We start from the raw sequence: 42,974 nt of genomic DNA on the forward strand, positions 1-42,974 counted from the left end.
AGTCAACATTGATGTCGACTGACACACCCCCATCGCGGGCAAGCCCGCTCCCACAGGTTTTGCGGAGTTTAGGCCAGCTCAGCCACAACGTTTGCCAATGCTTTTTCAGGATCCGCCGCCTGGCTGATCGGACGGCCGATCACCAGATAGTCGGAACCGGCTTCCAGCGCCTGACGTGGAGTCAGGATGCGACGCTGGTCGTCCTGGGCACTGCCCGCCGGGCGAATCCCCGGGGTCACCAGTTGCAGCGACGGATGCGCCGCTTTCAAGGCCTGGGCTTCCAGGGCCGAGCATACCAGGCCGTCCATCCCGGCTTTTTCCGCCAGGGCAGCCAGGCGCAGTACCTGTTCCTGCGGCTCGATATCCAGACCGATACCCGCCAGATCCTCACGTTCCATGCTGGTAAGCACGGTCACGCCGATCAACAGCGGCTGCGGGCCACTGCGCTTGTCCAGTACTTCACGGCACGCAGCCATCATGCGCAGGCCACCGGAGCAGTGCACGTTGACCATCCACACACCCATTTCCGCGGCAGCCTTGACGGCCATGGCGGTGGTGTTGGGGATGTCGTGGAACTTGAGGTCCAGGAACACTTCGAAACCCTTGTCACGCAGGGTGCCGACGATTTCCGACGCGCAGCTGGTGAACAATTCCTTGCCGACTTTGACCCGGCACAGTTTCGGGTCCAACTGATCGGCCAGCTTCAGTGCGGCGTCACGGGTGGGGAAATCCAGGGCGACGATGATAGGAGTCTGGCAGGCGGACATGAGCGGGCTCTCAGGCAAGTCGAAATCGGCGCGCATTGTAGCGGAACCAGCGCCACTGCGGGACCCGATGATCGGTAAATCGTCGAGAACGCTCAGGCAAGACTAGCCTTTGCGGCAATTGTGTCGAGTTCGGTACATAGCTGACACGCCCACAACACCCTTGCCCGCTACCCTCGCCAGCCGCAACACGTCCTTACAGCACTTTGCGCCTGCGGGCCAGACGCCTATGCTGAAGCCACAACCTCGCCGCCTATCTTTGTGGTTGGCAGCCTATCCGGCAGATGAACACACGCATGCACAACACCCCCACACCTGTGAACGACGATCAAAAAGCGTCCGGCGACGACAAACGCTGGAGCATTCGCGCCCTGATCGTCGACGATGACGTCCCGATCCGCGAATTGATGATCGACTACCTGGCCCGCTTCAGCATCCACGCCAGTGGCGTCACCGATGGCGCGGCCATGCGCCTGGCCATGCAAGCGGAGCATTTCGACGTGGTGGTGCTGGACCTGATGCTGCCCGGTGAAGACGGGCTGTCGCTGTGCCGCTGGCTACGCGCCGAGTCGGACATCCCGATCCTGATGCTCACCGCCCGCTGCGAACCCACCGACCGGATCATCGGCCTGGAACTGGGTGCCGACGATTACATGGCCAAGCCGTTCGAACCCCGGGAATTGGTAGCGCGCATCCAGACCATCCTGCGCCGGGTGCGCGATGACCGCACCGAACAACGGGCGAACATCCGCTTCGACAACTGGCGGCTGAACAGCGTCCTGCGCCAGTTGATCGCAGCAGACGGCCTGGTGGTGCCGCTGTCCAACGCCGAATTCCGCCTGCTCTGGGTGTTCATCGAGCGTCCGCGCCGGGTATTGAGCCGCGAACAACTGCTGGACGCCGCCCGTGGCCGCTCGATCGAAGCCTTTGATCGCAGCATCGACCTGCTCGTGTCACGACTGCGCCAGAAACTCGGCGATGACCCGAAAGCACCGCAATTGATCAAGACCGTGCGCGGTGAAGGCTATCTGTTCGACGCCCGGGACATCGGTTGATGCGCGGGCGCTTCGATACGCTGTTCGGCCGTCTGTTCGGCGTGCTGCTGATCGCGATTATCCTGGCGCACCTGCTGGCTTTTGCCTGGTTTCATCATTACGGCCCACCGCCACCTCCGCCTCGACCACCGCAATTCTCCGAAGGCTTCGACGGCCAACGTCCGCCAGATGACCCGCGCTTCGCCAATCGACCACCCCGGCCGTGGTTCGGTGGACCGCTGGTGCCGCTGACCTTTCAATTTATCTCGCTGATCATTGCAGCCTGGTACGGCGCCAAACTGTTGAGTCGCCCGATCCAGCGGCTCAGCGACGCCGCCGAGCGCCTGAGCGAGGACCTCAACAGTCCGCCACTGGACGAGTCCGGTCCACGGGAAGCGCGGCAAGCGGCACACACCTTCAACAAAATGCAGCGACGCATCATCGAGCAAGTGAAACAACGCTCGCGGATGCTCGGCGCGGTGTCCCACGACCTGCGCACGCCGTTGTCACGGCTCAAGCTGCGGCTGGAGCAGATTGATGACAACAGGCTGCAGGGCCAGATGCGCCAGGATCTGGACGATATGATCAGCATGCTCGACGCGACCCTCACCTACCTGCACGAACAACGCACCAGCGAGGCGCCGCAGTGGATGGACGTGCAGGCGCTGGTGGAGTCCTTGAGCGAAAACGCCCAGGACCAGGGCGCCGATGTCCGGGTCAGCGGCCACTGTGCACCGCTGCAAGTGCAGCCGATGGCGTTACGTTCCTGCGTCAACAACCTGCTGGACAATGCCCTGCGTTATGCCGGGCAGGCGCTGATTACCCTGGAGGATCATCGGGAAGAGCTGTTGATCAGAGTGATCGACCACGGGCCGGGAATCGCGGCCGAGCAGCGCGAAGCGGTGTTTGAACCGTTCTTTCGCCTGGAGGGTTCGCGCAATCGCAACTCCGGCGGTGTCGGGCTGGGCATGACCATCGCCCGCGAGGCGGCGGAACGTCTGGGCGGGCAGTTGAGCCTGGAAGAAACCCCGGGGGGCGGGTTGACCGCCATCATTCGCCTGCCGCGAGTTTGAATGACACCCCGACCCATTGTGGGAGCGAGCCTGCTCGCGAAGACGAAGGCACATTCAACATCAATGCGGCTGACAGACCTCTTCGCGAGCAGGCTCGCTCCCACAGGGTTAGGGGTGAACCGCGAACTCAGCGCTTGCGCAGAATCACGCTACCGATCGAGTAACCGGCGCCGAACGAGCTGAGCACCGCCAGCGAACCCGCCGGCAGATCATCCTGATTTTTGTGGAACGCAATCACGGAACCGGCGGAGCTGGTGTTGGCGTAGGTGTCGAGAATCACCGGGGCTTCCTGCTCGGTGGCGTCGCGGCCCAGCAGTTTCTTGACGATCAGGTGGTTCATGCTCAGGTTGGCCTGGTGCAGCCAGAAGCGCTTCACGTCGCTGACGTTAAGCTGGTTCTCTTCCAGATGCGCACCGATCAGTTCGGCCACCATCGGGCAGACTTCCTTGAACACCTTGCGGCCTTCCTGGACGAACAGTTTGTCCTTGGCGCCGATGCCCTCTTCCGCCGCGCGGTTGAGGAAGCCGAAGTTATTGCGGATGTTGTTGGAGAACTTGGTCAGCAGTTTGGTGCTGACGATGTCGAACTGGTACTTGGAGGTAGCCTGGTCGGCGCGTTCGATGATGACCGCAGTGGCGGCATCGCCGAAGATGAAATGGCTGTCACGGTCGCGAAAGTTCAGGTGACCGGTGCAGACTTCCGGGTTGACCATCAGGATCGCCCGGGCCTGGCCCAGCTGGATGCTGTTGGCGGCGGTCTGGATGCCGAAGGTCGCCGAAGAACAGGCCACGTTCATGTCGAAACCGAAACCCTGGATGCCCAGCGCTTCCTGCACTTCAATGGCAATGGCCGGATAGGCGCGTTGCAGGTTGGAGCAGGCGACGATCACGCCATCGATGTCCGCTGCGGTCTTGCCCGCGCGTTGCAAGGCTTGCTCGGCCGCGCCGATGGCCATCTGGCAAAGCACCGACCATTCGTCGTTGGTACGCTCCGGCAGGCGTGGCGCCATGCGTTGCGGGTCGAGGATGCCGTCCTTGTCCATGACAAAGCGGCTCTTGATGCCAGAGGCTTTTTCGATAAACGCTGCGCTGGACTCGGTCAACGCCTCGACTTCACCGCGCGCGATAGCGTCGGCATTATCGGCGTTGAATTGCGCCACATAGGTATTGAAAGACTGCACCAGCTCTTCGTTGGAGATGCTGTTGGCCGGAGTGTAAAGGCCGGTGCCGCTGATGACGACATTATGCATGGTCGTGTCTCTAATCTGTTCAGGCAGAAAGCATTGGTACCGACGTACCAATACACAAAGGGTCTATTCCCATCCTGGGGACGCAAACCTGGCATCGCTTTATTCCGTCGCGCGACCGGGCGAAGGCTCTAGTCCGCGAAACCGGCGTTTATGGTCGCGAAGTTTGCCATAAACCTTGGGTTTTGGCGCCTTTTGCAAGAACAATGAGTTACCTGTGGGAGCGAGCCTGCTCGCGAAGGGGCCGTCAAATTCAACATCAATGTTGACTGACATACCGCATTCGCGAGCAGGCTCGCTCCCACAGGGTTAAGGGTCAGCTTCAGGGCTCGACCTGGCTCCACTGCTTGCTCAGGCGCTTATCGGAAATCGGCACCTTGGTTCCCAGTTGCTGGGCGAACAGCGAAACCCGGTATTCCTCCAGCCACCAGCGATACAGCTCCAGCTGCGGATCGCGCTTGCCTTCCTGGGCGTGTTTGTTGGCGCGGGTCTGGTATTGGGTCCAGAGATTGGACAATTCGCCACTCCAGACCCGGTCCTTCTGCACCTGGGCACCCAGTTTTTCGAAACGCTGCTCGATGGCCTTGAGGTAACGCGGCAGTTCCTTGAGCCATTGCATCGGTGTTTCACGGACAAACCCCGGATATACCAGTTGGCTGAGCTGCTGCTTGATGTCGTTCAAAGCCACGGCTTGCGCCAGGTCGATCTTGCCCTTGAAGCGTTTTTGCAGGCCGTGCCAGAGCTTGAGGATTTCCAGGGTCAACTTCGCCAAACGTTCGGCATGTTCGGTCCAGGCGCCGCGCTTGCGCTCGGCCAGCGACGCCAGCCCGGCACCATCGCGGGGCAACGGGTCTTCGCCATCGAGAATGCAGCTGTCGAGGCTGGCCAGCAGAATGTCTTCCACCAGCGCGTCGACGCGCCCCATGTCGCGGTACAGCAGGCCCAGTTCGGTCAGGCCCGGTAGCTTGCCACGCAGGAACTTCGCCGGCTCCGCCAGCTGTTGCATCAGCAAGCGTTGCAACGCGCGGCGATGCTGGAATTCGGCTTCGGCCGGCGTCGAGAAACGGCCTTCCTTGACGGTGCCGCCCTCCTCCACCAGCGCCGGGTACACCGTCATCGACAGCCCGGCGATCTTCTGCTGGGTTTTCTCGGCCACGGCGGCGAACACTTTCGGCTCGACCGGTTGCTGGCTTTTCGCGGTTTGCGGCACGGCCAGCGCGGCTTGGCTGGCTTCGGCGAAACGCGCGGTAAGTTCGGCGAGGTCACGGCCTTCACCGAGGAATTTGCCCTGTGCGTCGACGATTTCCAGGTTCATCCGCAGATGGTTTTCCACCTGCTGCGCCGCTTCGGCCCAGGCTTCGTCGCTGACCCGGGCGCCGGTCATGCGCAGCAGTTCGCGACCCAATGCCTGGGGCAACGAACCTTCGGCGAAGTTCATGCGTTGCAAGGCGGCTTTGACGAAGTCCGGTACCGGTACGAAATTCTTGCGCAAGGCCTTGGGCAGGTTGCGCACCAGGGCAATGCACTTGGCCTCGATCACGCCCGGCACCAGCCACTCCAGACGCTCCGGCGGCAGCATCGGCAACAGCGGTGCCGGTACACGCAGGGTCACGCCGTCGCGCGGGTGGTTGGGTTCAAAGTGGTAGCTCAGCGCCAACTCCAGATCACCGATGTGCAGGGTGTCCGGGTAATGCTGGGCGGTGACTTCACTGGCCTCGCGGGCCAGCACGTCTTCTTCGCGCATGATCAGCAGCTGCGGGTCTTTCTGGCTGTTGATCCGGTACCAGCTGTCAAACGTCGCGGTCTGGTGAATTTCCGCCGGCAGCCGCGCGTCGTAGAAAGCGAACAGGGTTTCTTCGTCGGCGAGAATGTCGCGGCGGCGGGCCTTGGCCTCCAGTTCGTCGAGCTGTTCCAGCAGCTGCTTGTTGGCGGTCAGGCATTTGGCTTTCGACTGAATCTCGCCACGCACCAGCGCTTCGCGGATAAACAGTTCACGGGACACCACCGGGTCCACCGGGCCGTAGTGCACTGGCCGGCGACCGACCACGATCAGCCCGAACAGGGTGATCTGCTCGAAGGCCACGACCTGGCCACGCTTCTTCTCCCAATGGGGTTCGAAGTGGTTTTTCTTGATCAGATGCCCGGCCAGCGGCTCGATCCAGTCGGCGTCGATCTTGGCCACCATGCGCGCGTAGAGCTTGGTGGTTTCCACCAGTTCGGCGGTCATCAACCATTGTGGGCGTTTCTTGCCGATCCCCGACGAGGGGTGAATCCAGAAGCGTCGCTGGCGCGCGCCGAGGTAGTCGCCGTCTTCGGTTTTCTGGCCGATCTGGCTGAGCAGGCCCACCAGCACTGCTTTATGCAGCTTCGGATAATCGGCCGGTTCTTTGTTGAGGCTCAACTGCATGTCGCGGCAGATCAGGCTCAACTGGCGGTGGGAATCACGCCACTCGCGCAGGCGCAGGTAATTGAGGAAGTTCTTTCGGCACCAGTTGCGCAGCGGACTCGCGGTCAGCGCCTGGCGTTGCTCCTCGAATCCGCGCCACAGATTGACCAGCCCGGCGAAATCAGAATCGGTGTCTTTCCATTGTGCGTGGGCCTGGTCCGCTGCTTGCTGACGCTCCGGCGGACGTTCGCGCGGGTCCTGGATCGACATGGCGCTGGCGACAATCAGCACTTCCTGCAAACTGCCCAGCTTCGCCGCTTCCAGCAACATGCGGCCCATGCGCGGGTCCACCGGCAGCCGCGCCAGTTGGCGACCGAGCGGGGTCAACTGGCTGTTGCGGTCCACCGCCGAAAGTTCTTGCAGCAGGTTGAAACCGTCGCTGATGGCTTTGCCATCCGGCGGCTCGATAAACGGGAACGCCGTGATCTCGCCGAGGCGCAGGTGCAGCATCTGCAAAATAACGGCTGCAAGGTTGGTCCGCAGAATTTCCGGATCGGTAAATTCCGGGCGCCCGAGGAAATCTTCTTCACTGTACAGGCGCACGCAAATACCCGGCTCGACCCGTCCGCAGCGTCCTTTGCGCTGGTTGGCGCTGGCCTGTGAAATCGCTTCGATGGGCAGGCGCTGGACCTTGGCACGGTAGCTGTAGCGACTGATGCGCGCGGTGCCGCTGTCGATCACATAGCGGATGCCCGGCACGGTCAGCGAGGTTTCCGCGACGTTGGTCGCCAGGACCACGCGACGCCCCGGGTGCGACTGGAAAATCCGCTGCTGCTCGGCCGGCGACAGGCGCGCGTACAACGGCAGGATCTCGGTGTGCTTGAGCTGGGCTTTGCGCAGCATGTCGGCGGCGTCGCGAATCTCGCGCTCGCCGGGCAAAAACACCAGCACGTCACCCGGGCTGCGGCGTTCGCTGCGTTCGTACGCGGCGATTTCATCGAGGGTGGCGAGAATGGCCTGATCCACGGTCAGGTCGTCCTCGACGCGGTTGCCCTCTTCGTCCTGCTCCAGGGTCAGCGGTCGATACCAGGTGTCCACCGGGAAGGTGCGGCCGGAGACTTCGACAATTGGCGCGTCATCGAAATGCTTGGAAAAGCGCTCCAGGTCGATGGTCGCCGAGGTGATGATGACTTTCAGGTCGGGACGACGCGGCAGCAAGGTTTTCAGGTAACCGAGCAGGAAATCGATGTTGAGGCTGCGTTCATGGGCTTCGTCGACGATGATCGTGTCGTAGCGTTCCAAATAGCGGTCGTTCTGGGTTTCCGCCAGCAGGATGCCGTCGGTCATCAGTTTGATCAGCGTGTTGGAATCGCTCTGGTCCTCAAAGCGCACCTGATAACCGACCAGCGCGCCCAGCGGCGTGCCCAGTTCTTCGGCGACCCGGCTGGCGACACTGCGTGCGGCGATCCGCCGTGGCTGGGTATGGCCGATCAAGCCATGCTGGCCGCGACCGATTTCCAGGCAGATCTTCGGTAACTGGGTGGTTTTACCCGAGCCGGTCTCGCCGGCGATGATCAGCACCTGATGCTTTTCCAGCGCCTTCTTGATTTCGTCGCGCTTGGCGGCGATCGGCAGGCTGTCGTCATAACGAATCACCGGCAGGCTGGCCTTGCGCGCCAGCACCTGATCACAGGATGCCTGCATGCGCGCCACCCACTGGGCCAGCTTGGCCTCGTCAGGTTTCTTGCGCAGCTCAAGCAACTGCCGCCGCAGCCGGTGGCGGTCGGCGAGCATGGCGTGATCGAGATTTTTCAGCAGTTTGTCGATGGAGGGCGATTCGTCGGTCATCGGGTACGCAATTCAGTCGTCTAGTGGCGCAAGGTTGCGGATTGTCGCAGATTTGGTTGCGTCACGACGAATGCAACCTGCTTTTGTGGCGAGGGAGCTTGCTCCCGCTCGGCTGCGCAGCAGTCGTAATCCAGCCACTGCAGTGTGTCTGCGAATTATTTTGGGGCCGCTTCGCGACCCAGCGGGAGCAAGCTCCCTCGCCACAAAATCCCCCGCTGTGATCTATTCGTTATCCAGGCCCTTGCGCCGATACGGGAATACATCAATCACCTTCCCCGCCCGAATCGCTTCCTGCAAACCCTTCCAGTAATCGGCGTTGTACAACTCGCCGTGCAGTTGATCGAACAACTTGCGCTGCCCGGAGTCGGCGAACAGGAACGGTGGAAACTCCTCCGGGAACACGTCCAGCGGCCCGATGGAGTACCAGGGCTCGGAGGCCATTTCATCTTCGGGTGTGCGCGGTGCCGGGATGTGACGGAAGTTGGCTTCGGTAAGGAAGCAGATCTCGTCGTAGTCGTAGAACACCACGCGACCGTGACGGGTGACGCCAAAGTTTTTCAGCAGCATGTCCCCGGGAAAAATGTTCGCCGCCGCCAGTTGCTTGATCGCCAGACCGTAATCTTCCAGCGCCTCGCGCACCTGTGCCTCGCTGGCGTTTTCCAGGTACAGGTTCAGCGGTGTCATCCGCCGTTCGGTCCAGCAGTGACGGATCAGCACCGTGTCGCCTTCGACCGATACCGTGGACGGAGCGACTTCCAGCAATTCCTCAAGGCACGCCGGATCAAACTTGCTCAGCGGGAACCGGAAATCGGCGAACTCCTGGGTATCGGCCATGCGCCCGACGCGGTCGACGCTTTTCACCAGGCGGTACTTCTCGATCACCGTGGCGCGGTCGACGTTTTTCGATGGCGAGAAACGGTCCTTGATGATCTTGAATACGGTATTGAACCCCGGCAGGGTGAACACGCTCATCACCATGCCGCGCACGCCCGGGGCCATGATGAACTGGTCGTCGGTGTTGGCCAGGTGATTGATCAGCGCCCGGTAAAACTCGGACTTGCCGTGTTTATAGAAACCGATCGAGGTGTACAGCTCGGCGATGTGTTTGCCCGGCAGGATGCGCTTGAGAAAGCCGATGAACTCCGCCGGCACCGGCACATCCACCATGAAATACGAACGAGTGAACGAGAAGATGATCGACACATCGGCTTCGTCGGTGATCAGCGCATCGATCTGGATGCCGCGCCCCTCAAGGTGCAGCAGCGGAATCGCCAGCGGCCATTGCTCATCGGCGGTGTAGATGCGTCCCACCAGGTACGCGCCCTTGTTGCGGTAGAGCACCGAGGAAAACAGCTCGACACTCAGCTCCGGGTCCTTGCACACCCAGTCCGGCAGGTTTTCGCGCAGTTGCGCTTCAAGACGACGCAGGTCGCCTGGCAGGTCGGCGTATTCCTCGCTGAAGCGGTAATCGGCAAAGATGCTCGCCAGCATGCCCGACAACTGGCCCTGGGGTTTATAGGTACGGGTTTGCGCGGCCCGCGCCCGACGCAGGCTCGGCCGGGTGGTGTGGATGAACATGCAGCCGTCGCTGATCAAGTCATGGCTGAACAGCCCGCAGAAAATCGAGTTGTACCAGGTCTCCGACAGCTCATCGTCGAAGCGCAGGTCGATCAGGCTGATGTAGGCGCTTTTGACCAGCGGCCAGCAGCTGACGTCCAGCGTGTCGGTGTCGAAAGCGATGCGCAGCTGGTCGACCGTTTCGCTGACTTTCTCTTCGTAGAGGTTGATCCGCGCCGCCGAGGCGACTTGTGTCTCCTGCCACTGGGCCTGCTCGAAGCGCGCGCGGGCACCGTCGGTGATCTGCCGGAAGTGCTCGCGGTAATCGTCGAAGCCATCGAGGATCAAGCGGGCGATGTCGGCGGCTGGCCAATGCTGCGGCATGGTGAGACCTCTGCGGGAATTCGGGAGTCCTGAGCTTAGCCAGTGATGCGGGTGCAGGAGAAGTGTAATTTTCCAGCGCGAATTGAATGCCTGTTTTCCGGTTGCCAGACGCAAGGCGCTCGGCAACACTCTCGTCCCGATCAAGCAAGGAGAGCACCGTGAACCCCGTCGATCTATTCCGATTACTGTCGCTGGCGGCCATTTGGGGTGCGAGTTTTCTATTCATGCGCATCATCGCCCCGGTGATTGGCACGATTCCCACCGCATTTTTCCGCGTATCGATCGCCGCCGTCGGGCTGCTGGTGATTCTCGGGCTGATGCGTATCAGCTGGGATTTCAAGGGCAAGCTGAAAACAGTGATGCTACTCGGGGTGATCAACTCCGGCATTCCCGCGACCCTGTATTCGGTGGCCGCGCAGGTGCTGCCGGCCGGTTACTCGGCGATTTTCAACGCCACCACGCCATTGATGGGCGTGCTGATCGGCGGCCTGTTCTTCCATGAGCGGCTCACCGGCGCCAAGCTCGGCGGCGTGTTTTTGGGGTTGTTCGGCGTTGGCGTCCTGACACGCGCCGGCCCCGTGGCGTTCGACATGGAATTGCTGCTGGGCGCCATCGCCTGCCTGCTCGCCACCACCTGCTACGGCTTCGCCGGCTTCCTCGCCCGCCGTTGGCTCGATCAGGCCGGAGGGCTCGACAGTCGTCTATCGGCGCTGGGCAGCATGCTGGGGGCGACCCTGTTCGTATTGCCGCTGTTCGGCTACAGCGTAATCAGCCAACCACCGGTCAGCTGGGGTGGCTGGAACGTCTGGTTGTCGTTGTTGGGGTTGGGACTGGGATGCACGGCGTTTGCGTACATCATTTACTTCCGCTTGTTGAGTTCGGTCGGCCCGGTGAAGTCGATGACCACGACTTTCCTGATCCCGCCGTTCGGGGTGTTGTGGGGGGCGTTGTTTCTGGATGAGCCGCTGTCGATGGCGCATATCTATGGCGGGGTGTTGATTGGGGCGGCGTTGTGGTTGGTGTTGAAGCCGGCGGTGAAGAAATCTGTTGAGGTGACTACCAGATAGCTCTGCGGTGCCACTGATGTCGCCTTCGCGAGCAGGCTCGCTCCCACACTGGATCGCCTTGAACACATTTTCTGTGTGAACACCGAGGTCAACTGTGGGAGCGAGCCTGCTCGCGAAAGCGGCAGGCCTGACACCACAATTCACAAAGCCAGATCACTGACCTCCCCATCCACCAACCGCCGAATCCCCAGCGGATTACCGTTCTGCAACGCCTCAGGCAACAACGCATCCGGATAATTCTGGAAGCACACCGGCCGCAGGAAGCGGTCGATGGCCAGGGTGCCGACCGATGTTCCTCGCGAGTCCGAGGTCGCCGGGTACGGCCCGCCATGCACCATCGCCTCGCACACCTCGACCCCGGTCGGATAACCGTTGAGCAGAATCCGCCCGACCTTCTCTTGCAGCAACTCCGCCAGCCAGCGGTACTCCAGCAATTCGTCCGCCTCGCCGATCAGCGTCGCCGTCAGTTGCCCGCGCAGGCCGTGCAGCGCTGCGGCCAGCTGTGCGCGGTCCTCGACTTCGATGACGATAGTGGTCGGCCCGAAGACTTCTTCCTGAAGCAATTCATCACCCTTGAGCAGCAGGCTGACGTCCGCCTTGAACACCTGTGGTTGCGCCTGATTGCCCTGTTGTGGCTCGCCCGCCAGGTGCGTCACTCCCGGGTGTTCGTGCAGTTCGCCCAGGCCTCGGCTATAGCTGGCCAGTGCGCCGGCATTGAGCATGGTTTGCGCCGGTTGCTGGTTCATGCTGGCGCAAAAGGTTTGCAGAAAAGTGCTGAACTGCGGCGAGCGCAGGCCGATGACCAAACCGGGGTTGGTGCAGAACTGACCGCAACCCAGCGTTGCCGAACCGGCCAGTTGCGCAGCGATCTGCTCGCCGCGTACCGCCAGCGCTTCGGGCAGCAGGAATACCGGGTTGATGCTCGACATCTCCGCGAACACTGGAATCGGCTGAGGACGGGTCGCCGCCATGTGGCTCAGGGCGTTGCCGCCCTTGAGCGATCCAGTGAAGCCCACGGCCTGAATCGCCGGATGCTTGACCAGCCACTCACCGACGCCAGCCCCATAGATCATGTTGAATACGCCGGCCGGCATCTCGGTGCGTTCAGCGGCGCGGATGATCGCGTCCGCCACCCATTCGGCCGTTGCCATGTGCCCGCTGTGGGCCTTGAACACCACCGGGCAACCGGCGGCCAGCGCCGAGGCGGTATCGCCACCGGCGGTGGAAAATGCCAGCGGAAAGTTGCTGGCGCCGAACACCGCCACCGGCCCCAGTGCGATACGGTACTGACGCAGGTCCGGGCGTGGCAACGGTTGGCGATCAGGCAATGCGCGGTCGATCCGCGCACCGTAGAAATCCCCGCGACGCAGCACCTTGGCGAACAGGCGCAACTGGCCACTGGTGCGGCCGCGCTCACCTTGAATGCGCCCGGCCGGCAACGCGGTTTCGCGGCACACGGTGGCGACGAACTCATCACCCAGTGCATCGATTTCGTCGGCGATGGCGTCGAGGAACGTCGCGCGTTTTTGCGCGCTGAGGTTGCGGTAGATCGGGTACGCCGCGGCGGCGGCTTTGGCGGCGGCATCCACTTCAGCTTCGCTGGCCTGAAAGAAACGGGCTGCCAAGGGTTCACCGGTGGTAGCGTCAAGACTTTGCAGTTGCAAGGTGCCGTTGGCGCTACGACGCCCGCCGATGTAGTTGTGTCCAGATAACGTGGTCATGAGTGGTTCCTTGATCGTCTGGCTAGCTGGGACCTTGTAGGAGCGAACATGCTCGCGATGATCGCTAACGATGGCTCGTGTCTGTTGGTTAAACGCGGCGCTCTCAAGTCCATCGCGAGCATGCTCGCTCCTACAGGGCACGCACCTGACCGATTGGCAACGGTTGGGCACTTTCACCGATACCGTTTTCCAGCGGCGCACCAAACTCCTCGAGGCTGATCTGGAAACGATCACCGGGCCGGGTTTTCACGCCATCGGCAAACGACAGCGTGGCGGTGCCGAAGTAATGCACATGAACATCGCCGGGGCGCAGAAACTGTGCGTACTTGAAGTGATGGAATTCCAGGTTGGCGAGGCTGTGGCACATGTTGTCTTCGCCGCTGAGAAACTCCTTCTCCCAGAGTGTTTCGCCATTGCGGGTGATGCGGCTGGTGCCGGCCAGATGCCGAGGCAGTTCACCGACGCGCAGCTCCGGGCCATAGGCGCAAAAGCGCAGTTTCGAATGGGCGAGGTACAGGTAGTTGCGCCGCTCCATTACATGGTCGGAAAACTCGTTGCCCAGGGCATAACCGAGGCGATACGGCTGGCTGTCGTCGCCGATCACGTAAAGCCCGGTCAGCTCCGGTTCTTCGCCGGCATCCTCGGCAAACGGCGGCACAGGGAAATCCGCACCGGGACGCACGACGATGCTGCCGTCGCCCTTGTAGAACCACTCCGGTTGCGCGCCGACCTGCCCGTGCGCCGGCTTTCCGCCCTCCAGGCCCCATTTGAACATGCGCATGGTGTCGGTCATGCCGGCTTCCACCGCGCCGTCCTGCTGGTGCATCTTGTCCCGGGCCGAGGCGCTGCCCAGGTGCGTCAGGCCGGTGCCGCTGATCAGGCAATGGGCCGGGTCTTCATGGTCCAGGGGTGGCAGGATCCGGCCCTGCTGCTGCAGTTGCACATAGTCAGGGCCAGGCTCGGCGCCACGCAGGGCGACTTCTTCCTGCAGGCTGCGTTTGCTGCGGATCGCCGCCAGTGCCAGTTCACGGGTACTTTGGGTGCTTTTAAGCACCTGAACCTGTGAGCCTTCGACGACGCCAACCTGGCGTTCACCAGCGGTGTTTTCAAATTGAATCAGGCGCATGACGGCCCTCCGAAAAGTTGTGGTTTGTGGCGAGGGGATTTATCCCCGTTCGGCGGCGCAGCCGTCGTAGTGCCTGACAACTGGGCGTGCCTGAAAGAATGCAGGGGCCGCTTCGCAGCCCAAACGGGGATAAATCCCCTCGCCACAGGGTCACTCGATGATGTTGAAGTCGCTCAGGTACTCATCGGAGATTTCCAGGCCCAGGCCCGGCTTGTTGTCGTCCAGCTGGATGTAGCCGTTGACCGGTTGCGGTTCGCCCTTGAACACGTAGTAAAAGAGTTCGTTGCCGACTTCGACGTCGAACACCGGGAAGAACTCGGCCATCGGCGAGGCGGTGGTGGACATGGTCAGGTGGTAGTTGTGCATCTGCCCGGCGTGGGGAATCACCGGCACCGACCAGGCTTCGGCCATGGCGTTGATCTTGCGCGCGGCAGTGATGCCACCGACGCGGTTGGTGTCGTACTGGATGACGTCGACGGCGCGGCGTTCCAGCAGGTCCTTGAAGCCGTAGGACGTGAATTCGTGCTCACCGCCGGAGATCGGCATGATCCCCATTTTTTTCAGCTCGATGTAACCCTCGATGTCATCGGCGATCACCGGTTCTTCGAGCCAGCGCGGTTCGAACTCGGCGAGTTTTGGCAACATGCGCCGCGCATATTCCAGGGTCCAGCCCATGTAGCACTCGAGCATGATGTCGACGTCGGGACCGGCCAGTTCACGCAGGGCGCGCACTTGTTCGATGTTGCGACGCATGCCCGCCGGGCCGTCTTTCGGACCGTAGCCGAAGCGCATTTTCAGCGCGGTGAAACCCTGGCTCAGATAACCCTGGGCTTCTTCAAGAAACAGGTCGAGGTTGTCATTGGCGTAGAGCTTGGAAGCGTAGGTCCAGATCTTTTCCTTGGTGCGTCCGCCCAGCAGCTTGAACACCGGCTTGTTCACTGCTTTGCCCATGATGTCCCAGATCGCGATGTCGATGGCCGAGATCGCCGCCATGCCGATGCCTTTGCGACCCCAGGCGTGGCTCTGGCGGTACATTTTCTGCCAGATGTATTCGTTGTCGAACGGGTCTTCGCCAATGGCGATCGGTGCCAGATACGTGTCGATGATTTCCTTGGCCACACGCGGCGCCAGCGCGCAGTTACCGATGCCGACAAGACCGGTGTCGGTCTCCACTTCAACCACCAGCCAACCGTGAAAACGGAAGGAGCCCATGGCGTCGCCGCGCTCGAACAAAATGTCACTGGCGTTGGTGCAGAAGTGCGCTTGAGGTGGGACGACTTTACCTTTCCACTCGAAAACGCGGGTACGGATTGCTTTGATTTTCATGGATACAGATTCCTTGCGCTGCTGGCTTCTTGTAGTTGTTGGGGATTTGATGGAGCGACTTTAGCCAGCGCTCGGGAGTGGCGGATAATCACTTATGCGTATCCGCCGATAACCTGGGGTGATACCAAAAAACGGTTATTGGGTAGATCGAGTTATCGGCCACACACAAACAACTGTGGGAGCGGGCTTGCTCGCGAAAGCGGCGAGACAGTCACTTCAATAGTGTCTGTCAGGCCGCCTTCGCGAGCAGGCTCGCTCCCACAGGGGTACTGCATTCGATCAGTCGCCGTTGCGCCCCATCCGGCAAGCGATCTCGAATGCCTGGCGCGTCGCGCCGACGTTGGCCTTGCCCTGCCCCGCGATGTCGAACGCGGTGCCGTGGGCCGGGGTGGTAATGGGGATCGGCAGGCCGCCCTGCACGGTCACACCGCGGGAGAAGCCCATCAACTTGATCGCGATCTGGCCCTGGTCGTGGTACATCGTGACCACCGCATCGAAGGCGCTGATATCACCCTGGACCTTGAGGAAAATAGTGTCCCCCGGATACGGCCCCTCCGCCGCGATACCCAACGCCTGGGCCGAGCGCACCGCCGGGCCGATGATGTCCAATTCTTCGCGGCCGAACGAACCATTGTCGCCGTTGTGCGGGTTCAGGCCGCAGACACCGATGCGCGGTCTTTCCAAACCGTTGCGCTTGAGTGCGGTGTCGATCAGTTGAATCGCTTCCACCACGCGCTTTTCATTCAGCAGCCCCGAAACATCGGCCAGCGCGACATGGGACGTCACCCGTGAAGTCCAGAGGTTGTCGAGCACGTTGAACTCGCAGAATGGCCCGTGGAAATCCAGCAGCTCGGCGAACCAGTGCAACTCGTCGCTGTGGGCCATGCCGGCCATGTGCAGCGAGGTTTTGTTCAGTGGCCCGAACAGCACCGCATCGGTGATCCCGGCCTCGGTCAGGCGCAAGGCTTTTTCCAGCGTGTCGAGGCTGTAGCGACCGCCGATCACGCTGGCTTGGCAGCGCGGGAATTCACCGATCGTATCGCCACGAAAATCATAGAACAGCGGCGTGTCGTCGACGAACGACAGCTGCTCCAGCGACTCCACGCGGCGATAGGGAAACTCTGTCCCGGCGATACGCATGCCACGACGCATTTCCGCCTCGTCGGCAATCAGGATGACATGGGCCTGGCTGCGCACTTCAGGCTCGCCGAGCAAGCGTGCGATCAGTTCCGGGCCAATGCCCGCCGGGTCACCCAGGACCATGGCGATGGTGGTTTTTTTCATGCTTCACTCCTCAAGGGTTCAGGCCACGCCCGGTCGATGGCGCAAGGTTCGCAGCGATAAACCCGCTGCGCGTTGCTGTAGAACAGTCGCTCCTGATCGGCCAGTGGCAGATCGGCAACGATGGATTTGAAACCGCTGTAAATGTCGTCGAACGAGCCGCACAGGCTGTCCACGGGAAAATTGCTGGCGAACATGGCTCGTCGGGTACCGAACATCGCGATGATCTCGCGCACGATCCAGGCGTTGTCGATGGCGCGCCATGCCCTGCCCGCCTGGCCAAGGCCGGAAATCTTCACCTGCACGTTCGGCCACTCAGCCAGCCGCGCCATCGCAACCCGCCATCCCGCCAGGCCTTCGGCGCTGCGGTCGTTGGGTAATCCGGCGTGGTTGAGAATCAGGGTGATGCCGGGAAAGTCCCGGGCCAACCGTTCAGCTTCGGGCAGGTTCCACCACGGAGTCTGCAAATCGAAATGCAGCCCCAGTCCTTCCAGCGCGGCGTAACTGCGCCGCCAGCGCTCGTCACTCATCAGGCTTCGCACACGACCGAACTGCTCGGGTGACGTCGCGCCGCCGGGTTTGTGCCGCACGCTGCGCACACACTTGTAACTGGCCTGTTCGGTCAGCACCGCGATGGCGTCCGGATGATCCAGCCAGGCTTGGGCGACGATCGCATTCGGCACGCCGTAGCGGGCGGCCAGTTGCTCGATGAAACGGGTTTCGCCAATCGGGTCTTGCGGGTTCCATTCGGTCTCGACGTACACCGTTTGCACTACCCGGTGTTCACCGGCGTCGGCAAAGTAATCCTCGGGAAAATAGCGACGCTTGATCGCGCTGTAGTCGCCATAGCGAAACGGGATGTTCGCCTGCGGCGCGAGCCATGGGTGATCGTTGATGGTGGGGTCCCAGAAGTGATGATGGGCGTCGATGATCGGGCCCTTCCATGCTGTGTCGGGCCAGCGCTTATCCATGACGTACCTCGTCGAGACTGATGAACAACGTGGCGAAGACAAACACCGCCGAACACGCCGCAAAGAACCCGAGCACCGGGGCAAATCCGCCGGTCATTTGTAGAATCACGCCCACCAGAATCGGCACCGCGATACCACCCGTACTGCCGGCCATGTTCATCACACCGCCGATCAGACCAACCCGCGCCGGAGCGGCCAGCAACGCCGGGAAGCTCCAGTAGAGACTGCCCCACATCAGGAAAAAAGCGGTCATGGCCAACAACGCCACAGCGGCAAAAGGGTTGCTCAAGGTCGGCAACAGCAGGAACGCGCCGAGGGCCACCAGGCCGGAGAACGCCAGCAGGCTCTTGACTGCCACCCCGCGACTGACGCCTCGGCGGATCAAGCCATCGCACAAAAAACCACCGGTCAACGAACCCAACGCGCCGCAGACGAAAATCACGAAGGTTGCCGCACCGATGCCCTTGATATCAAAACCTCGGGCCTGGGACAGATAACTCGGTCCCCAGGTCAGCAAACCGAAGTACACCATGGCCCAACTGGCCCGGCCGATCAGCAAACCGCTCAGGGAACGGGCGGCGATGCCCAAACCTTTTACCGGCACACGGGCGGCTTCGGCAGCCGCAGTGGCGCGTCCGGCGTTGATCTTCTCCAGTTCCTGGACATTGACCTGCGGGTGGCTGGCCGGGTCATCGCGCAGATAACGCCGCGCCAGCCAGGCCAGTACCAATGTCGCGACACCAGCGATCACGAACGCCAGACGCCAGGAATCCAGCGAAGCAATCAAGTAGGCGATGATCAGCCCGCCGAGGGCCACACCGAGGGGACTGCCGCTGTCCATCAGTACCGCGCCGCGGCTACGTTCGCCGGGCGCCAGCCAGAGGGAAATCAGCTTGCCGCCGGACGGAAACAACGGCGCTTCCGAAGCCCCCAGCGCCACTCGGGCGAACAGCAAAGACAAACCACCGGTAGCAAACGCCGCCAACACCTGGAACGTGCCCCACAGCCCGGTGGACCAACTGATGACCCGATGCGGTCCGAAACGATCGATCAGCCAGCCGCCAGGTATCTGCAACAGGGCATAGGCCCAGAAAAAGCTGCTGAGGATCAGGCCCTGGGTGCTGGGTGACAGGGAAAATTCGTGGGCGATGGTCGGCATCGCGATGGACAGCGAGACCCGATCGATCAGGTTGACCATGGTCAGCGCGAAGATGATCGCGAAGATCCGCCAGCGCACATTGCTGGCCTTGACGGTGGAGGCCTGCGGTGTTGCCGCCGCTGCGGGCGAAGCATCGGCGCCGGGCAGCTGCAGGGAAGCACTGGGGCGAGCCATGGTGCGTACCTCTTTATTATTTTTGTAGGGAACAACCTTATTGCCGTCTGTGGGAGCGAGCCTGCTCGCGAAGAATTCAAAAGCGCCGCGGTCGGTCAGTTAACAAGCGTTTTCGTTAACGACCATCGCGAGCAGGCTCGCTCCCACAGACGGCGTTGGTGAGCACTATCGAAGGCTCAGCGATAACCGTCTAATCAAAACTTGAAATATGGCGATAGCCTCGAGTTATGGCATACCAGACTTTCAATGAGCTTTCAGGGGACAGGTACTGTTTCGACTTGTTGCAAATTCCGCTCTAGTCCGAAGCTTTGCGCCAGTGCCGTGGCTTTTGCTTTGGCGAGCTATAACCCCAGGCTATCGGTGTATGTATTGTTTTGACTAGACGCGACGACGCAGCCTTCCCACACTCGGCCCAGGCTTGCGGCTTTACCGCACAGACAAGCCGCCCATAACAATTACAAAAACACAAAACGAGGCCCTTCCATGCGAAATGCATTCGTCCGTCGCACATCCCGTCTGTTTTTTGGCTGCACGCTGATCGCCGCAGGCAGTCTTCCCGCACTCGCTCACGCTGCATGGCAACCTGACAAGAACGTCGAAATCGTCGTTGCCGGCGGCCCCGGTGGCGGTACCGACCAGCTCGGTCGCCTGATCCAGTCAATCATCACCACCCACAAACTGCTCGACGTCAACACCATCGTCCTCAACAAGGGCGGCGGCAATGGTGCCGAAGCCTTTCTCGACATGAAGATGAACAAAGGCGATGCCGAGAAGCTGGTGATCGGCACCAACAACATCTACCTGTTGCCGCTGGTGTCCAAGCTCGGCTACCAGTGGCAGGAACTGACGCCGATTGCCGCCGTGGCCGAGGATGACTTCATTCTCTGGAGCTACAAGGGTGCGCCATGGAAAGACGCCAGGGGTTTCTATGAAGCGGCGAAGGCCGATCCCTCGAAACTGCGCATGGGTGGCAGCCAGTCCAAGGATGTCGACCAGACCCTGACCTTGCTGCTGAACCAGACCAACAACAGCAAACTGGTGTACATCCCGTTCAAGAGCGGCAGTGAAGCCGCGACGCAATTGGCCGGCAAACACATCGCCGCCAACGTCAACAACCCCAGCGAAAGCATCAGCCAATGGCGCGGCGATCAGGTCGAGCCGCTGTGCGTGTTCAGCCAGGAGCGCATGAGCTACACCGAAAAAGTCGCCGGCGATAAGTCCTGGGCCGACGTGCCCACCTGCCATGAACAGGGCCTGGGCATCGATCAATACCGCTTCCCGCGCACCGTGTTCATGCCCGGCGACATCAGCACCGAACAGCGCGCGTTCTACGTCGAGCTGATGCGCAAAGTCACCGAGACCCCGGAGTTCAAGGCCTACGTCAAGCAGAACGCACTGGTACCGACCTTCCTGGAAGGCGAACCGCTGACGGCCTACATCGAAAAAGACACCGCTCGCGTCACTCCGGTGTTCAAGGAAGCCGGCTGGCTGAAAAACTGAGTTGTTCATGGCCGTTCACCCGCGAACGGCCTTCACCTGCTGGAGGTGATTCATGTCCCATTCTTCGGATTCACCGGCGCTGATCGGCACCCGCTGGGTTGAACTCGGCCTGACACTGTTCACCACCCTGATTGGCGTGGTGGTGATGTTCGGCAGCATCGAACAAGGTATCGGCTGGGGTGATGCCGGCCCCGAGCCGGGATACTTCCCCTTCTATATCGGCCTGCTGTTGAGTGCCGCAAGCGTGGCCAATGGCGTATTGACCCTGGTGCGCTGGCAAGCCCTGAGTGTTGCCTTTGTCAGTCGCAGTGCGTTCAGGCAAGTGCTGTCGGTGTTCGTGCCGATTGCGTTGTTCGTCGGTGCGATGCCAATCACTGGCATTTACCTCGCCTCGGCGGTGTTCATCGCCTGGTTCATGTGGCGTGACACCACCCGCGCCAAGCCCTATGGCAAATGGATGATCGCTGGCGTGTCCCTCGGCGCGGTACTCGCCAGTTACCTGATTTTTGCGCTGTGGTTCAAGGTCCCGCTGGATGCCGGCCCGATGGGCGACTGGATTGCCCTGGCCGGGAGAAACTTCAAATGAGCGAATTCGATTCCCTGCTGCAAGGCATGAACCTGATCCTGACCCCGGGCCACATCGGCCTGATGGTGGTCGGCGTGCTGCTGGGCATTCTGGTCGGCGTGTTGCCCGGCCTCGGCGCCCCCAATGGCGTGGCTCTGTTGCTGCCTCTGACGTTCACCATGTCGCCGGTGTCGGCGATCATTTTGCTGTCGTGCATGTATTGGGGTGCGCTGTTCGGTGGTTCGATCACTTCGATCCTGTTCAACATTCCCGGCGAGCCCTCATCGGTGGCGACGACGTTCGACGGCTACCCGATGGCCCGTGAAGGTCGCGCCGCCGAAGCCCTCACCGCCGCATTCAGTTCGGCACTGATCGGTGCCCTGGCCGGTGTCTTGTTGCTGACATTCCTGTCGACCCGGATTGCCGAGTTCGCCATGTCGTTCAGTTCCCCGGAGTTCTTCGCGGTGTACCTGTTGGCATTCTGCACCTTCATCGGTATGAGCAAGAACCCGCCGCTGAAAACCGTCGTGGCGATGATGATCGGTTTCGCCATGGCGGCGGTCGGCATGGACACCGTCTCCGGCAACCTGCGCCTGACCTTCGACCAGCCGGTCCTGATGACCGGTATCAGTTTCGAAGTGGCGGTGATCGGTTTGTTCGGTATCGGCGAAATCCTCTGCACGGTAGAAGAAGGCCTGGTGTTCCGTGGCGAACATGCGCGCATTACACCGATGGTGATTCTGCGCACCTGGGCCAAGTTGCCCCGCTACTGGTGGACCATTGTGCGCAGCACCCTGGTCGGTTGCTGGATGGGGATTACCCCTGGCGGTCCGACGGCGGCTTCATTCATGAGCTACAGCCTGGCACGGCGTTTCTCGAAGAAGCGCGAGAACTTCGGCAAGGGCGAACTCGAAGGCGTGATCGCCCCGGAAACCGCCGACCACGCCGCCGGCACCAGCGCCCTGTTGCCGATGCTGACCCTGGGCATTCCCGGTTCAGCCACGGCGGCGGTGATGCTCGGTGGCCTGATGATCTGGGGACTGCACCCCGGCCCGACGCTGTTCGTCGAACAGCATGATTTTGTCTGGGGCCTGATCGCCAGCATGTACCTGGGTAATGTAGTGAGCCTGATCGTGGTGTTGGCCACCGTGCCGTTGTTCGCCTCGATCCTGCGCATTCCGTTCTCGATCATCGCCCCGATCATCATCATGGTGTGCGCCATCGGTGCGTACTCGGTGCACAACTCGTTTTTCGACGTGGTGCTGATGCTTGGCTTCGGCGCGCTGGGGTATCTGTTCAAGAAGCTTGGCTACCCGATCGCCCCGCTGGTACTGGCCGCGGTGCTCGGCGACAAGGCCGAAGATGCATTCCGCCAGTCGATGCTGTTCTCTGACGGACAATTGGGGATTTTCTGGTCCAACCCGTTGGTGGGCAGCCTGACCACGGCGGCACTGCTGATGCTGTTCTGGCCATTGATTTCCAAGGCGCTGCAAACCCTGATGGGCCTGCGAAAATCCCCGGTCGCCAAGCCAAAATCGGTGCTTTGACACAGCAATGCTGGCAACGCCTGACATTTGTTGTCAGGCTTGCCGCACTCTTTTCTGCGAGCACGGCCCATGACCCGAATTCCTGTTGCCAATGTGATCCACAGTCGACTGCGTCTGCGCCAACTGCGGCTGATGCTGGCGTTGCAGGAATTCGGATCGTTGCGTCGTGCCGCCGACCACATCGGCATGACTCAGCCGGCAGCCACCAAGATGCTGCATGAGGCTGAGGACCTGCTCGGCGTTGAACTCTTCGAGCGTCTGCCCCGGGGCATGCGCTCAACCCCGTTCGGGGAAACCGTCATCTACTACGCACGCATGGTCTTCGCTGAACTCAGCGGCATGCGCGAGGAGTTGGTGGCGCTCGAATCCGGCAACCTTGGCCGGGTGGCGGTCGGTGCGATTCCGGCGCTGGCGTCGGGCCTTCTGACCCGCACCATCGCGACCTTGAAACAGAGCCATCCGCGGTTGTCCATGAGCATTCAGGTCGACACCAGCGACGTGCTGGTGCAGGCACTGTTGCAGGATCAACTGGACATCGTGCTGGGGCGGATTCCGGCCGGTGCCCGGGCCGAAGAATTACTGTTCGACAGCCTCGGCGAAGAAGCCTTGTGCGTGATTTGCGGCGCGCAAAACCCGCTGGCGCAAGAAAAGCAACTGAGTTGGGCCGAGTTACAGCATCAGACCTGGGTGCTGCAACAGCATCCCAGCCCGATGCGCGCGATCATCAATCAGGTGTTCCACAACGCACGGGTCGATATCCCCAGCAGCATCGTCGAAACCACCTCGATCATGACCTTGCTCTCATTGATCCAGCAGACCGACATGCTTGGCGTGACACCGGTGTCGGTGGTCGAGGATTATCCCGGCCGCGATTTGCTGGCCGTGTTGCCGATCAAGTTCGAAGCGCGATTGCCCCCCTACGGGCTGATCACACGGCGTCACCGCATCCAATCGTCGGCGATGCAGGCGTTCATGAATTCGGTGCGGGCCGAGCATGCGCATTCAATCCCTTTGTAGGAGCGAGCCTGCTCGCGATGGACGTCAACGATAACGCGTGCTGTCTGAATGATCGCATTGTCTGAAAGTCCATCGCGAGCAAGCTCGCTCCTACACACTCACACTGTTTTACGGAACACAAACACCAGACCGACGATGATCAACAGCATGCCCAGCATGCTCAACGTCGCCAAGCGATTACCGAAAAACAGGTAATCCATCACCGCCGTCACCGCCGGCACCAGGTAAAACAGGCTGGTGACATTCACCAGGTTGCCCCGGGCGATCAAGCGGTACAGCAGCAAGGTCGCCAACACTGACACCACCAGCCCCATCCACAACACCGGCACGATAAAACCGCTGTTGTGCTCGAAGTGAAAGGGCTGGAACGGCACGAAGATCCCGCACAGCAACAAACCAGCCAGGTACTGCACCGGCAGCGTGCCGAGGGGATTGTCGGTGATGCGCTTCTGCATGATCGAACCGAACGTCATGCTCGCCAGCGCCAGTAAACCGAAGAGCATCCCGGCCAACGACATGCCGGCCAGACCGATACCCTGGAAAACCACCATGATCAACCCGGCCAACCCAAGCGCCAAGCCAAACAGGCGGCTGGCTGATCGCTGACGCTCCATGATCACCACCGTGAGAATGGGTTGCACCCCCATGATGGTCGCCATCACACCGGGTGTGACTTTCAGGTCCAGGGCCAGCAGATAAAAAATCTGATAAGCCCCCAGCAACACGATCCCGGTCGACATCGCGTAGAGCATCGGCCTTCCACCCTTGGGCAACTTCAGCTTGAGCAATGGCATCAGCAACAACAGACCGCACAAGGCAATGACAAAGCGCACCAGCAGAAAGGCAAAGGGCGCCGCATGGGCCAGCCCCCATTTGGAGAAGATCGCCCCGCTGCTCCACAGCAGGACGAACAGGCTCGTGGAAGCCGCCGCGAGCGCGGACTTTTGAGTAAGGACAAACATGAGTACCACCTGTAGTCAGGCAATAAAAAGCCAACTCAGCCGAAGCTGAAATTCAGTAGTTGTGTTCAGGTGGGCGCGGGGGAACAGCAAAAAAGCTGATCAGCCCGAAACGCCAACGCCCGGCGGTGATACGACTGCGCACACCGGCGTGCTACTGACAGGTGGTGGGTAATGACTGATCTGCACAGGCTGCTGATTCCCGCACGGCACGACGCCAGCGTTGACCGCTGAATCGACTACCGCGTTGATGAGGGATGCAGGCATGGGCTGATCTTTTGTAGAGGGGTTGATAGTGAATAAGGGAGTTCACTGTGCGCCGACTATAACCAGCGCTCGACATGGATTGCAATAAGTGAACGGCCACCTGTAGGAGCGAGCTTGCTCGCGATGGTCTCAAGGGCTCCGCGTCCATCCAGAATGCACGCGTTTTCGTTAATCTCCATCGCGAGCAAGCTCGCTCCTACAGGGGCGTTAACCGAATAGCCAATAACCCAACAAGATCAGCACGACTACCGCCAGCACCGGGCGCAGTACTCGATAGGTCTTAGGGTTGCGCCGCTTCCACTGCTTGACCGCGCCACTGACTTTGTCACTGGAGTTCTTGCTCCACGCGTAAGCCTGATTGATCCCGCCCACACGCTCGTCATCCAGGTTTTGCGGCGCGGTCGCACGGCCCAGAAATGCACTGATCGAGCGGTTGATGCGGGTCATGAAGCGGTTGCTCAGCGGTCGTTCGATGTCGCAAAACAGAATGACGCGCGTCTTGTCGGTTTCGTTCTTGACCCAATGCACATAGGTCTCATCGAACATCACGTCTTCACCATCGCGCCAGGCATACACCTGACCGTCGACAAAGATGCGGCAATCGTCTGAGTTGGGGGTCGACAGGCCAAGGTGATAACGCAGGGAACCGGCGAACGGATCGCGGTGCGGGTTGAGATGACTGCCGCCCGGCAGCAGGGCGAACATGGCGCCTTTGACGTTGGGAATGCCGCTGACCAATGCCACGGTTTTGGGGCACAAGCGTTCGGCTGACGGCAGCGGTTTGTCGTACCACTTGAGGTAGAAGCGCTTCCAGCCCTTCTTGAAAAACGAGCCGAAACCGGCGTCGTTGTTCTTTTCGGCGGCGCGGATATACCCCTCGTCGAACAGATGCATCGCTTCGTCGCGAATGACTTCCCAGTTGTCCTTGAGCACGTCCAGTTCAGGGAATTTGCTGCGGTCCGGATAGGGTTTGGAAGGCACGCGGGAGAACAGGTACATCAATGCGTTATAGGGCGCGAACAACGCAGAATGGTTGACGAATTGACGCAAGACCGGCAACCGCACCTTGCCGCGCAAATGCACATAAAGCGTACTGCCGAAGAACAGCAGCAACACTGATGCCTTCGCGGCAAAGGAAAGGGTCATCAACAACTCCTTGATGGTTGACACTTTGCACAACGCCATTTACCCGACGTTGCAGCCGGCATGATAAACACTACCCACTTCGGGAATAACCCGCCTCTTCCAACATTCAGTGTTAAGGATTGTGCAATAAACCCTTCTTGACACAGGGCGGCTGAACATCCGCTGAACTGCATCACGCTATTTGTTCAGAGACCGCTGCGCGGTCCATCGCGGGTAATCCTTGCCCGCGATGACGTCTGAATGGGTGCCGCGTATCCCAAGCGTTACTGCTGGTTCTCCTGCTCGGTAAACAAATCGCTGAACAGCATGCTCGACAAGTAACGCTCTCCAGAATCCGGCAGAACCACTACGATGGTCTTGCCCTGCATTTCCGGGGTCTCGGCCAATCGAACCGCCACCGCCATTGCCGCGCCGCAGGAAATACCGCACAGAATCCCTTCTTCCTGCATCAAACGCAGGGCCATAGCCTTCGATTCCTCATCGCTGACCAATTCCACCCGGTCGACCATCGACAGGTCCAGGTTCTTCGGCACAAAACCGGCACCGATACCCTGGATCTTGTGCGGGCTGGGCTTGATCTCTTCACCGGCCAAGGCCTGGGTGAGCACCGGCGAAACGGCGGGCTCCACCGCCACCGAGATGATCGGTTTTCCCTGGGTATTCTTGATATACCGCGAAACGCCGGTGATGGTTCCGCCCGTTCCGACGCCTGACACCAGCACATCAACGGCACCGTCGGTGTCGTTCCAGATCTCGGGCCCGGTGGTTTTTTCGTGGATGGCAGGGTTGGCCGGGTTATCGAACTGAGCCGGCATGAAGTATTTGGACGGATCGCCGGCAACGATTTCACCCGCCTTTTCGATGGCGCCCTTCATGCCCTTGGCCGGTTCAGTCAGCACCAATTCCGCACCCAGCGCCTTGAGCACCTTGCGTCGTTCGATGCTCATGGACGAAGGCATGGTCAGCATCAGTTTGTAACCCCGAGCGGCGGCCACGAAGGCCAGGCCGATTCCGGTATTACCGGAGGTCGGTTCGACGATGGTCATGCCAGGCTTGAGTTTTCCGGTGCTTTCGGCATCCCAGATCATGTTCGCGCCGATCCGGCACTTGACCGAATACCCGGGGTTGCGCCCTTCGATCTTGGCCAGGATGGTCACACCGCGCGGCGCGATTCGGTTGATCTGCACCAGCGGTGTATTGCCGATGGAATGGGCGTTGTCTGCGAAAATACGACTCATGGCTGGGTCCTTGATACAGCATTTATTAAGCGCATCAAGGTATGCCTGTTGCCCGCAGGCGTCCAGTCAGGTCGAACGTCCGGTTATCAGCGCAGTCAATGGCTTTAGATCGCCAGAGATTTGCCACCATGAAACGTCTATACAGCTGGCCCCTGTGGACACTCTGCGGCCTCGCTGTGCTGCTGATAACCCTGCACTTCGCCCTGCCCTGGCTGGTGCGCGACTACCTCAACGAAAAACTGTCGGACATGGGCGACTACCGTGGCCAGGTTGCCGACGTGGACCTGGCCCTGTGGCGCGGTGCCTATAAAATCAACGGCCTGAAAATCGTCAAGGTCGACGGCAAGGTGCCAGTGCCGTTCGTTAATGCACCGTTGATCGACCTTTCCGTCAGCTGGCGTTCCCTCTGGCACGACCACGCCGTGGTGGCCGAGGTGCTGTTCATCAATCCCGAAGTGAATTTCGTCGACGGCGGCGCCAACAAAAAGAACTCCCAGACTGGTGAGGGTACCGACTGGCGTGCGCAATTGGGAAAACTGCTGCCGGTTACCTTGAACGAAGTACGGATCGATGACGGCAAAATCAGCTTTCGCAACTTCAATTCCAAACCACCTGTGAACATGAACGCCACCAAGGTCGATGCCAGCATCTACAACCTGACCAACGTGGTCGATACCAAAGGCAAGCGCGACGCCCGTTTCGAAGGCAAGGCACTGCTGCTGGGGCATGCACCGCTGGAAGCCACCGCGACGTTCGACCCGCTGAGCAATTTCGAAGACTTCGAGTTTCGATTGCGGGTCAGGGACATCGAGCTCAAACGCATGAACGACTTCGCTTCGGCCTACGGCAAGTTCGACTTCAATGCCGGCCATGGCGACGTGGTGATCGAAGCGAAAGCCCAGAAAGCCAAATTGACCGGTTACATCAAACCGCTGCTGAGGGACGTCGACGTATTCAATTGGCAGCAGGACGTGGAAAACAAGGACAAAGGGATTTTCCGCTCCATTTGGGAAGCCATCGTCGGTGGCTCCGAAACCGTGCTGAAAAACCAGGGCAAGAACCAGTTTGCCACCCGTGTCGAACTGAGGGGCAACGTACACCGGCAAGATATCAGCGCGTTCGAGGCTTTTTTACAGATTTTGCGTAATGGTTTCATTGAAGCATTCAATGCGCGCTATGAACGCCCCAAACCGGATGCCGGTTAACGTTTGCGGGTAACGGTATAGCGACCCGATTCTTCAGCGGCCCGTGGCACCCGGGATTGCTGTTGCAAGTAGTCCCAGCCCAGACAAGCCAGGGCCAATGAACGCGGCACCGTTTCCCGACCGCTGCTGTATCGGCTGATGCTGCGAGCACTGACCCCTAATGCCTCAGCGGCCTGATTGAGCGGTAATCCGGTGCGAGCGCGCCAGTCGATGAAAATCCGGGTGTTTTCGTCGGATGCGTTTTGCGCGAGTGCATCCAGATACAAGGTGTCGGCACCGATCTGGATATCCTGTTCAGGCCATTCGACACACCAGCCATCATCACCCAACGTGGCGCTCTGGAAAGCGCTCCCCTGCAAGGGTTGCAATCCTGGAAACATCTCCAGGTCACGGCTCAAATCGAGGGTCAGTCGTTGGCCGTCGATAAAGGTCAGCGCCAGGCGGTAATCCTCCAGCACCTGCACCGCCGACAGCCGTGGTCGCTTCATGGGTAACATCGTTTCCAATCCTCCAGCAATTGCGCCTGATGGTCCCTGACCCATTCCAGCGCTTCCTTGATAATCAGCGGCGGTGCCTTGCCCACCATGACCTCGACGGTTTCCAGGCTCAGCATGACATCTACTCCGCCGCCGGTCAGATGGACATGGGGTGGCGGATGGTCCTTTTCACGCAACTGAATGCGATACGTATCCCGAAATCGGTATTTAGTAGACATGTTTTGCAAGCTATCGCCAAAATGGCGATAGCTCAATACTGGCCAACCGCCGAGACCGAGTCAAGATGTGACGCCCCATTCAGAGACTGAATAAGCCGTCTGCGTTCACAGTCGACCGGGCACCGCGTTATAGTCGGGGCTGACCATTTATTGCGCCCCGCCCTGCCTCGTTCAGGTCGGCGTTACCGTTCGAGGATTAGCAGATGAAGTTCGAAGGCACCCAGGCCTACGTCGCCACCGATGACCTGAAGCTGGCGGTCAACGCCGCCATCACCCTGGAGCGGCCGCTGCTGGTCAAGGGCGAACCGGGCACCGGCAAGACCATGCTCGCCGAGCAACTGGCCGAATCTTTTGGCGCCAAGTTGATCACCTGGCACATCAAGTCCACCACCAAGGCCCATCAAGGTCTGTACGAGTACGACGCCGTCAGCCGCTTGCGCGATTCGCAGCTGGGCACGGAAAAGGTCCACGACGTTCGTAATTACCTGAAAAAGGGCAAGCTCTGGGAGGCTTTCGAATCCGAAGAGCGGGTAATCCTGTTGATCGACGAAATCGACAAGGCCGACATCGAGTTCCCCAACGACCTGCTGCAAGAACTCGACAAGATGGAGTTCTACGTTTACGAGACCGACGAGACCATCAAGGCCAAGAAGCGTCCGATCATCATCATTACCTCCAACAACGAAAAAGAGCTGCCGGACGCCTTCCTGCGCCGTTGCTTCTTCCACTACATCGCGTTCCCCGATCGCGTCACGATGCAGCGGATCGTCGACGTGCACTACCCGGACATCAAGAAGGACCTGGTCAGCGAAGCGCTGGACGTGTTCTTCGACGTGCGCAAGGTGCCGGGCCTGAAGAAGAAGCCCTCGACTTCCGAACTGGTGGACTGGCTGAAACTACTGATGGCCGACAACATTGGCGAAGCGGTGCTGCGCGAACGCGATCCGACCAAGGCCATCCCGCCGTTGGCCGGCGCTTTGGTGAAGAACGAACAGGACGTGCAATTGCTTGAGCGTCTGGCATTCATGAGTCGTCGCGGCAGTCGCTAAGCAGAGGCCAACGCCATGTTGCTCAATCTGTTCAATGAAATGCGCGCCGCCAAGGTCCCGGTCTCGGTGCGCGAGCTGCTGGACCTGATCAACGCGCTGAAACAGCGCGTGACCTTCGCCGACATGGACGAGTTCTATTACTTGTCCCGGGCGATTCTGGTGAAGGACGAACGGCATTTCGACAAATTCGACCGCGCATTCGGTGCCTACTTCAATGGCCTGGAAAAGCTCGACGACCACTTGCAGGCACTGATTCCCGAAGACTGGCTGCGCAAGGAGTTCGAACGCTCCCTGACCGACGAAGAGCGGGCGGCGATCCAGTCCCTCGGCGGCCTGGACAAACTGATCGAAGAGTTCAAGAAACGCCTGGAAGAGCAGAAGGAACGCCATGCCGGTGGCAACAAATGGATCGGCACCGGTGGTACCAGCCCGTTCGGTTCCGGCGGTTTCAACCCGGAAGGCATTCGGGTTGGCGATGCCGGCAAGCGCCAGGGCAAGGCGGCCAAGGTCTGGGATCAGCGCGAGTACAAGAACCTCGATGATTCGGTGGAACTCGGCACGCGCAACATCAAGGTTGCCCTGCGCCGACTGCGTAAATTCGCCCGTCAAGGCGCCGCGGAAGAGCTGGACATTGACGGCACCATCGACCACACCGCTCGCGATGCAGGCCTACTGAACATTCAGATGCGCCCCGAGCGTCGCAACACGGTCAAGTTGCTGCTGCTTTTCGATATCGGCGGTTCGATGGACGCTCACGTAAAGATCTGCGAAGAGCTGTTCTCGGCCTGCAAGACCGAGTTCAAGCACCTGGAGTACTTCTACTTCCACAACTTCATTTATGAATCGGTGTGGAAGAACAACATGCGCCGGACCTCCGAGCGCACGTCGACCATGGACCTGCTGCACAAGTATGGCGCCGACTACAAAGTGATCTTCATCGGCGATGCCGCCATGGCGCCCTACGAAATCACCCAGCCCGGTGGCAGCGTCGAGCACTGGAACGAAGAAGCCGGTTATGTGTGGATGCAGCGGTTCAGGGAGAAGTACAAGAAGCTCATCTGGATCAACCCGTACCCGAAAGACACCTGGGGCTACACCTCGTCGACCAATATCGTTCGCGATCTGATCGAAGATCAGATGTATCCGTTGACGTTGCAGGGGTTGGAGGAAGGGATGCGGTTTCTTTCCAAGTAATCTCGTTGTCCTTTCGGGCGCCTTCGCGAGCAAGCTCGCTCCCACATTGGATCTTTGCCGTACATGAGACCCTGTGGGAGCGAGCCTGCTCGCGAAGCTTTTAACGGTTGCCGAATCGGCGCAGATACGCGACTTGTTCGCGATGCGCCACTTCCTGCACCACCGGCCGCAACCGTACCTGCGCCCCCGGCAGGCACTGCGCCAACCGAGCCAGTGCCAGCGGCGTCAACGCTCCCAACCGCGGATAACCGCCAATGGTCTGCCGATCATTGAGCAACACGATCGGCTGCCCGTCCGGTGGCACCTGGACCGCGCCCAGCGGGATGCCTTCGGAAATCATCGGTTTGCCCTGGTACTGCAACGCCGTACCCAACAGACGAATACCCATTCGGTCGGCGCGGCTGTCGAGGTTCCATACGCTATTGAACGCATCGAACAGGCTTTGCCCGCTGAACTCACCGATTTGTGCACCGAGCACCAGGTCCAAAGGTGAATCGAGGCTCAGGTCCGGTCTTTGTTCTGGCGACAACTCCCGCAGCAGCATCACCGAATTGCCCGAATAGCTCAAACACGCGCCTTTACTCAGCGCACGGCCCATGCCATCCAGACCGCCGAGTTCTTCACGGACCACCGTCGAACTGCTGCCCAATACCTTCGGCGCATCAAAGCCACCCGGCGCGGCCAGATAGGCGCGAGCGCCGAGCAATGGCTGGGTGAACTGCAAAACCTGACCTTTATGCAGCCTGAAGCTGCGCCACGGTGCCAGCGGCTCACCGTCCACCTGTGCGCCCAGATCCGCCCCGGCCAGCGCCAGAACGCAATCGTCTTGCGCCACCAAGGCAAACCCGCCGAGGGTGATTTCGATCACCGGTGCATCCAGCCCGTTACCCAGCAGCCAGTTGGCCCAGGACATCGAGCGCCAATCAAGCCCGCCACCTTGGGTCACACCCAAATGTCGCACGCCGAATCGCCCGGCATCCTGCAACAGACACAGCGGCGTACTCGCTTCAATCGTCAAACGGCTCATGCCAGGGCCTCCAGAGGCGTGTCGTCACCACCCAGGCTGATGAATTCGGCATGGCCGACCGCTTCAAAGCGCACAGTGTCACCCGGTTGCATCAAGCTATAGCCGTCACGGTTGCGGTCGAACAATTTGGCCGGGGTGCGACCGATCAGGTTCCAGCCGCCCGGCGATACCACCGGATAGGCCGCTGTCTGTCGTTCGGCGATGCCGACACTGCCGGCGGCAACTTTCTTGCGTGGCGTGTTCAAACGTGGGGCGGCGAGTACTTCCTCCACCAGCCCCATGAAGGCGAACCCCGGTGCGAAACCCAGGGCGAACACCTGATACTCGCGCTCGCTGTGACGGCGGATCACCTCCTCCACCGCCAGTCCGCTGCGTTGCGACAACAGCGTGAGCTCCGGACCGACGCTCAAGTCGTACCACACCGGCAACACATGGCAGGTGCCGCGGCTACGCGCGTTGGGCGACAGGTCGATCAAGGCTTCGGCGATCAATTCCCTGGCCTGGACCGGGCTCAACGCGGTCAGATCGTAATGCACCATCAAGGTCGTGTAGGACGGCACCAGATCGATCAGGTGTTCAGCGAACGCTGCCCGCAGGCTTTCGCTGGCCGCCAGCATCCACGGCATGTTGGCTTCGGCGATTTCATCAAACAGACGCACCATCAGGCAATCGAGCGCGACCACTTCCACCCGCAGCTTCATGGCGCACTCTGCGCATTCAACGCTTCACGAATGCGTCGTACGGCAGCGACCGAACTGGCGTTGTCGCCGTGCACGCAGAGGGTATTGGCCTGCAAATGCAGAGCGCTGCCGTCGCTGGCGGTGAGGTGGTCGCCACGGGCAATGATCAACGCCTGCTCGATGATTTTCTCCGGATCGTGATGCACCGCACCTGGCAAGCTCCGCGAAACCAGCCTGCCGGCGCTGTCATAGGCGCGGTCGGCAAAGGCCTCGAACCACAGGGTGACGCCGTACTCATCGCCCAACTGCTGCGCCGCACTGTTGTCGCGGGTGGCCATTAACATCAACGGCAAGCTGCGGTCATAAGCGGCCACGGCCTGCAGCACCGCACGCAGTTGTGCAGGGTTGGCCATCATGTCGTTGTACATCGCGCCGTGGGGTTTGACGTAGCTGACCCGGCCGCCCTGCGCCCGGCAGATGCCGTCAAGGGCGCCGATCTGGTAATGCAGAATGTCCTGAAGTTCCTGGGTGGCATAGGCCATGGAACGGCGGCCGAACCCCACCAGGTCCTGATAAGCCGGATGGGCGCCAATCTGCACACCGTGGCTGAGGGCCAGGCTGACGGTCTTGCGCATGATGCTCGGGTCGCCGGCATGGAAACCGCAGGCGATGTTGGCGCAATCGATGAAGGGCATGACTTCCGCGTCCAGACCCATGGTCCAGTTACCGAAACTCTCGCCGATGTCACAGTTCAATAGCAGGCGGCTCACGATGAACACTCCTGTAGGCTTTATTCTTTTTAGCTGCAGGACCTATCCGCAAGACAGGTCCGCAGGTTATCCGTTACTGAGCGTCGAGTTGCTTGCCACGGGTTTCCGGCAGGCTCAGGGCCGCGAGGATCACCACGCCGTAGGACACTGCCGCAAAGGCACCGATGCCCACGCTCAGCGGCACGGTCTGGCTGAGCAGACCGATCAGCAGCGGGAACAACGCCGCCAGCGCACGACCGATGTTGTAGCAGAAACCCTGGCCCGAACCGCGGATGCGGGTAGGAAACAGTTCCGTCAGGAACGAACCCATGCCGCTGAAAATCCCCGAAGCGAAGAAGCCCAGCGGAAAGCCCAGCCACAACATCACGCCGTTGCTGACCGGCAATTGGGTGTACAGCAAGACGATGGTGAATGAGCCGACGGCGAACAGGATGAAGTTCTTTTTGCGCCCGAGGATGTCAGTCAGATAGGCGCTGATGACGTAACCGACGTAGGAGCCGACAATCACCATCGCCAGATAACCGCCGGTGCCGAGCACGCTCAAACCGCGTTCGTTCTTCAGAAAGGTCGGCAGCCAAGAGGTGATCGCGTAGTAACCGCCCAGGGCACCGGTGGTCAGCAACGAAGCACGGATCGTGGTGAACAGCATGCCCGGAGCGAAGATCTCATAGAACTTCGAGGGGTTGCTCGGGGCTTCCTTGGCTTTGGCTTCGCGATAGATTTCCGGGTCTTTGACCAGGCGACGGACGAAGATCACGAACACCGCCGGCACGATGCCGAGGATGAACAGTGCGCGCCAGGCGTCCTCCGGCGGCATGACCGAAAACAGCAACGCATACAGAATCGCCGTCAGGCCCCAGCCCAATGCCCAACCGGACTGGACCATGCCCACGGCCTTGCCGCGGTCCTTGGCCCGGATCACTTCACCGATCAGCACCGCACCGGCGGTCCACTCGCCACCGAAACCGAAGCCCATCAGGGTGCGCGCGATCAGCAGTTGCTCGTAGTTCTGGGCGAAACCGCAGAGAAAGGTGAAGAAGGCAAACCACAGCACCGTCAGTTGCAGCGTGCGGACGCGGCCGATGCGATCGGAGAGAATACCCGCCACCCAGCCACCGATGGCCGAAGCGATCAGGGTGCTGGTGTGAATCAGCCCGGCCTGCCCGGTGGTAATGCCCCACATGGCAATCAGCGTCGGCACCACAAAGCTGAGCATCTGGGTGTCCATGCCGTCCAGGCCATAGCCGATCTTGCAGCTCCAGAAGGTGCGGCGTTCCTGCTGATTGATGTTGCGATACCAGTCGAAAGGTCCCGGGCGAGCGGTGGTTTTCGGAATGGCGGTGGTGTCGGGCGCACTCATGGCAAATCTCCGCGCTGATTTTATTGGTATTGTTCTGAGCCCCGACGACGCCTATCGTGGGAACCGGATGGCCTGATTCTTGGGTGCGTCACCCTGCCGCGTCCAACTAATAAAAACCCGCCTTAGGCATAAGAAATCTTTATCCCATGAACCTGAAGTTTCTCGAGACCTTTGTCTGGGTCGCCCGACTCAAGAGTTTCCGCCTCACCGCCGACAAGCTCTTCACCACCCAGGCGTCGATTTCCAGCCGGATCGCCGTGCTTGAAGGCGAGCTCGGGGTGAAGCTGTTCCTGCGTGATTCGCGGGGGGTGAGCCTGACACCCGAGGGTCTGAAAGTGCTCGATTACGCTGAGCAGATGATGGACACCATGCAAGCGCTCAAGCACTCGATCGAAACCCGTTCGAGCAAGGCCGGACGTGTACGCATCGGCGTGATGGACACCGTGATCCACACCTGGCTCAGTCCGTTGGTCGCGCAGATGACCGATCACTACCCCTTGGTGGAAATCGAATTGGTGGCCGATACGTCGCTCAACCTCTGCGATCAGCTGCAAAAAGGCTTCCTTGATGTCATTCTTCAAACCGATCTGTTGCGCCAGGAAAGCGTGCGCAGCCTGGAGCTGGCCAGCCATCCCATGGGCTGGATCGTCGCCAGCAACTCGCTGTACAACCGTGAGTATTCAGGCGTCGCCGATCTGGCCAATGAGCGGATCATTACTTACTCGAAAAATTCTCATCCGCATCAGGAAGTACTCGCCCTGATGCAGGCCAACGGCGTGATTGCGCCAAGGCTCAACTGCGTGAACTCGGTGTCGGCGATTACCCGGCTGCTGCGCGATGGTTTCGGCATCGGCGCCTTGCCACCGGTGCTGGTGGCCGAGGAACTGGCGCGTGGGGAACTGACCTTGCTGGACATCGAGCAGCGCCCGCCGAACCTGCAGGTGGTGGTGTCGTGGCGAGTGGGTGCGGAATGGGTCGAGGAGATTGTGGCGTTGTGTCAGCAAGTGCTGGAGGGGTATGCGCGCAGGGTGGGTGATAAATACATCATTCTGGCTGATTGATCATACGCTGTAGTGAAGTTGAGGACTGTGGCGAGGGAGTTTGTCGGATCGCCGCACCGTCCCGCTCGGCTGCGCAGCAGTCGTAAATCCATTGAACGCGGTGTAACTGAAGCTCCGAGCTGGCTGGGTTTGGGGCCGCTGCGCGACCCAGCGGGAGCAAGCTCCCTCGCCACAGAGGGGTACTCAGAGCCCCCGAAAATCCCGCTCTTCGATCGGCCGGCTCTGGCGCAGGCGCTTGCCGCCCAGCACCACCCAGTCGATCAAGCGGAAGAGGCATTCGATCCCGAACGACAGCAGCAACGCACCGCTCATGCCCCAGATCATCGCTTCCGGCGTCAACAGGATCTGGTAGCTGTAGCCATTCCAGGTTTCCTTGCGAATATCCGGATCAGCCGCCAGCACCACTTGCAGCAAGCGGATGTACCACGGCCCCTGCATCGCCTGGAACTGCTTGTCCAGGGCCTGCTGACGGGTCAGCAGGTTGTTCAGGCTTTCGGCGTCGCTGCGGAAGATCGGGTCTTCGCTGGCACGATAATGAGCCACCAGTGCCTGCATATCGCCCTTGAAGAACTGATTGGCGGTGCCCTGGAACCCGCTCAGACCGGTCTGCGCTTCAATCAGATGCGCTTCGACCCGCTTGGCGTAATCGTTGATGAACCCTGGTACCTGGACACCGATCAACAGGCCCGCCGCGAACAACACCAGCCGTAGATAACTGAGCAACATGGGGAGCAGATCCTTATTCGGTCATGCCCTGGCTGACGCATTCACCGCGTCGCCACAGGCTCCATTGGCCCGGTTCGTAGCGGGTCCAGGTTTCGTTTTCGGTCAAGGGTTCGGTGGCGATCACCGTGACCACGTCGTTGGGCGTGGTTTCGGCCTGAAAGTCGACGATCACATCGACATCCTTCAAGCGCGCCGGGCCAAACGGGGCACGACGGGTGATCTGCGCCAGTTTGGTCGAGCAGTAGCAGAACAGCCAGTCGCCATCGCTGAGCAAGCAGTTGAACACGCCTTTACTGCGGTACTCGGCGCAAGCGGCCACCAGGTCCGGCAACAGTTCTTCGACCTCGACCGGCTCGGGGAATGCTGCTCTTACACGGTTGAGCAAATCGCAGAACGCGGCTTCGCTGTCGGTATCGCCCACGGGACGGTAGAAGCTGGCAGTCGGCTGGAAGTCTGCCAACTGGCCGTTATGGGCGAAACACCAGTTGCGGCCCCACAACTCGCGCACGAACGGATGGGTGTTGGACAAACAGACCTTGCCGACGTTGGCCTGGCGGATGTGCCCGATCACCACTTCGCTCTTGATGGGATAGCGCTGTACCAGGTTTGCGACTTCCGACTCACTGCTTGCTGCCGGATCCTGGAACAATCGCAATCCGCGGCCTTCATAGAAAGCGATGCCCCAACCGTCACGGTGCGGACCGGTGCGCCCGCCGCGCTGCATCAGCCCGGTGAAGCTGAACACAATATCGGTCGGGACATTGGCGCTCATGCCCAATAACTCACACATGCTCGGACTCTCGCTTCAAACCTGGGGCAACGTTACAGACGGGGTTCGACCCGCATACGCTGGGGATTGCTTGGCACAGGCGGGCGACCGTAGCGATCATCGCCGGCACCGCCGAACGGGTGTTCTTCTTCCGGTTCGTCGGCACGGGCTGCGGCTTTGGCGGCAGCGGCCTGTTCCTTGCGCGCATTGGCGGCGCGTTCGATGGGGAAGCGGATGGCCACGAACACCAGGTAAATGCCGAAAGCGATCATGCCGTACATGAACAGATCGGAAATGGCCCGCCATGCGTTATTGCCGACCTTGAACAACAGGTCCAGGGCGGTAATGGCGATGGCCGGGGCGACCTTTTCCTTCACCGGGTCGATGATGGTCGGGCTGAACAGCAGCACCGCCATCAGCAACCGCAGCGGTTCACGCAGCCAACGCCACATCCAGCGGGTGATGCGCATCCACACCAACAGGCAGCCCAAAGCGGCAAAGGCGTAGAGGCCCCAAGCGATCAGATAGTCGTTCTCGGTCATGGTGTCCATGGCAAGGCAGGCAAAGAGGCGCTTATGATAACGGCTTTTCGCACGTCAGGCTTGCCCCAAGCGCAATCCATGTGGGAGCGAGCCGGCTCGCGAAAGCGGTGGCTCAGTCAACATTGAGGTTGAATGTGATGACTCTTCGCGAGCAGGCTCGCTCCCACAGGTTTCCAGGCCCACTTTTACGTACATTGATCGAGAGTCCTTCATGCCCCTATCCGCCAACGTTTCCGACGCCCCGATCGCCCGCAAGGCCGAGGGTGATGACCCGTATGCCTGGCTGCAGGAGCGCGACACCGATGCGGTGCTCGACTACCTGAAGGCTGAAAACCGCTATCAGGAAGCACAAACCGCCGACCAGGCCGGGCTACGTGAGACCCTGTTCGAGGAGATCAAGGGCCGGATTCTCGAAACCGACCTGTCCCTGCCCTCACCGTGGGGACCGTATTTGTATTACACGCGCACCACGGCGGGTGACGAATACGCCCGGCATTACCGCTGCCCGCGTCCGGCCGACGACAGCCTGAAACTCGATGAAAGCCAGGAACAACTGCTGCTGGACCCGAACGCACTGGCCAACGGCGGCTTCTTTTCCCTCGGCGCGTTCAGCATCAGCCCGGACCACCAACGCCTGGCCTACAGCATCGACTCCACGGGTGACGAGATCTTCACCCTGTTCGTGAAGGAACTGTCCGACGGACGCGTCAGCGAACTGGAATTCCAGGACTGCGACGGCAGCATGACCTGGGCCAATGACAGCCTGACCCTGTTTTTCGGCGAGCTGGACGACACCCATCGCCCGCACAAGCTGTTCCGCTATCGCCTGGACGGCACGGCGGCCGAAGAAGTGTTCCATGAGCCGGACGGCCGCTTTTTCATGCATTGCTACCGTTCCAGTTCCGAGCAGCAACTGCTGTTGTCTGTCGGCAGCAAAACCACCAGTGAAGTCTGGGTACTCGATGCCAACCAGCCGCAGCATGCCTTTACCTGCATTGCGCCACGGGTCGAAGACCATGAATACGACGTCGACCACGGCGCGCTCTCCGGCCAATGGACCTGGTTCATACGCACCAATCGCGACGGCATCAACTTCGCCCTGTACACCGCAGTCGATACCGGCGTCGCGCCTGTCGAATCCGCCTGGCACAACCTGATCCCCCATAGCGACACAGTGATGATCGAAGGCATGAGCCTGAACGCTGGCGCCATGACCTTGAGCCTGCGTGAAGGTGGCTTGCCGATCATTGAAGTCTACCCACAGGACTTGCCGAGCTACCGGGTGCAACTGCCGGACGCAGCCTACAGCCTGCACGTGCAGAACAGCCTGGAGTTCATCAGCGAGCGAATCCGCCTGCGCTACGAAGCGTTGAACCGTCCGGCGCAGATCCGCCAGCTGGAACTGGTCAACGGCGAACAGAAAGTCCTCAAGGAAACGCCGGTACTCGGCCCGTTCGACGCCGATGCCTACGTCAGCCAGCGCCTGTGGGCGACAGCGCCCGACGGTACGAAAGTGCCGATCAGCCTTGTGGTCAAACGCGAAGCGCTCGGCAAGCCGACGCCCCTGTACCTGTACGGCTACGGCGCCTATGGGGAAAGCCTCGACCCGTGGTTCTCCCACGCACGCCTGAGCTTGCTCGATCGCGGCATGGCGTTTGCCATCGCTCACGTGCGCGGCGGTGGCGAGCTGGGTGAAGCCTGGTATCGCGCCGGCAAACAGGAACACAAGCACAACACCTTCAGTGACTTCATCGCCTGCGCCGAGCACCTGATTGCCAATGGCTTCACCACCGCGCCACAACTGGCGATCAGTGGTGGCAGTGCCGGCGGCCTGCTGATCGGTGCGGTACTCAACCAACGGCCAGAGCTGTTCGGCGCGGCAATTGCCGAAGTGCCGTTCGTCGATGTACTCAATACCATGCTGGACCCGGATCTGCCGTTGACCGTCACCGAATACGACGAGTGGGGCAACCCTGAAGAACCGGACGTCCATGATCGGATCAAGGCCTACGCCCCGTACGAAAACGTTACCGCGCAAGCCTATCCGGCGACCTTGGTGATCGCCGGCTACAACGACAGCCGCGTGCAGTACTGGGAAGCCGCCAAGTGGGTAGCCAAGTTGCGCGCGACCAAAACCGACACCAATCCCCTGCTGCTCAAGACCGAACTGGGCGCCGGACATGGCGGGATGAGCGGTCGGTATCAAGGATTGCGTGACGTAGCACTCGAATATGCATTTTTGTTCAAGGTTTTGGGGGTTGCCTGAGGAACTTGACGCGGTACTCCGGTCTTAATTCCGGACACCGGGTCCGATGCAACAATGATCCCCTGTGGGGGCGAGCCTGCTCGCGAAGGCAATGTTTCAGTCGACATATGTGTTGAATGTAATGGCCACTTCGCGAGCAGGCTCGCTCCCACAGAAGGGATTGCGGTGATTTCAATATCGAGCCCGTAACAGACACAACAATAAAGACCGCCCGACATGTCAGAACCGACTCATTTGAACAACGAAATCCGCGACTGGCTGATGGACTGCGGCCTGTTCAACCAGTTGCTGCCCGCCGACTTCGCCGCGGCCTCGGGTTATTTCAGTATCAGCTCCATTGCCCAGGGTGAAGAGATTTTCCACGAAGGCGATGCCGGCAGTTTCATGTGCATCATCCACACCGGTCAGGTGGCCGTGCAGAAGACCACCAGCGTCGGGCAACGGGTGACCATTGCTACGCTACGCAGTGGCCGCTCGTTCGGCGAAATGGCCGTACTCGATGGCGAACGCCGCTCGGCCAGTTGCGTGGCGGCGAGCCACTGTCAGTTGCTCAACCTGGGCAAGGATTCCCTGGAAAAGATGCTCAACGATGCGCCGAAAATCGCCGCCAAGATCATCCGTGCCCTCGCCGTTTCCCTGTCCAGGCGCCTGCGCATGGCCGACGGCCAACTGCTTGCACAGCAGGTCTAACCGCCGGGCGACTTGACCTTCGGCGGATTCTGCTCGATCCCTGGCACCGGCTGATCCTTGGTCGGCGGGCTGGGCATCTCGATAGGCACCAGCGGTGGACCGCCACTGCCGGGGCCGACCTTGGGCAAGGGCGCAGGGGTGATTTGCGGATACGGCGTGGGTGTCGCGGTGCCAGGTGAACCGGGCATCGGTGCGGGACTGACGGGCATGGTTTGCAGCGGTTGGGCCTGCACTGCAGTAATCGAGAGCGCGGCCAGGGCAATGACCGTTAGAATGGTGCGCTTCATCAATGGCTCCGTTGGCCTTGTTGTCATGTGCAGGCTACTCCCAACTGCGTCCGTTTGCCCTCCCCTCTGCCGCCATTTTCTCCCCAAGTGAGCCCCATGAAACGTTTCGTACTGCTCGACACCACCCCTATTCCCGAGAACGGCGGTGCCCTGTGCCTGTTCGAGTACGGCGAGGACTTCGTCATCAAGATCCAGGGTGGTGACGGCGGACAACTGATGAACACCCGTATGCACGGCTCCGAGGATGCCTTGGCCGAAATCCCTTGTCGCAAGGTCGCAGGGCGCCCGCATTCGCGGGTGCTGATCGGTGGCTTGGGCATGGGTTTCACCCTCGCCTCGGCGCTCAAGCATTTGGGCAAGACGGCTGAAGTGGTGGTCGCCGAACTGGTACCGGGCGTGGTGGAGTGGAATCGCGGACCGCTGGGCGAGAAAGCCGGGAACCCGTTGCTTGATCCACGCACCGTCATCCGCATGGAAGACGTGGCCAAAGTGCTGCAAGCCGAGCCGCAAGGTTTCGATGCGATCATGCTCGACGTCGACAACGGCCCCGAAGGCCTGACCCAGAAGGCCAACAGCTGGCTCTACTCCGCCGGCGGCCTGAGCGCCTGCGCCAAGGCCCTGCGGCCAAAAGGCGTGCTGGCGGTCTGGTCGGCCAGCGCAGACCGGCAGTTTTCCGACAAACTGAAAAAAGCCGGGTTCAAGGCCGAGGAAGTGCAGGTCTTCGCCCATGGCAACAAGGGCACCCGCCACACGATCTGGATTGCCGAGAAGCTCAAGGGCTGAGCTAAACTCTGTTCATAACCGTCATTAGTCTTTCTACAAAGGTGAACCCATGAGTTCGTCCACCCCAACCAATACGTCGAAGCTGGACCGCATCCTCGCCGACAACCAGCGCGACAAGGAAATGGGTTACCGCGACAAGGCCCTGAAGATGTACCCGCACGTGTGCGGCCGCTGCGCCCGTGAATTCTCCGGCAAGCGCCTGAGCGAGCTGACCGTGCATCACCGCGACCACAACCACGACAACAACCCGCAGGACGGTTCGAACTGGGAGCTGTTGTGCCTGTACTGCCACGATAACGAACACTCGCGCTATACCGACCAGCAGTATTTTGATGAAGGCTCGTTGAGCACGCCAAAGATCGCCAAGGCGACGCATAACCCGTTTGCGGCGCTGGCCGGATTGATGAAGAAAGACGAATAATCTTCAGCGCCTGGATTGACCCCTTCGCGAGCAGGCTCGCTCCCACATTTGATCCGTGTTGTACACAAAACCC

Annotated in this window: 39 protein-coding genes; 15 read left to right on the top strand and 24 right to left on the bottom strand. The window is 60.6% G+C overall.

The window, feature by feature from the left end:
- Window positions 1-68: 68 nt before the first annotated feature.
- Window positions 69-767: an orotidine-5'-phosphate decarboxylase gene (gene pyrF / locus ACW9HW_RS10655; RefSeq protein ID WP_457399775.1), complete on the bottom strand. Its 699-nt coding sequence runs from the start codon at window positions 765-767 to the stop codon at window positions 69-71.
- Between the two features lie 293 nt (window positions 768-1,060).
- On the opposite strand from pyrF, the gene ACW9HW_RS10660 reads away from it, so the two are divergent.
- Both ACW9HW_RS10660 and ACW9HW_RS10665 read left to right on the top strand, forming a co-directional pair.
- Window positions 1,061-1,819, top strand: coding sequence for a response regulator (locus tag ACW9HW_RS10660; protein WP_095195537.1), 759 nt, complete (start codon window positions 1,061-1,063; stop codon window positions 1,817-1,819).
- Window positions 1,819-2,871, top strand: coding sequence for a sensor histidine kinase (locus ACW9HW_RS10665; protein WP_457399777.1), 1,053 nt, complete (start codon window positions 1,819-1,821; stop codon window positions 2,869-2,871). Before ACW9HW_RS10660 ends, ACW9HW_RS10665 begins: the two co-directional genes overlap by 1 nt.
- 127 nt (window positions 2,872-2,998) lie before the next feature.
- Here the strand turns inward: ACW9HW_RS10665 and ACW9HW_RS10670 are convergent, their stop codons facing one another.
- From ACW9HW_RS10670 to aceK, 3 genes are all read right to left on the bottom strand, one after another.
- Window positions 2,999-4,120 (bottom strand): beta-ketoacyl-ACP synthase III, encoded by a 1,122-nt coding sequence (locus tag ACW9HW_RS10670; protein ID WP_095195535.1) that lies wholly within the window; start codon window positions 4,118-4,120, stop codon window positions 2,999-3,001.
- Window positions 4,121-4,439: 319 nt separating this feature from the next.
- Window positions 4,440-8,351, bottom strand: coding sequence for an ATP-dependent RNA helicase HrpA (gene hrpA, locus ACW9HW_RS10675; RefSeq protein WP_457399778.1), 3,912 nt, complete (start codon window positions 8,349-8,351; stop codon window positions 4,440-4,442).
- A 222-nt stretch (window positions 8,352-8,573) separates the two neighbouring features.
- On the bottom strand, window positions 8,574-10,292 hold the full coding sequence (aceK, locus tag ACW9HW_RS10680; protein ID WP_457399779.1) for a bifunctional isocitrate dehydrogenase kinase/phosphatase: 1,719 nt from the start codon (window positions 10,290-10,292) through the stop codon (window positions 8,574-8,576).
- A 158-nt stretch (window positions 10,293-10,450) separates the two neighbouring features.
- On the opposite strand from aceK, the gene ACW9HW_RS10685 reads away from it, so the two are divergent.
- Window positions 10,451-11,359 carry a DMT family transporter gene (locus tag ACW9HW_RS10685; protein WP_095195532.1) on the top strand — a complete coding sequence of 303 codons (909 nt, stop codon included), beginning with the start codon at window positions 10,451-10,453 and terminating at the stop codon, window positions 11,357-11,359.
- 140 nt (window positions 11,360-11,499) lie between these two features.
- Here the strand turns inward: ACW9HW_RS10685 and ACW9HW_RS10690 are convergent, their stop codons facing one another.
- The 6 genes from ACW9HW_RS10690 to ACW9HW_RS10715 form a co-directional block, all read right to left on the bottom strand.
- The gene (locus ACW9HW_RS10690) at window positions 11,500-13,080 is read right to left on the bottom strand and encodes an aldehyde dehydrogenase (NADP(+)) (protein ID WP_457399782.1); all 1,581 of its coding nucleotides are present in this window, start codon (window positions 13,078-13,080) and stop codon (window positions 11,500-11,502) included.
- 130 nt (window positions 13,081-13,210) lie between these two features.
- Window positions 13,211-14,206: an AraD1 family protein gene (gene araD1 / locus ACW9HW_RS10695; RefSeq protein WP_457399783.1), complete on the bottom strand. Its 996-nt coding sequence runs from the start codon at window positions 14,204-14,206 to the stop codon at window positions 13,211-13,213.
- A gap of 150 nt (window positions 14,207-14,356) precedes the next feature.
- A complete protein-coding gene (locus tag ACW9HW_RS10700; RefSeq protein ID WP_015096352.1) occupies window positions 14,357-15,532 on the bottom strand; it encodes an L-rhamnonate dehydratase in 1,176 nt (391 codons plus the stop codon).
- Between the two features lie 279 nt (window positions 15,533-15,811).
- Window positions 15,812-16,816, bottom strand: coding sequence for a 4-hydroxythreonine-4-phosphate dehydrogenase PdxA (locus ACW9HW_RS10705; RefSeq protein WP_095195529.1), 1,005 nt, complete (start codon window positions 16,814-16,816; stop codon window positions 15,812-15,814).
- On the bottom strand, window positions 16,813-17,784 hold the full coding sequence (locus ACW9HW_RS10710) for an amidohydrolase family protein (protein WP_457399785.1): 972 nt from the start codon (window positions 17,782-17,784) through the stop codon (window positions 16,813-16,815). The genes ACW9HW_RS10705 and ACW9HW_RS10710 overlap by 4 nt, the downstream gene beginning before the upstream one ends.
- Window positions 17,777-19,117: an MFS transporter gene (locus tag ACW9HW_RS10715; protein ID WP_457399787.1), complete on the bottom strand. Its 1,341-nt coding sequence runs from the start codon at window positions 19,115-19,117 to the stop codon at window positions 17,777-17,779. The genes ACW9HW_RS10710 and ACW9HW_RS10715 overlap by 8 nt, the downstream gene beginning before the upstream one ends.
- A 483-nt stretch (window positions 19,118-19,600) precedes the next feature.
- On the opposite strand from ACW9HW_RS10715, the gene ACW9HW_RS10720 reads away from it, so the two are divergent.
- The 4 genes from ACW9HW_RS10720 (at window position 19,601) to ACW9HW_RS10735 (ending at window position 23,746) form a co-directional block, all read left to right on the top strand.
- Window positions 19,601-20,617, top strand: a complete 1,017-nt coding sequence (locus ACW9HW_RS10720; RefSeq protein WP_457399788.1) for a Bug family tripartite tricarboxylate transporter substrate binding protein — start codon at window positions 19,601-19,603, stop codon at window positions 20,615-20,617.
- A gap of 52 nt (window positions 20,618-20,669) precedes the next feature.
- Window positions 20,670-21,203 (top strand): tripartite tricarboxylate transporter TctB family protein, encoded by a 534-nt coding sequence (locus tag ACW9HW_RS10725; RefSeq protein ID WP_457399790.1) that lies wholly within the window; start codon window positions 20,670-20,672, stop codon window positions 21,201-21,203.
- The gene (locus tag ACW9HW_RS10730; protein WP_095195524.1) at window positions 21,200-22,729 is read left to right on the top strand and encodes a tripartite tricarboxylate transporter permease; all 1,530 of its coding nucleotides are present in this window, start codon (window positions 21,200-21,202) and stop codon (window positions 22,727-22,729) included. The genes ACW9HW_RS10725 and ACW9HW_RS10730 overlap by 4 nt, the downstream gene beginning before the upstream one ends.
- A gap of 69 nt (window positions 22,730-22,798) precedes the next feature.
- Window positions 22,799-23,746 carry a LysR family transcriptional regulator gene (locus tag ACW9HW_RS10735; protein ID WP_095195523.1) on the top strand — a complete coding sequence of 316 codons (948 nt, stop codon included), beginning with the start codon at window positions 22,799-22,801 and terminating at the stop codon, window positions 23,744-23,746.
- A 98-nt stretch (window positions 23,747-23,844) separates the two neighbouring features.
- Here the strand turns inward: ACW9HW_RS10735 and ACW9HW_RS10740 are convergent, their stop codons facing one another.
- The 4 genes from ACW9HW_RS10740 to cysK all read right to left on the bottom strand — a co-directional run bounded on the left by ACW9HW_RS10740 (window position 23,845) and on the right by cysK (window position 27,356).
- The gene (locus tag ACW9HW_RS10740; RefSeq protein WP_457399793.1) at window positions 23,845-24,708 is read right to left on the bottom strand and encodes a DMT family transporter; all 864 of its coding nucleotides are present in this window, start codon (window positions 24,706-24,708) and stop codon (window positions 23,845-23,847) included.
- 99 nt (window positions 24,709-24,807) lie between these two features.
- Window positions 24,808-24,972: a hypothetical protein gene (locus tag ACW9HW_RS10745; RefSeq protein ID WP_457399794.1), complete on the bottom strand. Its 165-nt coding sequence runs from the start codon at window positions 24,970-24,972 to the stop codon at window positions 24,808-24,810.
- A 207-nt stretch (window positions 24,973-25,179) separates the two neighbouring features.
- A complete protein-coding gene (locus tag ACW9HW_RS10750) occupies window positions 25,180-26,118 on the bottom strand; it encodes an aspartyl/asparaginyl beta-hydroxylase domain-containing protein (protein WP_457399795.1) in 939 nt (312 codons plus the stop codon).
- Window positions 26,119-26,381: 263 nt separating this feature from the next.
- On the bottom strand, window positions 26,382-27,356 hold the full coding sequence (gene cysK, locus ACW9HW_RS10755) for a cysteine synthase A (protein ID WP_457399797.1): 975 nt from the start codon (window positions 27,354-27,356) through the stop codon (window positions 26,382-26,384).
- A 98-nt stretch (window positions 27,357-27,454) separates the two neighbouring features.
- On the opposite strand from cysK, the gene ACW9HW_RS10760 reads away from it, so the two are divergent.
- A complete protein-coding gene (locus ACW9HW_RS10760; RefSeq protein ID WP_457399799.1) occupies window positions 27,455-28,561 on the top strand; it encodes a DUF748 domain-containing protein in 1,107 nt (368 codons plus the stop codon).
- Here ACW9HW_RS10760 and ACW9HW_RS10765 read toward each other — a convergent pair.
- Both ACW9HW_RS10765 and ACW9HW_RS10770 read right to left on the bottom strand, forming a co-directional pair.
- A complete protein-coding gene (locus tag ACW9HW_RS10765; protein WP_457399801.1) occupies window positions 28,558-29,058 on the bottom strand; it encodes a DUF2442 domain-containing protein in 501 nt (166 codons plus the stop codon). The two genes, ACW9HW_RS10760 and ACW9HW_RS10765, sit on opposite strands and share 4 nt — an antisense overlap.
- Window positions 29,046-29,276: a DUF4160 domain-containing protein gene (locus ACW9HW_RS10770; protein WP_457399803.1), complete on the bottom strand. Its 231-nt coding sequence runs from the start codon at window positions 29,274-29,276 to the stop codon at window positions 29,046-29,048. Before ACW9HW_RS10770 ends, ACW9HW_RS10765 begins: the two co-directional genes overlap by 13 nt.
- Window positions 29,277-29,479: 203 nt before the next feature.
- On the opposite strand from ACW9HW_RS10770, the gene ACW9HW_RS10775 reads away from it, so the two are divergent.
- Together ACW9HW_RS10775 and ACW9HW_RS10780 are read left to right on the top strand one after the other, a co-directional pair.
- The gene (locus tag ACW9HW_RS10775) at window positions 29,480-30,325 is read left to right on the top strand and encodes an AAA family ATPase (protein ID WP_095195518.1); all 846 of its coding nucleotides are present in this window, start codon (window positions 29,480-29,482) and stop codon (window positions 30,323-30,325) included.
- 15 nt (window positions 30,326-30,340) lie between these two features.
- Window positions 30,341-31,519, top strand: coding sequence for a vWA domain-containing protein (locus tag ACW9HW_RS10780; protein WP_457399804.1), 1,179 nt, complete (start codon window positions 30,341-30,343; stop codon window positions 31,517-31,519).
- Between the two features lie 100 nt (window positions 31,520-31,619).
- Here ACW9HW_RS10780 and ACW9HW_RS10785 read toward each other — a convergent pair whose 3' ends face one another.
- From ACW9HW_RS10785 to ACW9HW_RS10800, 4 genes are all read right to left on the bottom strand, one after another.
- Entirely contained in the window at window positions 31,620-32,546 is a 927-nt protein-coding gene (locus ACW9HW_RS10785; protein ID WP_095195516.1) for a 5-oxoprolinase subunit C family protein, read from the bottom strand.
- Window positions 32,543-33,247: a 5-oxoprolinase subunit PxpB gene (gene pxpB, locus ACW9HW_RS10790; protein ID WP_457399806.1), complete on the bottom strand. Its 705-nt coding sequence runs from the start codon at window positions 33,245-33,247 to the stop codon at window positions 32,543-32,545. Before pxpB ends, ACW9HW_RS10785 begins: the two co-directional genes overlap by 4 nt.
- Entirely contained in the window at window positions 33,244-33,996 is a 753-nt protein-coding gene (locus ACW9HW_RS10795; RefSeq protein WP_095195514.1) for a 5-oxoprolinase subunit PxpA, read from the bottom strand. The genes pxpB and ACW9HW_RS10795 overlap by 4 nt, the downstream gene beginning before the upstream one ends.
- A gap of 73 nt (window positions 33,997-34,069) precedes the next feature.
- The gene (locus tag ACW9HW_RS10800) at window positions 34,070-35,356 is read right to left on the bottom strand and encodes an MFS transporter (RefSeq protein WP_457399809.1); all 1,287 of its coding nucleotides are present in this window, start codon (window positions 35,354-35,356) and stop codon (window positions 34,070-34,072) included.
- 146 nt (window positions 35,357-35,502) lie between these two features.
- Here ACW9HW_RS10800 and ACW9HW_RS10805 point away from each other — a divergent pair, with 146 nt between their 5' ends.
- Entirely contained in the window at window positions 35,503-36,417 is a 915-nt protein-coding gene (locus tag ACW9HW_RS10805; protein WP_137804599.1) for a LysR family transcriptional regulator, read from the top strand.
- A gap of 183 nt (window positions 36,418-36,600) precedes the next feature.
- Here ACW9HW_RS10805 and ACW9HW_RS10810 read toward each other — a convergent pair whose 3' ends face one another.
- Genes ACW9HW_RS10810 through ACW9HW_RS10820 form a run of 3 tightly spaced genes read right to left on the bottom strand, consistent with a single transcriptional unit; the run spans window position 36,601 to window position 38,463 of the window.
- Entirely contained in the window at window positions 36,601-37,143 is a 543-nt protein-coding gene (locus tag ACW9HW_RS10810; protein ID WP_137804600.1) for a DUF2937 family protein, read from the bottom strand.
- 13 nt (window positions 37,144-37,156) lie between these two features.
- Window positions 37,157-37,933, bottom strand: a complete 777-nt coding sequence (locus ACW9HW_RS10815) for a class II glutamine amidotransferase (RefSeq protein WP_095195510.1) — start codon at window positions 37,931-37,933, stop codon at window positions 37,157-37,159.
- A gap of 32 nt (window positions 37,934-37,965) precedes the next feature.
- Window positions 37,966-38,463, bottom strand: a complete 498-nt coding sequence (locus tag ACW9HW_RS10820; protein ID WP_095195509.1) for an MFS transporter — start codon at window positions 38,461-38,463, stop codon at window positions 37,966-37,968.
- A 202-nt stretch (window positions 38,464-38,665) separates the two neighbouring features.
- Between ACW9HW_RS10820 and ACW9HW_RS10825 the strand changes: the two genes are divergently transcribed.
- Together ACW9HW_RS10825 and ACW9HW_RS10830 are read left to right on the top strand one after the other, a co-directional pair.
- Window positions 38,666-40,720 (top strand): S9 family peptidase, encoded by a 2,055-nt coding sequence (locus tag ACW9HW_RS10825; protein ID WP_095195508.1) that lies wholly within the window; start codon window positions 38,666-38,668, stop codon window positions 40,718-40,720.
- A 216-nt stretch (window positions 40,721-40,936) separates the two neighbouring features.
- A complete protein-coding gene (locus tag ACW9HW_RS10830) occupies window positions 40,937-41,410 on the top strand; it encodes a cyclic nucleotide-binding domain-containing protein (RefSeq protein WP_457399813.1) in 474 nt (157 codons plus the stop codon).
- Here the strand turns inward: ACW9HW_RS10830 and ACW9HW_RS10835 are convergent.
- Window positions 41,407-41,697 (bottom strand): hypothetical protein, encoded by a 291-nt coding sequence (locus tag ACW9HW_RS10835; RefSeq protein ID WP_457399815.1) that lies wholly within the window; start codon window positions 41,695-41,697, stop codon window positions 41,407-41,409. The genes ACW9HW_RS10830 and ACW9HW_RS10835 overlap by 4 nt on opposite strands.
- Window positions 41,698-41,793: 96 nt before the next feature.
- On the opposite strand from ACW9HW_RS10835, the gene ACW9HW_RS10840 reads away from it, so the two are divergent.
- The gene (locus ACW9HW_RS10840) at window positions 41,794-42,480 is read left to right on the top strand and encodes a spermidine synthase (protein WP_095195505.1); all 687 of its coding nucleotides are present in this window, start codon (window positions 41,794-41,796) and stop codon (window positions 42,478-42,480) included.
- A 49-nt stretch (window positions 42,481-42,529) separates the two neighbouring features.
- Window positions 42,530-42,901, top strand: coding sequence for a YajD family HNH nuclease (locus tag ACW9HW_RS10845; RefSeq protein ID WP_084323260.1), 372 nt, complete (start codon window positions 42,530-42,532; stop codon window positions 42,899-42,901).
- Window positions 42,902-42,974 lie beyond the last annotated feature (73 nt).

It is taken from the genome of Pseudomonas sp. SDO5532_S415, assembly GCF_054071155.1.

Excerpts from the sequence above, each read along its gene's own strand:
- araD1 (WP_457399783.1), bottom strand. The coding sequence starts at position 14,206 with ATGCGCCTGATTCAATTTGAAAACACCGCTGGTGAACGCCAGGTTGGC.
- aceK (WP_457399779.1), bottom strand. The coding sequence starts at position 10,292 with ATGCCGCAGCATTGGCCAGCCGCCGACATCGCCCGCTTGATCCTCGAT.
- pyrF (WP_457399775.1), bottom strand. The coding sequence starts at position 767 with ATGTCCGCCTGCCAGACTCCTATCATCGTCGCCCTGGATTTCCCCACC.
- ACW9HW_RS10845 (WP_084323260.1), top strand. The coding sequence starts at position 42,530 with ATGAGTTCGTCCACCCCAACCAATACGTCGAAGCTGGACCGCATCCTC.
- ACW9HW_RS10805 (WP_137804599.1), top strand. The coding sequence starts at position 35,503 with ATGAACCTGAAGTTTCTCGAGACCTTTGTCTGGGTCGCCCGACTCAAG.
- ACW9HW_RS10780 (WP_457399804.1), top strand. The coding sequence starts at position 30,341 with ATGTTGCTCAATCTGTTCAATGAAATGCGCGCCGCCAAGGTCCCGGTC.
- ACW9HW_RS10745 (WP_457399794.1), bottom strand. The coding sequence starts at position 24,972 with ATGCCTGCATCCCTCATCAACGCGGTAGTCGATTCAGCGGTCAACGCT.
- ACW9HW_RS10735 (WP_095195523.1), top strand. The coding sequence starts at position 22,799 with ATGACCCGAATTCCTGTTGCCAATGTGATCCACAGTCGACTGCGTCTG.
- ACW9HW_RS10775 (WP_095195518.1), top strand. The coding sequence starts at position 29,480 with ATGAAGTTCGAAGGCACCCAGGCCTACGTCGCCACCGATGACCTGAAG.
- hrpA (WP_457399778.1), bottom strand. The coding sequence starts at position 8,351 with ATGACCGACGAATCGCCCTCCATCGACAAACTGCTGAAAAATCTCGAT.
- ACW9HW_RS10810 (WP_137804600.1), bottom strand. The coding sequence starts at position 37,143 with ATGTTGCTCAGTTATCTACGGCTGGTGTTGTTCGCGGCGGGCCTGTTG.
- ACW9HW_RS10740 (WP_457399793.1), bottom strand. The coding sequence starts at position 24,708 with ATGTTTGTCCTTACTCAAAAGTCCGCGCTCGCGGCGGCTTCCACGAGC.
- ACW9HW_RS10840 (WP_095195505.1), top strand. The coding sequence starts at position 41,794 with ATGAAACGTTTCGTACTGCTCGACACCACCCCTATTCCCGAGAACGGC.
- ACW9HW_RS10770 (WP_457399803.1), bottom strand. The coding sequence starts at position 29,276 with ATGTCTACTAAATACCGATTTCGGGATACGTATCGCATTCAGTTGCGT.
- ACW9HW_RS10830 (WP_457399813.1), top strand. The coding sequence starts at position 40,937 with ATGTCAGAACCGACTCATTTGAACAACGAAATCCGCGACTGGCTGATG.
- ACW9HW_RS10720 (WP_457399788.1), top strand. The coding sequence starts at position 19,601 with ATGCGAAATGCATTCGTCCGTCGCACATCCCGTCTGTTTTTTGGCTGC.
- ACW9HW_RS10730 (WP_095195524.1), top strand. The coding sequence starts at position 21,200 with ATGAGCGAATTCGATTCCCTGCTGCAAGGCATGAACCTGATCCTGACC.
- ACW9HW_RS10785 (WP_095195516.1), bottom strand. The coding sequence starts at position 32,546 with ATGAGCCGTTTGACGATTGAAGCGAGTACGCCGCTGTGTCTGTTGCAG.
- ACW9HW_RS10835 (WP_457399815.1), bottom strand. The coding sequence starts at position 41,697 with ATGAAGCGCACCATTCTAACGGTCATTGCCCTGGCCGCGCTCTCGATT.
- ACW9HW_RS10705 (WP_095195529.1), bottom strand. The coding sequence starts at position 16,816 with ATGAAAAAAACCACCATCGCCATGGTCCTGGGTGACCCGGCGGGCATT.
- cysK (WP_457399797.1), bottom strand. The coding sequence starts at position 27,356 with ATGAGTCGTATTTTCGCAGACAACGCCCATTCCATCGGCAATACACCG.
- ACW9HW_RS10820 (WP_095195509.1), bottom strand. The coding sequence starts at position 38,463 with ATGGACACCATGACCGAGAACGACTATCTGATCGCTTGGGGCCTCTAC.
- ACW9HW_RS10670 (WP_095195535.1), bottom strand. The coding sequence starts at position 4,120 with ATGCATAATGTCGTCATCAGCGGCACCGGCCTTTACACTCCGGCCAAC.
- ACW9HW_RS10825 (WP_095195508.1), top strand. The coding sequence starts at position 38,666 with ATGCCCCTATCCGCCAACGTTTCCGACGCCCCGATCGCCCGCAAGGCC.
- ACW9HW_RS10665 (WP_457399777.1), top strand. The coding sequence starts at position 1,819 with ATGCGCGGGCGCTTCGATACGCTGTTCGGCCGTCTGTTCGGCGTGCTG.
- ACW9HW_RS10660 (WP_095195537.1), top strand. The coding sequence starts at position 1,061 with ATGCACAACACCCCCACACCTGTGAACGACGATCAAAAAGCGTCCGGC.
- ACW9HW_RS10800 (WP_457399809.1), bottom strand. The coding sequence starts at position 35,356 with ATGAGTGCGCCCGACACCACCGCCATTCCGAAAACCACCGCTCGCCCG.
- ACW9HW_RS10700 (WP_015096352.1), bottom strand. The coding sequence starts at position 15,532 with ATGAAAATCAAAGCAATCCGTACCCGCGTTTTCGAGTGGAAAGGTAAA.
- ACW9HW_RS10725 (WP_457399790.1), top strand. The coding sequence starts at position 20,670 with ATGTCCCATTCTTCGGATTCACCGGCGCTGATCGGCACCCGCTGGGTT.
- pxpB (WP_457399806.1), bottom strand. The coding sequence starts at position 33,247 with ATGAAGCTGCGGGTGGAAGTGGTCGCGCTCGATTGCCTGATGGTGCGT.
- ACW9HW_RS10690 (WP_457399782.1), bottom strand. The coding sequence starts at position 13,080 with ATGACCACGTTATCTGGACACAACTACATCGGCGGGCGTCGTAGCGCC.
- ACW9HW_RS10815 (WP_095195510.1), bottom strand. The coding sequence starts at position 37,933 with ATGTGTGAGTTATTGGGCATGAGCGCCAATGTCCCGACCGATATTGTG.
- ACW9HW_RS10710 (WP_457399785.1), bottom strand. The coding sequence starts at position 17,784 with ATGGATAAGCGCTGGCCCGACACAGCATGGAAGGGCCCGATCATCGAC.
- ACW9HW_RS10765 (WP_457399801.1), bottom strand. The coding sequence starts at position 29,058 with ATGTTACCCATGAAGCGACCACGGCTGTCGGCGGTGCAGGTGCTGGAG.
- ACW9HW_RS10750 (WP_457399795.1), bottom strand. The coding sequence starts at position 26,118 with ATGACCCTTTCCTTTGCCGCGAAGGCATCAGTGTTGCTGCTGTTCTTC.
- ACW9HW_RS10760 (WP_457399799.1), top strand. The coding sequence starts at position 27,455 with ATGGCTTTAGATCGCCAGAGATTTGCCACCATGAAACGTCTATACAGC.
- ACW9HW_RS10715 (WP_457399787.1), bottom strand. The coding sequence starts at position 19,117 with ATGGCTCGCCCCAGTGCTTCCCTGCAGCTGCCCGGCGCCGATGCTTCG.